At 40.6% G+C, this 57,671-nt stretch carries 52 protein-coding genes (1 of these 52 running past the window's edge); 15 read left to right on the top strand and 37 right to left on the bottom strand.

What is annotated here, in order from left to right; genetic code table 11:
- The 18 genes from GNF10_RS03200 to GNF10_RS03115 all read right to left on the bottom strand — a co-directional run.
- Nucleotides 1-1,168 carry the 5' portion of a glycosyltransferase family 4 protein gene (locus tag GNF10_RS03200; protein WP_185585326.1) on the bottom strand. 35 nt of this gene lie to the left of the window's left edge, so 1,168 of the gene's 1,203 nt are visible here — the first part of the coding sequence; it begins with the start codon at nt 1,166-1,168; its stop codon lies off the left edge, out of view.
- Between the two features lie 70 nt (nt 1,169-1,238).
- Nucleotides 1,239-2,078: a hypothetical protein gene (locus tag GNF10_RS03195; protein ID WP_185585327.1), complete on the bottom strand. Its 840-nt coding sequence runs from the start codon at nt 2,076-2,078 to the stop codon at nt 1,239-1,241.
- Between the two features lie 110 nt (nt 2,079-2,188).
- Nucleotides 2,189-4,030, bottom strand: coding sequence for a heterocyst formation ABC transporter subunit HepA (gene hepA / locus GNF10_RS03190; protein ID WP_185585328.1), 1,842 nt, complete (start codon nt 4,028-4,030; stop codon nt 2,189-2,191).
- A 166-nt stretch (nt 4,031-4,196) separates the two neighbouring features.
- A complete protein-coding gene (gene hepC / locus GNF10_RS03185) occupies nt 4,197-4,916 on the bottom strand; it encodes a heterocyst development glycosyltransferase HepC (protein WP_185585329.1) in 720 nt (239 codons plus the stop codon).
- 636 nt (nt 4,917-5,552) lie between these two features.
- Nucleotides 5,553-7,781: a polysaccharide biosynthesis tyrosine autokinase gene (locus GNF10_RS03180; protein ID WP_185581272.1), complete on the bottom strand. Its 2,229-nt coding sequence runs from the start codon at nt 7,779-7,781 to the stop codon at nt 5,553-5,555.
- Nucleotides 7,782-7,937: 156 nt separating this feature from the next.
- Nucleotides 7,938-9,038, bottom strand: a complete 1,101-nt coding sequence (locus tag GNF10_RS03175; RefSeq protein WP_185581273.1) for a glycosyltransferase — start codon at nt 9,036-9,038, stop codon at nt 7,938-7,940.
- A 306-nt stretch (nt 9,039-9,344) separates the two neighbouring features.
- Nucleotides 9,345-10,658: an NAD(P)H-dependent oxidoreductase gene (locus GNF10_RS03170; protein WP_185581274.1), complete on the bottom strand. Its 1,314-nt coding sequence runs from the start codon at nt 10,656-10,658 to the stop codon at nt 9,345-9,347.
- A gap of 109 nt (nt 10,659-10,767) precedes the next feature.
- Nucleotides 10,768-12,012 carry a glycosyltransferase gene (locus GNF10_RS03165; RefSeq protein WP_185581275.1) on the bottom strand — a complete coding sequence of 415 codons (1,245 nt, stop codon included), beginning with the start codon at nt 12,010-12,012 and terminating at the stop codon, nt 10,768-10,770.
- 201 nt (nt 12,013-12,213) lie between these two features.
- On the bottom strand, nt 12,214-12,768 hold the full coding sequence (rfbC, locus tag GNF10_RS03160) for a dTDP-4-dehydrorhamnose 3,5-epimerase (RefSeq protein ID WP_114082315.1): 555 nt from the start codon (nt 12,766-12,768) through the stop codon (nt 12,214-12,216).
- Between the two features lie 206 nt (nt 12,769-12,974).
- Nucleotides 12,975-13,847: a phytanoyl-CoA dioxygenase gene (locus GNF10_RS03155; RefSeq protein ID WP_185581276.1), complete on the bottom strand. Its 873-nt coding sequence runs from the start codon at nt 13,845-13,847 to the stop codon at nt 12,975-12,977.
- Between the two features lie 50 nt (nt 13,848-13,897).
- Nucleotides 13,898-14,905: a glycosyltransferase family 2 protein gene (locus tag GNF10_RS03150; RefSeq protein ID WP_185581277.1), complete on the bottom strand. Its 1,008-nt coding sequence runs from the start codon at nt 14,903-14,905 to the stop codon at nt 13,898-13,900.
- Between the two features lie 196 nt (nt 14,906-15,101).
- Nucleotides 15,102-16,370, bottom strand: coding sequence for a class I SAM-dependent methyltransferase (locus GNF10_RS03145; RefSeq protein ID WP_185581658.1), 1,269 nt, complete (start codon nt 16,368-16,370; stop codon nt 15,102-15,104).
- A gap of 110 nt (nt 16,371-16,480) precedes the next feature.
- On the bottom strand, nt 16,481-17,509 hold the full coding sequence (locus GNF10_RS03140) for an NAD(P)-dependent oxidoreductase (protein ID WP_114082320.1): 1,029 nt from the start codon (nt 17,507-17,509) through the stop codon (nt 16,481-16,483).
- 415 nt (nt 17,510-17,924) lie between these two features.
- On the bottom strand, nt 17,925-19,139 hold the full coding sequence (gene lhgO / locus GNF10_RS03135) for an L-2-hydroxyglutarate oxidase (RefSeq protein ID WP_185581659.1): 1,215 nt from the start codon (nt 19,137-19,139) through the stop codon (nt 17,925-17,927).
- Between the two features lie 96 nt (nt 19,140-19,235).
- On the bottom strand, nt 19,236-20,009 hold the full coding sequence (rfbF, locus tag GNF10_RS03130) for a glucose-1-phosphate cytidylyltransferase (RefSeq protein WP_114082321.1): 774 nt from the start codon (nt 20,007-20,009) through the stop codon (nt 19,236-19,238).
- Nucleotides 20,010-20,335: 326 nt separating this feature from the next.
- Nucleotides 20,336-22,504, bottom strand: coding sequence for a tetratricopeptide repeat protein (locus tag GNF10_RS03125; RefSeq protein ID WP_185581514.1), 2,169 nt, complete (start codon nt 22,502-22,504; stop codon nt 20,336-20,338).
- Between the two features lie 56 nt (nt 22,505-22,560).
- A complete protein-coding gene (locus tag GNF10_RS03120; RefSeq protein WP_185581513.1) occupies nt 22,561-23,343 on the bottom strand; it encodes a PP2C family serine/threonine-protein phosphatase in 783 nt (260 codons plus the stop codon).
- Between the two features lie 50 nt (nt 23,344-23,393).
- Nucleotides 23,394-24,068 (bottom strand): VWA domain-containing protein, encoded by a 675-nt coding sequence (locus GNF10_RS03115; RefSeq protein ID WP_114082323.1) that lies wholly within the window; start codon nt 24,066-24,068, stop codon nt 23,394-23,396.
- A gap of 750 nt (nt 24,069-24,818) precedes the next feature.
- Between GNF10_RS03115 and GNF10_RS03110 the strand changes: the two genes are divergently transcribed.
- On the top strand, nt 24,819-26,204 hold the full coding sequence (locus GNF10_RS03110; protein WP_185585273.1) for a response regulator: 1,386 nt from the start codon (nt 24,819-24,821) through the stop codon (nt 26,202-26,204).
- Nucleotides 26,205-26,258: 54 nt separating this feature from the next.
- Nucleotides 26,259-26,435 (top strand): type II toxin-antitoxin system VapB family antitoxin, encoded by a 177-nt coding sequence (locus GNF10_RS03105; protein ID WP_185585272.1) that lies wholly within the window; start codon nt 26,259-26,261, stop codon nt 26,433-26,435.
- A 114-nt stretch (nt 26,436-26,549) separates the two neighbouring features.
- On the opposite strand, the gene GNF10_RS03100 is transcribed toward GNF10_RS03105, so the two are convergent.
- Both GNF10_RS03100 and GNF10_RS03095 read right to left on the bottom strand, forming a co-directional pair.
- Complete coding sequence (locus GNF10_RS03100; RefSeq protein WP_260446048.1) at nt 26,550-26,798, bottom strand: type II toxin-antitoxin system VapC family toxin; 249 nt, start codon at nt 26,796-26,798, stop codon at nt 26,550-26,552.
- Between the two features lie 74 nt (nt 26,799-26,872).
- Complete coding sequence (locus tag GNF10_RS03095; RefSeq protein ID WP_185585271.1) at nt 26,873-27,112, bottom strand: type II toxin-antitoxin system Phd/YefM family antitoxin; 240 nt, start codon at nt 27,110-27,112, stop codon at nt 26,873-26,875.
- A 474-nt stretch (nt 27,113-27,586) separates the two neighbouring features.
- Here GNF10_RS03095 and pheT point away from each other — a divergent pair, with 474 nt between their 5' ends.
- The 8 genes from pheT to GNF10_RS03055 all read left to right on the top strand — a co-directional run bounded on the left by pheT (nt 27,587) and on the right by GNF10_RS03055 (nt 35,489).
- Complete coding sequence (gene pheT, locus GNF10_RS03090) at nt 27,587-30,037, top strand: phenylalanine--tRNA ligase subunit beta (RefSeq protein WP_185585270.1); 2,451 nt, start codon at nt 27,587-27,589, stop codon at nt 30,035-30,037.
- A 105-nt stretch (nt 30,038-30,142) separates the two neighbouring features.
- Nucleotides 30,143-30,412 (top strand): YciI family protein, encoded by a 270-nt coding sequence (locus GNF10_RS03085; RefSeq protein ID WP_185585269.1) that lies wholly within the window; start codon nt 30,143-30,145, stop codon nt 30,410-30,412.
- A 107-nt stretch (nt 30,413-30,519) separates the two neighbouring features.
- Nucleotides 30,520-31,314: a Tab2/Atab2 family RNA-binding protein gene (locus GNF10_RS03080; protein ID WP_185585268.1), complete on the top strand. Its 795-nt coding sequence runs from the start codon at nt 30,520-30,522 to the stop codon at nt 31,312-31,314.
- A 387-nt stretch (nt 31,315-31,701) separates the two neighbouring features.
- Nucleotides 31,702-32,283: a tetratricopeptide repeat protein gene (locus tag GNF10_RS03075; protein WP_185585267.1), complete on the top strand. Its 582-nt coding sequence runs from the start codon at nt 31,702-31,704 to the stop codon at nt 32,281-32,283.
- Between the two features lie 224 nt (nt 32,284-32,507).
- On the top strand, nt 32,508-33,503 hold the full coding sequence (locus tag GNF10_RS03070; RefSeq protein WP_185585266.1) for a PAS domain-containing protein: 996 nt from the start codon (nt 32,508-32,510) through the stop codon (nt 33,501-33,503).
- A 13-nt stretch (nt 33,504-33,516) separates the two neighbouring features.
- A complete protein-coding gene (locus GNF10_RS03065; protein ID WP_185585265.1) occupies nt 33,517-34,761 on the top strand; it encodes an EAL domain-containing protein in 1,245 nt (414 codons plus the stop codon).
- Nucleotides 34,762-34,912: 151 nt separating this feature from the next.
- Entirely contained in the window at nt 34,913-35,143 is a 231-nt protein-coding gene (locus GNF10_RS03060) for a CopG family transcriptional regulator (RefSeq protein WP_185585264.1), read from the top strand.
- Entirely contained in the window at nt 35,130-35,489 is a 360-nt protein-coding gene (locus GNF10_RS03055; protein ID WP_185585263.1) for a type II toxin-antitoxin system PemK/MazF family toxin, read from the top strand. Before GNF10_RS03060 ends, GNF10_RS03055 begins: the two co-directional genes overlap by 14 nt.
- 330 nt (nt 35,490-35,819) lie before the next feature.
- On the opposite strand, the gene GNF10_RS03050 is transcribed toward GNF10_RS03055, so the two are convergent.
- The 4 genes from GNF10_RS03050 to GNF10_RS03035 form a co-directional block, all read right to left on the bottom strand.
- Nucleotides 35,820-37,019 (bottom strand): DUF4159 domain-containing protein, encoded by a 1,200-nt coding sequence (locus GNF10_RS03050; protein ID WP_185585262.1) that lies wholly within the window; start codon nt 37,017-37,019, stop codon nt 35,820-35,822.
- A gap of 197 nt (nt 37,020-37,216) precedes the next feature.
- Entirely contained in the window at nt 37,217-38,245 is a 1,029-nt protein-coding gene (locus GNF10_RS03045) for a phage tail protein (RefSeq protein WP_185585261.1), read from the bottom strand.
- 135 nt (nt 38,246-38,380) lie between these two features.
- Entirely contained in the window at nt 38,381-40,579 is a 2,199-nt protein-coding gene (locus GNF10_RS03040; RefSeq protein WP_185585260.1) for a putative baseplate assembly protein, read from the bottom strand.
- A gap of 181 nt (nt 40,580-40,760) precedes the next feature.
- A complete protein-coding gene (locus GNF10_RS03035) occupies nt 40,761-41,174 on the bottom strand; it encodes a GPW/gp25 family protein (protein WP_185585274.1) in 414 nt (137 codons plus the stop codon).
- Between the two features lie 303 nt (nt 41,175-41,477).
- On the opposite strand from GNF10_RS03035, the gene GNF10_RS03030 reads away from it, so the two are divergent.
- On the top strand, nt 41,478-41,930 hold the full coding sequence (locus tag GNF10_RS03030; protein ID WP_260446273.1) for a GNAT family N-acetyltransferase: 453 nt from the start codon (nt 41,478-41,480) through the stop codon (nt 41,928-41,930).
- Between the two features lie 132 nt (nt 41,931-42,062).
- On the opposite strand, the gene GNF10_RS03025 is transcribed toward GNF10_RS03030, so the two are convergent.
- The 6 genes from GNF10_RS03025 to GNF10_RS03000 all read right to left on the bottom strand — a co-directional run bounded on the left by GNF10_RS03025 (nt 42,063) and on the right by GNF10_RS03000 (nt 49,230).
- Nucleotides 42,063-42,560 (bottom strand): PAAR domain-containing protein, encoded by a 498-nt coding sequence (locus GNF10_RS03025; protein ID WP_185585258.1) that lies wholly within the window; start codon nt 42,558-42,560, stop codon nt 42,063-42,065.
- A gap of 134 nt (nt 42,561-42,694) precedes the next feature.
- Nucleotides 42,695-44,428: a VgrG-related protein gene (locus GNF10_RS03020; RefSeq protein WP_185585257.1), complete on the bottom strand. Its 1,734-nt coding sequence runs from the start codon at nt 44,426-44,428 to the stop codon at nt 42,695-42,697.
- A gap of 80 nt (nt 44,429-44,508) precedes the next feature.
- Nucleotides 44,509-45,066, bottom strand: a complete 558-nt coding sequence (locus GNF10_RS03015) for a hypothetical protein (RefSeq protein ID WP_185585674.1) — start codon at nt 45,064-45,066, stop codon at nt 44,509-44,511.
- A gap of 38 nt (nt 45,067-45,104) precedes the next feature.
- Complete coding sequence (locus GNF10_RS03010; protein ID WP_185585673.1) at nt 45,105-48,443, bottom strand: hypothetical protein; 3,339 nt, start codon at nt 48,441-48,443, stop codon at nt 45,105-45,107.
- 23 nt (nt 48,444-48,466) lie between these two features.
- Nucleotides 48,467-48,991 (bottom strand): phage tail protein, encoded by a 525-nt coding sequence (locus GNF10_RS03005; RefSeq protein ID WP_114082341.1) that lies wholly within the window; start codon nt 48,989-48,991, stop codon nt 48,467-48,469.
- A complete protein-coding gene (locus GNF10_RS03000; protein ID WP_185585672.1) occupies nt 48,991-49,230 on the bottom strand; it encodes a hypothetical protein in 240 nt (79 codons plus the stop codon). The genes GNF10_RS03005 and GNF10_RS03000 overlap by 1 nt, the downstream gene beginning before the upstream one ends.
- Nucleotides 49,231-49,449: 219 nt before the next feature.
- Between GNF10_RS03000 and GNF10_RS02995 the strand changes: the two genes are divergently transcribed.
- Entirely contained in the window at nt 49,450-50,577 is a 1,128-nt protein-coding gene (locus GNF10_RS02995) for a DUF4157 domain-containing protein (RefSeq protein WP_185585671.1), read from the top strand.
- A 47-nt stretch (nt 50,578-50,624) separates the two neighbouring features.
- On the top strand, nt 50,625-50,888 hold the full coding sequence (locus GNF10_RS02990) for a CPCC family cysteine-rich protein (protein WP_221643594.1): 264 nt from the start codon (nt 50,625-50,627) through the stop codon (nt 50,886-50,888).
- A 71-nt stretch (nt 50,889-50,959) separates the two neighbouring features.
- Here the strand turns inward: GNF10_RS02990 and GNF10_RS02985 are convergent, their stop codons facing one another.
- The 3 genes from GNF10_RS02985 to GNF10_RS02975 form a co-directional block, all read right to left on the bottom strand.
- Entirely contained in the window at nt 50,960-51,295 is a 336-nt protein-coding gene (locus GNF10_RS02985) for a XisI protein (RefSeq protein WP_185585670.1), read from the bottom strand.
- Nucleotides 51,283-51,699 carry a XisH family protein gene (locus tag GNF10_RS02980; protein WP_185585669.1) on the bottom strand — a complete coding sequence of 139 codons (417 nt, stop codon included), beginning with the start codon at nt 51,697-51,699 and terminating at the stop codon, nt 51,283-51,285. Before GNF10_RS02980 ends, GNF10_RS02985 begins: the two co-directional genes overlap by 13 nt.
- Nucleotides 51,700-51,828: 129 nt before the next feature.
- Nucleotides 51,829-51,978, bottom strand: a complete 150-nt coding sequence (locus GNF10_RS02975; RefSeq protein WP_185585668.1) for a hypothetical protein — start codon at nt 51,976-51,978, stop codon at nt 51,829-51,831.
- Between the two features lie 7 nt (nt 51,979-51,985).
- Between GNF10_RS02975 and GNF10_RS02970 the strand changes: the two genes are divergently transcribed.
- Nucleotides 51,986-52,204 carry a hypothetical protein gene (locus tag GNF10_RS02970; RefSeq protein ID WP_185585667.1) on the top strand — a complete coding sequence of 73 codons (219 nt, stop codon included), beginning with the start codon at nt 51,986-51,988 and terminating at the stop codon, nt 52,202-52,204.
- Nucleotides 52,192-52,593 carry a type II toxin-antitoxin system VapC family toxin gene (locus GNF10_RS02965; RefSeq protein WP_185585666.1) on the top strand — a complete coding sequence of 134 codons (402 nt, stop codon included), beginning with the start codon at nt 52,192-52,194 and terminating at the stop codon, nt 52,591-52,593. Before GNF10_RS02970 ends, GNF10_RS02965 begins: the two co-directional genes overlap by 13 nt.
- Nucleotides 52,594-52,844: 251 nt before the next feature.
- On the opposite strand, the gene GNF10_RS02960 is transcribed toward GNF10_RS02965, so the two are convergent.
- The 4 genes from GNF10_RS02960 to GNF10_RS02945 are packed head-to-tail and all read right to left on the bottom strand — an operon-like array spanning nt 52,845 to nt 57,541.
- Nucleotides 52,845-53,504 (bottom strand): FHA domain-containing protein, encoded by a 660-nt coding sequence (locus GNF10_RS02960; RefSeq protein WP_185585665.1) that lies wholly within the window; start codon nt 53,502-53,504, stop codon nt 52,845-52,847.
- On the bottom strand, nt 53,476-55,620 hold the full coding sequence (locus GNF10_RS02955) for a substrate-binding domain-containing protein (protein ID WP_185585664.1): 2,145 nt from the start codon (nt 55,618-55,620) through the stop codon (nt 53,476-53,478). The genes GNF10_RS02960 and GNF10_RS02955 overlap by 29 nt, the downstream gene beginning before the upstream one ends.
- A 43-nt stretch (nt 55,621-55,663) precedes the next feature.
- Nucleotides 55,664-56,344, bottom strand: coding sequence for a response regulator transcription factor (locus GNF10_RS02950; RefSeq protein ID WP_185585663.1), 681 nt, complete (start codon nt 56,342-56,344; stop codon nt 55,664-55,666).
- 54 nt (nt 56,345-56,398) lie between these two features.
- A complete protein-coding gene (locus tag GNF10_RS02945) occupies nt 56,399-57,541 on the bottom strand; it encodes a sensor histidine kinase KdpD (protein ID WP_260446067.1) in 1,143 nt (380 codons plus the stop codon).
- Between the last annotated feature and the right edge of the window lie 130 nt (nt 57,542-57,671).

Here is a 57,671-nt window from a genome sequence, read left to right as displayed (position 1 = left end):
TTCTCGAAGGAAAGTCAGCTATTGTTTTTGCATAAATTGTTTGCAGATTACTTACATGAGCCGCCATTGTAAATTCATTCATCAATAAAGCATGACCTTGTTCACCCATTTGTCGGCTTTTTTGATGATCTCCATATAACTCATGAATAGCATCAACCAGCTTTTTGATATTATTACCTGGAACCAGAATGCCCGTTTCCCCATCTTGTAAATGTTCTGGAATACCTCCGACTGCACTACCAATTACAGGCCGATAATTAGAGTATGCTTCCAGAGTTACAAGACCGGCAGGTTCAGGCCAAACACTAGGGAAGATGACTGCAAAACACTGTTGATAAAGTTGATTTATTTTGTCAGCATCACACCAACCATGCCAAACGATCCGATTACTTAATCCGAGTGTGTTTGCTAACTTTTCTAACCGTGGCCGTTCCCAGCCTTCACCTGCAATATCAAGTTTAATTTCTGGATTTGTATGTATTAAGCTTTTAAGCAGCCATTCCAGACCTTTATCAGAAACAATGCGACCAACAAACAAAATTCTATGATTTTGGTGGACTTCTAAACTCAGGGGAGCAGTCTTTATTTGCGGTACAGAAATACCGCAGTGTAGCGTTACAGTTTGCTCCGGGGGTACACCATTTTTAATCAACTCTTGACGCACATATTCGCTATTAGCAACAAAGGTAATTTTTACCTTTTTTAAGGTATCTAATAACTGATGAGTATTTTGAAGTTCTTTAAGAGTTCTTAACGGTCTACGGCTACCACATTTATCTGCTAATTTACCCCAGGTACAACCTAAGTAAGAGAAGTTGCGATCGCAGATTGTCCGTTGCCCAGCTAAATATTTTGTGCCACTAGGACAGTACAATGAGTGATTATGAACACTAAATACAGTAGGACATTCACCTGTAAGCTGCAATAGTAAATCTGGGCTGTGGATGTGCAGCAGCTTGAATTGGCTTTGGTCAACACCCTTGAGCGATTTTATCACGCGATCGCTAACTTCAGGTGGTCGATGTTCAAACAGAGAAGCTAAATAAGTTTCAACACCTCCGCCCTCGCCTACATCAAAATTCGAGCATTGATAAATCAGGTCTTCTTCAAAAATACCTCTGTGCAATTGTTTATTATCTTGTTTGGCTTCATTGATTGAGTTAAGCATTAATCACCATTTGTCTTTACGTTTTTATTAATTAAATTCCTCATATCAATAGAGGCTTATCTTCATCAACTTATATGCCAACATTAAACCAAAGCTTGTGTCTAACATCACTTACATAATGTCTGAGAGCAATGTTTTTACTTGCAGATTTATCAGGATAAATAAACTGATCTTCTACATTAAGAACATATTTTTTTGTACATAGAGGTTTACCATGATTGTGGTGCATGGTTAAATGTACAATCGTTTGCTCAGTGAAATAACTTGGAGCTTTTTGAAGATTTGCTAAACGCTCGATGGCAAAACTCCAGTCAAATTCATGCCTAAATAATATAAATCCACCATTTACAGGATTCAATTTTTCAGACTCATCATAAATAATTCGCTCATCTAGCGACATAGAACAATCAGGTAGATAAAGAGAGTATTTATCATCCGACTTGCTCAAATCAATCAAGTCAATTCCGCCAGGAAAAAATAGAATATCCGAATCAGTGTAAATCGTAGTACCATTAACAGGAATCGACATCAATGCCGACAACTTTCTGCCCATTGGATGCAGTTGGGCATAATCAAGAACACATTGAGGTAAATCTGTTCTCAGGAAGTTTTGTAAAAGTATTACCTGAACGCAGGGATGGATGCGGCTGAGTAAATTACAACTAGAATCAGTATAACTGCCATCAGAAACTACAGTAAATGTCTCTGGAATGCCGACATGACGAATGAATGAGCGAATACTTGCCACTTGTTCTGGTAGATCGCGTTCGCATGATAAGGCATAGATACTTACCGGAACTTGCCGAGTTTGCTTTATCGGGATGCTGACAATCTGAGAAATGGCTGCTTTATATAGAGAACGATTAAATTTACCCTGAATTTTAGCAGTGTGGTATCCTATATTTACCATTTATTTTTCCTTGTTAAAATTATCAATAACTGAGTAGGGAAATGAATTCGTAATTTATATTTAGTAAATTACGAATTACTTTAGGGTAGCGGGGCGTAGCCAATTACGAATTACGAATTATAGTATTGCATCTGGTGATATTCCCACAGCTTGCCTTGGCGTGCGAGTAATTCTTGATACTTGCCCTGTTCTACTATCCGTCCTGCTTCTAGTACTACGACTTTATCTGCTTTCGCAATAGTAGAAAGACGGTGAGCGATCGCAATTACTGTTCTACCCACAGATAGCTTTTCTAATGAGTCTTGAATTAAGCGCTCTGATACAGAATCTAAGGCGCTAGTTGCTTCATCCAAAATCAAAATTTCTGGGTTCCGTAGTAGGGCCCGCGCGATCGCAATTCGCTGTCTTTGTCCTCCAGATAATCTAACACCCCGATCTCCCAATTGGGTATTAAAACCTTCGGGCATTTCTAAAATAAATTCCAGGGCATTCGCTAATTTAGCAGCTTCTTGAATTTGCTCATTAGTAGCTTGTGGAGTACCATAAGCAATATTTTGCCAAACATCAGTATTAAAGATAAATGTATCCTGACTGACAACAGCTATTTTACGACGTAGAGAGTTAATTTCAAATAGTCTTATATCAACTTCATCGATATAAACATTTCCCTCTGTAGCATTGTAAAATCGGGGGATTAAATCAGCAAGGGTGGTTTTACCAGCACCAGATGCTCCGACTAGCGCAGTCATTTTCCCTTTTTCAATGGTTAGGGTAATGTTATGCAGTACTATATTTTGGTCATCGTAACCGAAATCTACAGATACTAAATTTATTGCCCTTTCTAAAGCTTTAAACTGAAGTTTCCCATTCTTAAAATAATGTTTATCATCACTTTTCAACAAATTTTTAATGTTGTCTGCCGAGCCATGTAGAGTACTGAGAAATGCTCGTGTACCATTAATATCTTGAACAAACGGGATGAAGCGAAATAACACAAAGAAAAATGTTAGCAAAGAAGCAACTTGTAGCGTTCCATTACTAACCAGGCTAGTGAATGCCAAAATAATCATTCCCACCAACACCGTAGTGGCTACCCCTTCGGCAATTGGCTTCACAAGTGTCCAAGTGAATACAACTTTTGTTGTAGTACTTACTACCTTATCGCTAGCTTTGTAGTAACGCTGGCGCTCAAATTCTTGAGTACCACAAGAATGAACAGTGCGAATGCCATTAATAAATTCTATGGCTGTTGATGTAAAGTTAGCATTGGCAGTTGTCATGCCAAAACTGGATTCTCTGACTCTGGCATTCAGATTAGATAACCCTACACCTAACAGTGTAAATAGTAATGCTGAAATCACGGTGAGTTGCCATGATATCAAAAACATTGAGATTAAGTAGACAAGAGTTGTTATGCCTCTAGTTACTAAAAAGGCTGCACCACTGAAACCTTGCCTGATTCTTTCTATTTCTGTGGTTATTGTGTTAATTAGTTCACCAGAACGAGTTTTGGCAAAGTAGCTTAACGATAAGGATTGTAATTGTTCAAAAATTTGCTTGCGTAAGCGATCACCAAAATGCAGTTGGGATAATTCAGTATAAACTAGTCCAAAATAATTGAAGGCGACACGTAACCAAGTACTTAATAATATCAGTGAAGATATGCGGTATAGACGGTTAATTGATGATGACTTAGATCCTAAGACTAAAGTATCAAACCATTCTATTCCTGTTTGGACAGGTTGAGCATTTGGACTAGTTAAGCTTTGCAAGAAGGAGAGTAAAAAACCAATGCTTACTCCTTCAAAGGTTGCTGCTAAAATTGAGAATGTCAGAGCTAAAATTACTATTTTGCGAAAGTGTTTAAATTCTCGCAATATCAAATAGTTGTCTTGCCAAAAGCTGGAAGCTTTGAGCAGACTACGGAATTTTTGAGGAAGTTGAGAATTCATGGATTTTATAATAATAGTTTGGCAAGGTAGATAGATCGATACTGGTGAATTAAGGGTTAATTCTTTTTTTGAACGAACCGCAGAGGCACAGAGAACACAGAGGAAGAGAAGGAAGAAATGCTTAACTTTAGTCTCAGTGCGGTAGATGAAATACCGCACAGATGAATTACAGGGTTTGGCTATCTAGATGTAAGAGGTGAGACTGTGCCTCTGCTTCTAAGGAAGCTTTAATTTCTGGTAGTTTATTTAGCTGTACTGCATCTTCTAAAGTCCAACTATCAGATCCAGTCAAACTCATATCACCGCGCAGCACGTTAAATAACTGGGGTAGATTGTCGAGATTGTATTTACCCATCCAATGCTCTAACGGTGTGATATTGTGCGTGCAAAACTTCATTGCTTGAAAGAGTTTACCCCGTTCTCCGACACGCCATTCACGACAAAAGAGCGATCCTGGTGAGTAAACTTGCATTAATGCCATCAATCCCAGCATGACTGGACTTACTAATACCAGCAATACTAAAGCAGCAATCCAATCAATTAATCGCTGCAATTGTCTCCAGGGTTGATTAGAAGGTTTATTGCCAGCAGGTATGCTTAGGAATATTGGTTTTTCAGCTTCTTGACACGCATCTGCCCAAAACCTGAGCAAAGCCTCACCCAGCTTTGGATCTATGCTTACCAAACTTACTGGAGAATTTTGTAAGCATTCTACTAGCGATCGCTTACTATTTAATGCAGGCAGATAGGGTTGTTTAACTCGTCCAGGCAACTTTACCAACAGCTGACCCCGCCGCCACTGGAGTGTGCAGTACCCACGATTATCTTGCTGTTCCTGGGTTACATCATATAAATTCTCTAGAGATGGAATTATTGAAGCTGTCATAATGTCTTTGGGTTTATACAGGAGTGAATTACTGAGGCGTTATCAAAGGCTATCAATGCCAAAGACCCAAATCCGAATCTTGTTGTAAGTCCAAAAATTTGGAGATAATTGAGGGCAAAAATATGTTATTGCTATTTGCCACTCAGTCAAGCACATATCGTCCAGAAGTCTGCTGGTGTAGAGGTTTAAAAATCAAAGTTACTATCAATATTCATGGGTAATCGGTATTTTCCGGTAACTACTGAAAGTAGAAATATGTAGAGGGAAATTACCCATAAATTTATATCTACGTTTACTTGCACTGAGGTGTTTATTGTATCGATAGATTTACCAAAACCAGTCTGCTATTATCTTCTAGCCTTTACGAAGTGCTTTAATCTCTAGAATATAAGACTATTTAAGAATAGCGATCGCTCAAATAAATTCTTTATTTACTCTTTAAAGAGCCAGTAATTTCTCTGAAAACCCATAAAGATCGCATAAATATACTAAAATTTTCCTGATAGCAATAAAATTAATTTTGTTCATAAAAAAGTAGGGTAGCACAGCTGCGCTACCCTACAGTATGTTGCATTTAAACTAATTTAGATTCCCGATTTATATAAAGAAGTCGGGGATCAATCCTAGCCATACTAGCTACTTTTCTACAGCTTGACGGAGAGCCAATTGCTGTTGTTTGATATAAGGTACGTAATTACTGCTAGAGTTTGATACCCCATTAGCTACAACCCCAATCAGGTTTAACTTACTTAGCATTGCTGTAGCCTGAGTCAACTGGCTTCGTGTCACAATACCAATGCTTGCCACCATGACCACGCTACGACAAGATGAGGCAGTAAGCATGGCATCCACCAAACCAAGAACAGGGGGAGCATCTATGAGTACCAAATCATAGTTTTCCTCAAAAGCTGCCATCAATTGCATCATTCGGGGAGAACTCAACAGATTCGCTGGGTCAGCAGGCTTGGGGCCAGCAGTCAAAATATCGATGTAGGCGGAACCTGCGTATTGAAGACTAATCTGGCTGGGTAGACTTGCATCACTCGCCAATAGAGTTGAAAGTCCCTGTTCATTGGGAAGATTCAGTTGGTGGTGCAAACTGGGATCGCGTAAATTGGCATCAATTAGTAACACCCTTTTGTGTAAACGGGCAGCACTCATCGCTAAACCTAACGCCAAAGCTGACTTACCCTCATCTGGTAAAGCTGAGGTAATCATCAAAGACTTCAAGTTAGCAACAGTATTTAAAAGTTCAATGTTTTTGTAAATCAGATCCAGCGATTCCCAACGTGGTGGAGATTGCAGTACCTGAATTGTCCAAGGGGCGAGAACTTCTGGCTTGCCAAAGGGCAATTTAATCATTGATTCTCTGGGTTTAGCTGGCGGTAACTTGGGGGTTGTTCCCAACAAAGGTAGAGCCATTTGCTTCTCTAACTCAGCAGTGGTATGAACTGCATCATCAGCCGAATCTCGAATAAAGGCGGCAATGCCTCCTAACATCAACCCAACCACAGCACCTAACAGCAAGTTCTGTTGGAGATTGGGGCCTAATTGTGCGCCTTTTTGGGGATCTTCTACCACTTCCCAATTAAAACCACCCTTGGAAAGTTCTTGCCGCAATTGCTGTTCTGCTCTTAAAAGCTGCTCTAACCTTTCACGACTAAATTGCAACTGCGGTAGCATCCGATTGTAATAAGCTAACAGCGGCGGAAAGCGTTTGATTTCCAAACGTAGTTCGTTTTCTTTCTGAGCTAAACTTTGATCGCGGGCAGTTAAAGCAACTATAGTTGTCTGCGTTTCTACTAACTGACCAGCAAGGTTAAGATCGATTTGGCCAAGTTGTCCTTTTTCAAGAAGAGAGTCTCCAGAAGTGAATGCATTAGCAGACTTTTCACCTAAAGTTCTTCCTACTTCTTGTTGCAATAATTCCTTCTGTCCCTGAAGCTGTTCTTTGAGCTTTTGCACACTCGGAGTCTGATCTGTAAAGCGTAAGCGTTCTTGTGCTAGTGCCAATTCGCTTTTTTGGATTTCGTTCAGTAAGCCTTGATAGCGAGTAGACTGACTCAGACGAGAAGCAACTAGAGCATTTTGAGGAGAACGGTTAAGTTGTTCTTCTAAAGATTTTTGGCGTGCTAAGGCTTCGCCATACTGAGCGCGAGTTGTCTGTCTTTCTTGAGCGATATTATTTAAAGCTGTCTCAATCGCTTTGGCCTGTGACTCTGGATCAATTAAGTTTTGATTTCGGCGAAACCTTTGTAAATTAGTCTCAGATGCGTTTACTTCTTCACTGGCTTTACTTAACTGTTCCCTAATAATTTGCAGACCTTTTTGTAACCGCGAAGTCTGCTGTTGTTTGTTATATTCCAGATAAACTTGTCGAATTGCACCCAGAACTTTTTGTGTCTTTTCTGGATCTCCAGCAGTGTATTCGACTTGAAAGATTTTTGTAGCAACATTATCTTCTTTGCTTCTCAATTGAGTTAAGACTAAAGAAGCTTTAATTTCACCTGTACTGATATCTGGATAATCAGACTGAAGTTTATCAACTGCTTTTTGGATAAGTCCAGAACTCTGCATTAAGTTAAGCTGAGTTGCTGTATCTATGACAATATTAGAGTCAGTAAACTGGCTATCTACCCCTGCTCCTTCTTTCTTACCTTGATAGTTAGATTCTACTAGCAGTTGCATTGAACTTTTATAAGTTGGTTTAGTTTTTAAAGTTACGATGCCTGCTATAGCAATAGAACTAATTAATACTGCTAAAAACCAAGGAAATCTTCGCACAAATACGGCAAACAATTGTCCGTAACTTGGTTCAGTTTCAGAGGCTGGATTTATTTGAGGATTTAGACTAGTTTGAACCACTTTTATTATCCTTGTCTTCAAGACTTACGCTAAGAGATATCCCGAAGAGTACCTATTTTTTTACGAACCACCTTCGCGTTAGCGTCTCGTTAGAGAAGTGCGCCAAGGAGGAGAGAAAAGCAATAGGTAATCTTATAGTGGAAAAAGATTAAGAAATCAAATGAATATTTGATGTCCGCCACAAGCTTGGTTAATAATTTGATCAACTTTCCCAAAGAAGGCATTCTCTGAGAAGTTTGCTACTGCATGATTACGGATGCGATCGTAATCCCAAGAGATGCCATTAGCTTCTTGTAATGCAATTTGTAGAGATTCGGGTGTTTGTCTTTTGAAAAAGACTCCTGTTTCACCTGGTATTTGAGTATCTAATACTCCACCTGCACCATAAGCGATGACTGGTGTGCCGCTAGCATTTGCCTCTACTGGAACTAACCCGTAATCTTCTAAGGCTGCGACAATAATAGACTTGGCTTTGGAAAACAAGTCTTTGCGGGTTCTATCACTTACGTGTCCCAAGAACACAATATTTTTTAATGCTTTAGATTTTAACCGTTCTAGTTCTGGCCCATCACCTGATATTAATAAGTGCCATCCTAGCCAGTTAAAAGCTTCGACTATTATATCAAGGCGTTTATAGCTAATCATCCGGGCTGAAGCCAGATAATATTCATCTTTTATATCTGAAAAAACAAATTTACTAGTATCAATTGGATAGTTCACCATCATTGCCTTTTTGCCATAAATACTTTCAATACGGCGGGCAACGACACTAGAATTGGCAATGTAAAGGTCAGGTTCCTGTGCATATTTCAGGTCTACCTTTCTCATTAATTGAAATACTTGTTCAATTAAAGGTGCAAAATATCTATAGTCTCCGTACTCCCTTAAATAAGTTGCCGTATCCCATAAAAAACGGGTGACGTTATGGCAAAAGCAAATGTGGCGAGCGTTGGGGTTTTTTCGTACTGCTTTGGCGAAGCTGGTGCTACTGCTAATAATTAGATCGTAGTCTTGCAGATCCAAGGCGCGAAAAGCAGGAAAATATAGAGGAGCCATTGACCTGAAATATCTTGCTGCACCAGGGATTTTTTGTAAGAAGGTTGTGTTAACGATGCGATCGCCTAAATCGATGGTTTTTTGGCGATCGTACAGAGATGTGAAAATGTCTGCTTCAGGATAACGCTTACAAAGCAGTTCAAATACACGCTCTGCCCCACCTCGCTGGGTTAAATAATCATGGACTAGAGCAATTTTCATGAATTTGACCTAAAGTTTCGATCAGGTTTGTTTCAACGCTCCCCAGCAAGTTATTATCAACAACTTTAGTGTCCCGCAGTATAGCTTCCTATCCTCTCTCTTTACGAAATTCTGGCGACAAATATGTTGGTAGGGGCTTTGGATATCCCCCCAACCCCCCTTAAAAGGGGGGGCTTTTTGTAATTTTTACCCCCTTTTTAAGGGGGTCGCCGCAGGCGGGGGGATCTTATCCGAAACTTATAAGGGGCGTACAGCTGTACACCCCTACAGCCAATTCATTTGTCGCAAATATTTTTGGAAACGATATTACCCAACTGCTACCAAGATTTTTTCTGGGGCGAAATAATTGTTTTGCTCAGTTCTTAGTTGGTCGCAGAGTCTGCCTTCAGGTAATTCTACATCCTCATAAGTGAGAACTTGATCCTTATTAATATCCCGTTTCAGGCGACATCCTTCAGCTAAACCAATTGGTAGGAGATTTTGCTGTTGGACGATGGGGGAATTCTCACATTGTCCGTAGGTCATGTAGTAACCGATGCCATCTAGGGTTTCTCCAGCTTTCAAGTCGATTTTGGCGGTGGTGACAACATCTACTAACGGGCCTGCTAGCGGGGACATAACGGCATCACCGAAGAGGACAGCACGCGCTACAGACAAAGGAACTTCAAAATGACAGAGGTGATAAGGAGTATAGAAGCTGTAAAGTGGGCCTTCGCCTAATTTGTATAAGTTGAGATAGTGGCGTTGCTTGGGATCGTCGTGAGTGGCAAATACATATACGCCTGGGCCTGGTTTTGCTCCAACTACATAATCGACAATACCACCCAGTTCTTTGAGTTGTTCAACATCATATAAATGGGTCATTTCCTCGACATAACCGTTGAAGTCATATCCCAACATTCCCCGTTTGGCGACTTTCATCCCTGTGGCATTGGCAACGATCGCTTGCTCGAAGGAAATTTTGGTTCCGTCAGCGAAGCTAGCCACCATGTGGGGCTTTTGACCCCAACGTTTAGCAAATCCTTCCTGGGTGGTGGGATTGCGATAGGGGTCTTGGAGTCCTTTAATGTTACCGCACAATAACGGAGTTAGACCAATGCTTTTTACAAAGCGGTAGAGGTTCATTTGCACCCCTGGCTGATCGCCATCACAGGCGCTGAGAATGACACCTGCTTTGTCAGCATAGACTTTCAGGATGGGGCCAATAGTGCCGTCGAGTTCGGCATTCATCATGATCACATGTTTGCGATGAGCGATCGCTTCCATTACGATGTGAGCGCCAAATTCCACTGCACCTGTGACTTCGATTATGGCCTCGATGCCCTCAGCCTGACACAGTAACTTAGCGTCTTCTGTGACTGCATATTTACCGTTTGCGATCGCATCTTCTAATTCGCTGACAGTTGCAACAACTTGAATATCTTCAATTCCTGCTTCCGAATAAGCTTGTTTAGCTGCATCAATCTTGCGATTGGAGATAGCAACTAACTCCATCCCTGGCACTGAATTGACAATTTGGTTGGCAATTCCTCGACCCATAAAACCAGCACCGATCATTCCCACTTTAATAGGATTTCCTGCTGCTGCACGGGCTTGTAAGGCGCGATCGATAATAATCATGAACTAAACTCCTTTTTGGAACTGTTGGTTGTGATACAAATTCTCTATAAACTTGCACTTAATGATTTTTTACAGCTAAATATTAAGTACATTTTCATGGGAATTAAGATTAGTGATTGCTAGTAACGGGTTGTTTGCTAGATGATGTGGAAGCAGTATGTTTTTTCTGGCTGTGATTTTCGATAATTTTCTCTACAACATTTCTGTAAACTTGGGCAAATTTTTCTTTGGTATGATTTGCTCTGGCATATTCCCATGCCCTCAGAGACATCATCTGTAGGTTTTCAACAGGCAAATTGGAAATACTTCTAACTTTTTCCTTAATTTCTTCAAGGGAAAGGTTATCAAAAATCACACCAAAATCATGAACATCAACACCAGATTCGTAGCTTAAAATGGGAATTAGCCCAGCTTGTAAGCAACTAATTACTGCTCCTGACTGTCCTTCAGAAACCGAAGGATAAACCAGCCCTAGACAGTTATTTGTAACCTCTATAAAGTCAGGGCTACTAACATCAATCCACCCATAAGTGTGAATGTTAGGTGTTTCGTACAGTTCTTTATAGAAAGCTTGCTCAAATTCTTTGTCATTACTTACCGGGCCACAAACTGTTAAATGGTATTCCGGCATTTGAGCAAAGGCATCTAAAACTAAATCTAAACCTTTCAGGACTAAAGCACTACCACCAAACCACAGAAAACGTTTTCTTACCGCTTCAAAATCTTTCTTGTCAGGATAGGGATAAACAGTAGGCGAAGAAATTGGGATACGATACATCGGTTTGTTGGCATATTTGAATGTATCAGTTGTGAAATCGTTACCCAACACAATGGCGCAATCGGCATATTCGATTCCCAGGTTAGGAACCTCAAATCGCTGTGGTTTTAAGGTTACACCTTTGCGCTGTTGTACTTCTAAAAGCCTGTTGCATTCAGCTGCATTGCGAAACACCATATTTGCAATGTCAACATGGAAAATTTTGATGCAATCTTTATTGAGTTTTGGTGCAAGTGCTTCCATCCGATGACGGATATCAATGAAAAATGCGTAGTGCTTTTGCGGAACGAATTTATCATTGTGGAACTGGATAACATCAACGTTATAGCCCAAGTCTAAAAAAGTTTGGGCTATTTGCCAAACTTCCCAGTACCAAGTGTGGTCATTAGGCATTGGCTGACCAGGTTTTAAGAGGAATGGCTCAATCCGATAAGAAAGAAGCATATTCCCCTTAGAAGGTTGTTTTGGCTTTAGAGAAACAACCTGTAAGGTCTTAGCGTAATTAATCCGAGCTTGTACTTTGTTGGAGACAAAAGATATAGTATTAGCGATACGAGATAGAATCTTATTTGACATTTATTTCTACCTAATTTCATTAACTTAATATCTCAAACTTTAATTAGTAATTGATAGTCATATCTACATCAATTCTAATTTCTTTCTTTACTTTGCGATCTTTGCGTCCTTCTCTAACGAGACGCTGCGCGTAGCTTGCTTTTCCGTAGGAGTATGCGGTTCGTTAAAAATGATTTCACGAACCATTTAATACCGCCATTTTTATCTAGAAGTACCGCCAACAGTCATCATTCTCAACAAAGGCCAACTTAAATCTTTCTCAGAAATTTCAGTCACATCTAGAGGCCAATCAATGGCAAAGAATGGGTCATCATAGCGTAAACCTCTCTCATACCCTGGCGTGTAAAATTCGCCTACTTGATATACCACTTCAGTTTCATCTGTTAGTGCTTGATAGCCGTGAGCAAACATTTCTGGAACATATAAAGCGCGGCGGTTTTCTGGTGTTAGTTCCACCCCAATGTGTGATAAAAAGCTAGGAGATTCAGGACGCATATCAATAATTACGTCATAGATAGCGCCTTTAGTACAGCGAATTAACTTCGTTTCTGCTGCTGGCAGAATTTGATAGTGCATTCCCCGGATAGTGCCTTTTTTGTAGTTAAAAGACAGGTTGCATTGGGCAACTGTTGGCTTTAATCCGTGGGCTTCAAATTCTTGAGCGCAGAAAGACCGAGCAAAAAAACCTCGGTGATCTGGCTTTTCTTCTAAGTCAATAATGAATGCGTCTTTGAGTTCGGTTGCGGTGAAAATCATTATGTTTCCTTTAAGATAAATGTTGGTGTGCTAACTGCTTAACAAACCCCAGAGATGCAGAGGGCACAGAGATATGAGATAAACCTACAAATTTGGTTTTCTGGCATCTTTAAACTGACAAATAAACCCATGTTTCTACCTTTACGTGAAGCTAATTCTCTTTCTCTGTGTTCTCTGCGCCTCTGCGGTTAATTAAATTTACGTTTTTAATTCGAAACTTTAACTGCATCTGATGCAGACTGTAACTCTATTCTGGGATAAGTATCATCCCAGTATTGGGTGCAGAGGTCTGGCCGTTCAGGAGGATTGGCGGTGTAACAAAAGAATAGTGTTGACCTGTCTTCTGTACGAACTGTGCCGTGATGTAGGGCATTTTTGGTATCTACAATAATGACTGTACCTGCTGGCCCTGGGCAGGATTTCCAAGCTGATTTGGGGATGACTGGTTTTACTTGTTCATCGTCAATACCCATATAGCCTGACTTCCAAAGTTTGTAGTAAAGTCGAAAATAATTCCAACTAAATAAGGAAGTTAGGGAGCGGGGGATGTATTGAAAAGGCCCAGTTTTTTCTTCTACATCATTCAAGTAAATAATGATTTTGATAATCCGCCGATCTTCTGCATCGCTATGCCATAGTAGTGTCCCAAACTGATATTTGCTCTTGAAATCTTTGCGTAAATGTACACCATGAAAAGCAATTGGAAGACCGATATAATTTTCGATGATGTTGAGTAGCCTTTTCTCTACCCCCCAGGCATAAAATTCTGGTAAACCTGTAACTGTATAAATTTGTGGCAACCTTTCATCTAGATGCTCATTGGTGGGATTTTCCATCTGAAGCAATTGATGGTGAGCAGCTTTGAGCAGTTCGGAGCTAGAGTCGAACCCTAAATCGGCCAAGTTAGTGACGTAAACACCATCTTTTTTGAGAGTCTTAAGGATGTTGCGTAGGCGTAGCCCGTCGTAGACATCGCTTCCTGCTAATGCTGGCAGATTTCTGCTATGCTTCCAACGAGCTAGGTAATATTCAAAGTCAGATGAGAGTGTAGCTATTTTGCGTTTAATAGCGTTAAGCATGGTGTAAATACCTTCTGTTTGTGAAATATATTTGTTAGTAAATTAGTAACTTAGGGCTTATAGCTTCGCACTTCTTCAGTAGAGATTTCACTTGATTCTGCTAACCCAAACTCTTTAGAAACCATCAAATCAAAAGCACACAAGCTGACTAAAGCCATAAATGGAACTACTGTTTTGATGGCGGACATCGGCCATCTTCTTAAAGCACCCAAGAAAACTTTTAAGTTGACTTCTTTACCGTTCTGCAGAAGCATCCGTCTACAAAATTGTTTAGAATATCCACTTTGCTCTAATTTCAAAATAACTTCGGGGATGTGTTTGTATTGCATTAACAGTGCTGATTGTGGTTCTTTCTGCCAATAACTCACACCAACAATACATTCTAAATAAGTCTCTTTAGTGACAATTACACTACCATTAGCAGCACAATATCCGGCTAAATATGCTAAAGATATCCAGTTATTCTCAGCATCTTGCCAATCTTGTAGAGCGCGTTTTACTAAGTCAGTGCGATAGACTGTAGCAGTCAGAAAAATGACTGCACCGACACTTTTTGAAAAACAATGTTCAAATATGGCTTTACCATCACCCTTACCATCTTCACTATCAACATCAAACCAGCGATTACCAACTATTTTTGGTGGATGAACTGGTTCACCAGTAATTTGGTTACGACCAGAAAAGTTGAGGAACAATAATGATAAATCTTCGTGTTGTCTGAGTTTGCTAATCACATAAGCAATTGCTCTATCTTGAATTGGGTCATCATCGCCGATTGTCCAAACATATTTTGTTGTTGTAGACTTTAGGCAATACATAATATTTTTAACTACGCCTAAATTCTTTGAATTTTTATTTGATTTAAATGTAATATTGTTAAGTGCAGCTTGCCATTTTTGAATTACCTCCTGAGTATTATCTGTTGAACAATTATCGGATACTAAAATCTCACACTCATCTTCAAAGCCTTTGATAGCTTGAGCCAACCATGTTAGCTGTTTATCAAGTAAATCGGCACGATTATAAGTGGGTATGGCAATAGTCAGCAGTTTATTCATATTAAGCTTAAATCTATAAAGAGGCTACTAACAACAGCTTGTTTGTTAACAAGCTGCTTTTAATTTGATTTTTTGATATTTAACAACAAAAGCTTTATGAAACTACGCCTTTTAATTACTTTTTACCTATTCTCTATGCTCATAATGAAAACAATAAAATAGTAAGAAAAGGCGCTTTTTGGGTTATATTTAGTAATTACGACGCTATTAAAAGCCTATCCGGAATAGGACACGGATAAATTTTTACTTCAGGAATTGGTACAACAAACTGTCCACCCCACTCGTTAATAAATGCCATTTGCTCCATAATTTCCTCCTTGAGATTCCAAGGTAAAATTAGGACATAATTTGGTTTAGTTTCGCGGATTTTGTCTGGTTCAAAGATAGGAATATGAGTCCCAGGCAAAAATAAGTCTTGTTTGTAAGGGTTGCAATCAACTGTGTAATCTATAAAATCTTTTCCAATCCCACAGTAATTAAGCAATGTATTGCCTTTGGCTGGTGCGCCATAACCAACAATTGATTTCCCTTCTGCTTTTGCACTCAAAAGGAAATTTAATAGCTTATGCTTTGTTTGTTTGACTTTTTCGCCAAATGTAATATAAGTCTCTATCTGATGCAGTCCAGCAGCAATTTCTTTTGCTTTTAGATGGCTAACTCGGTCACTAATATCAGGACTATCAGCATCGTCATGTTTGGCATAAATTCTTAGTGAGCCGCCATGAGTTGATAATTCTTCCACATCAAAAAGTTGCAAATTGTGTGCTGCAAAAATCTTTTCAATAGTCAGAAATGAGAAGTAAGAAAAATGCTCGTGATAAATAGTATCAAATTGATTTTGTTGAATCAATTGCAAAATGTGAGGAAACTCCATCGTCAAAATACCATTCGGTTTGAGGATGAGTTTCATTCCAGCTATGAAATCATTTAAATCTGGCACATGAGCTAAAACATTATTGCCTATCAAAAGATCGGCTAGTTTTCCTTGTATCACAAGTTCTTTGGCAGTCTCAACCCCAAAAAACTTGTTGATACTAGGAATACCTCTATCTTGAGCTATCTTAGCTATATTTGCAGCTGGTTCTATTCCTAAAACTGGGATTCCCTTTTCTACAAAATATTGCAGTAGGTAGCCATCGTTGCTGGCAATCTCAATAACTTGATTATGATGATTAAAGCCAAATTTTTCTATCATCATATCGGTGTAAGCTTTGACGTGTTTTAGCCAACTTACTGAGTAAGAAGAAAAGTAAGCATAATCGCTAAAAATATGATCGGGAGTTTCAAATTGTTCTAATTGAACTAAAAGGGTGTCTTCAGAGACATAAGCATGGAGTGGATAAAATTTTTCGGCATGATTTAGCTGTTCTACTGTCAGATAAGCATTGGCTAAAGGTGACATTCCTAAATCAATAAAGGTTTGGTGCAGAGGTTGACCACTGAAACGACATTTTGCGTTCGCCATATTTTTCAACTCACTGATTACAAATAATTTGATGGATGAAATAAGTCCGAACCAAATATTGTTGATTCGGAAACTTAGATTATTTCTTCTTTCCTGATAGGCAAATCTATCTACTTTTTATTCCAGAAGAAATCTTTGTCAATTTGCTCGGTACGGATTAGATACTCTAGCTGTTTTAAGCGAGTAAATCCTCTAAATAAGAAAGTGTCTTCAGCCATATCTATTTGGCTAAATAAATCAAATAGCTGCTGGGCACCAAGTCGGGCATTCCAATCACATTTAAATCCGGGGAGAATTGTGTTGATTTTCTCGAAGGACACCCGATAGCTGCGGTTATCTGAGCCATTGTCACCAAAGGACAATTTACAATCTGGGAAAATATCAGCAATAATTTCCGCGATTTCTTTGACACGATAGTTGTTTGCTGTGTCTCCGACGTTGAAAATTTGGTTATGTACAATATCCCGTGGTGCTTCTAAAGCACAGACTATTGCTTTGCAAATATCCAGTGCGTGGACTAATGGTCGCCAAGGTGTACCATCACTGGTCATTTTGATTTGTTTGCTAGTCCATGCCAACCCAGCTAAGTTGTTTAAAACAATATCAAAGCGCATTCTGGGAGAAGCACCAAAGGCTGTGGCATTCCGCATAAAGGTGGGAGAGAAGTCATCGTCAGCGAGTGGTGTGACATCTCTTTCTACGAGAGTTTTGCATTCTGCGTAGGCTGTTTGGGGATTAATTGGGGATTCTTCTGTGACATCACCTGCGGTAGCAACACCGTAGACGCTGCACGAAGACATATATACAAAGCGGCGCACACCCATAGCTTTAGCTAGGCTAGCGAGACGAACTGAACCTATATGATTAATTTCGTAGGTAATATTTGGCGCTAATTGTCCGGCTGGGTCGTTGGAGAGTTCTGCCATGTGAACTATTGCTTCAACGCCTTCCAAATCATCGGGGGTGATGTTGCGGATATCTTTGTTAAGGGTTTTGGGTGTTACCCCATTAGCGTTGTATAGCCAACCAACTTTATAGAAGCCGGTATCTAGACCGATAACTTCATGTCCACGTTCGATTAACAGAGGTGGTAATAATGAACCTAGATAGCCTTCTGTTCCAGTTACTAATATTTTCATTGTGGTTAACGCCTTTGTATTGATGAGTTAAATTTTTCGTTTAGTAGGGATGCACAGATGTGCGTCCTAAAGGGTGTTGCATCCAAGAGGGAACCGCTATATTTTTCGTTTGTATGCAATAATTTGACCTCTATCCAAACCTCTCTCCTAAGAGGAGAGAGGCTTTGAATCTTGCTCCCATTCCCTTGTAGGGAAGGGGTTGGGGGTTAGGTCATAGAACTCGGCTAACAGTCATTACATAGTTTGCCGATTTACCTATTGGGTAACAGCACTCTATAGCGGTTCTTAACTGATGCACTAAACTTTTTCTTGTGGGATGGGTATATTACTCATCCTTTGTATTTCCCAGCAAGCAAGATGCTCACCCTAAAAGATTCATCCCTTAATTGAGCAGCACCGGAAGTAACTATGATATCTATGCAGTTACTACATTATTTAGATGCGAGGGTTGGGGAATTTCTGCTACAAGCGCTTTGCCGATTTCTAGAGAAGATGTGGCAGCTGGAGAAGGAGCATTGCAAACATGGATGGAGTTTTGACCGGAAACAATCAAAAAGTCGTCTACAAGTTTGCCGTCGTTCATTAAGGCTTGAGCGCGAACTCCTGCGTGGGTGGGAACTAAGTCTTCTGCTTGGACTTCGGGAATTAATTTTTGCAAACTTCTGGTGAAGGCTGCTTTACTAAAGGAACGAATGATTTCTTGGATGCCTTCATCAGCGTGTTTGGCTGCCAATTTCCAGAAACCGGGATAGGTGACGACTTCAAGAAAATCTCGTAAGTCAAAGTCGGTTTTTTTGTAACCTTCGCGTTTGAGTGATAAAACCGCGTTTGGCCCTGCGTGAACGCTACCATCAATCATCCGGGTAAAGTGGACACCCAGGAAGGGAAAATCGGGATTGGGAACTGGATAAATTAGTGTCTTGACGAGATAGCGTTTTTCTGGGGTGAGTTCGTAGTATTCTCCCCGAAATGGGACGATTTTAGCTTGGGGTTCAACTTTACCTAATTTGGCGGTGCGATCGCTATGCAATCCCGTACAATTAATTACAAAGCGGGTTGCAAAGTTACCTTTGTTTGTTTCTAGTACCTGATTTTTACCACTTGGGGAGATTTTCAGAACTTTTGTATTGAGATGCAAATCTCCACCCTGTTGTTGAATTAGCTGGGCATATTTCAAACAAACTTGCTTGTAATTAACAATCCCAGTTGAGAATACCCGAAGTCCACCTACGCATTTCACGTGAGGTTCAATTTCCCTGACTTCTTCGGGGCTGATTCTCTTAACTTCTATACCATTGTCTAAACCGCGTTGGTAGAGATTTTCTAGACGTGGTAGTTCTTGTTCTTCTGTTGCAACAATGACTTTACCACAAACTTCATGTTCTATTCCATGCTCTTGGCAAAACTCTACCATAGAGCGAGAACCATCACGACAAAATTTAGCTTTGAAACTGCCTGGCTTGTAGTAAATACCAGAATGAATTACCCCGCTATTATTGCCGGTTTGGTGAAATGCCCATTGACTCTCTTTTTCTAGTACTAAAATACGCGCATTGGGATAGCGTTTTCCTAAAGCCAATGCTGTAGAGAGTCCAACTATTCCCCCACCTATAATCGCAAAATCATACATTAGTATTATCGCACTTAAAATGACAGTAAATTTATTTGTCATTAGTCATTAGTCATTTAACTTCTGAATTCTGACTCCTGACTTCTGACTTTCTTTCTACCATGCCTTCCAAGGAGCCTGATTGTTTTTCCATAGCCCCTCTAGATAGTTTTTATCGCGTAAAGTATCCATAGGTTGCCAAAAACCATCGTGTTTGAAAGCAGATAGTTGTTCCATATCAGCTAGTTTTTCTAATGGCTCTTGCTCCCATACTGTAGAGTCATCAGCAATCAAATTGATTACTTCTGGTTCTAACACAAAATAACCGCCATTAATCCAAGCACCATCACCTTCAGGTTTTTCCCGAAAGCTGGTAATTTTAGTTTGCTCATATCCCAAGGAAATGGCTCCAAAACGTCCGGCTGGTTGAACCGCTGTGAGGGTTCCTAATGTATTTTGTTCTTTGTGAAACTTAACTAGCTCGGTGATATTAATATTACTTACACCATCACCATAAGTAAAGCAAAAGGTATCATTCCCAAGATGTTCCCTGATTCGCTTTAAGCGTCCGCCTGTCATGGTATTATCACCCGTATTGACTAAGGTAACACGCCAGGGTTCTGCATAACCAGAATGCACGTTCATCTGGTTAAATCGCATATCAAAGGTAACATCTGACATGTGTAAGAAGTAGTTAGCAAAATACTCCTTAATTATGTAACCTTTGTAACCGCAACAAATTATGAAGTCGTTAATGCCGTGGGCGGAGTAAGTCTTCATTATGTGCCAGAGAATTGGCTTACCACCAATCTCAACCATCGGCTTGGGTCTGATACTAGTTTCTTCACTGAGGCGTGTACCAAGCCCTCCAGCCAAAATCACCGCTTTCATGCAATTACCTCGGAGATTTGTAGAGATATTATTATTTGACTTTTCGATATGAAGAGGATGCACTTAGATAGAGAAAAATCGATTTCTGATTTGTTTTTCTCCGTCAACAATCTAACTGTAATTTTCCCCGAAATTATAAAGGAAAGATAAATTAACATCTTTTCTATATAAAAGCTCTATGAATATCTATAAACATGAGAATAAATTACTTAATTAAATAAAAATGTTACCAAATAAATAACTAGGGCTAGCTGATGCTAACCCTAGTTAGGCTTGATTTCTCCAATCAAAACCTATAATATGGAAGTAAAAAAACTTACTTGTTTTTAGTTAGTTTTTTCTAAATTACTTGAGCTTTGAAATAAAGGGTCGCATTTGCGTTCTACGACTACGCATAAGTTACTGAGTGCTTGCTGATAATTATCCATATCATCTTGCTCAAGAAACATTTTGGCAGATGCCTCTACATCTTCGATAGCTTTCGCCTGATTTTTGTTAGATTCACTACCACCATATTGTGCCAGTTCATAACGAACCATACCTCGTTTGAGATATACTTTTGCTAGTTTAGGGCTGATAGTTAATGCTTGGTTAAAGTCAGCGATCGCTTGATTGTATTCTTGTTGATAATTGCTGCTGTATTGAGCAATTTGATAATAGACAACACCTCGCTGAAAATAAGCTTCTGCTTTCGATACATTACGTTTTATGACTTGAGTAAAATCTGCGATCGCTCTTTTGTAAGCTTGTTGAGATTCACCGCTATATTTAGCCATCTGGGTGCGGACAATCCCCCGTCTGATATAAGCTTCAATTTCGTTCTTATCCAGACCGATAGCTCGATTATAGTCTGCGATCGCTAGATTATACTCTGTATCAGGATCGTTGCTATATTCGGCGAGCATATAGCGGGCATTACCCCGATTCACAAGGGCTTTGGTTTGATTGGGATTGATTTTGAGAGCTTGGCTATAATCTGTAACTGCTCCTTCGTAGTCTTTGAGATTATAGCGGGCATTGCCCCGATTTACAATTGCTGTGGTATGTGTTGGTTGTTGTTCAATTGCTCCGGTTAAGCTGGCAATTGCTTTTTCATAGTCTCGGTCTTTGTAAGCAGTTTGACTCTGCTGATAGTAGTCAGCGAAGCTGAGTTTGTTAATTGTCTGGCGAGACTTTAATGTTTGTTGAGTGTAAGCATTTTGGGAAACCAACGGCTGAGTAAATTTAATCATTACGTCCGCATATCCCAATAAACCGAAACCCAGTAAACAACAAAGAACCGGGTACAATTTTGACTTCTTGGAACGTTTATAAGATGAACCGCTTGGGGTCATTACTGGCTGCCAATAATTACCTAAGTGCGGTGACATACTGCGCTGGGGAAAATGCGGTGTCTGGGTGTAGCGCTTTTTCGCTTTGATTCGCGGTTGGAGATGTTCTCTCGCTTCTATAGCCCGATGTGATGGGAAGGGGTCGCGTCCACCTAATCGCACGGTACGTTCACACCACGGACAGCTACGCATGTGGTTATTGTAGCGATGCTGGGGATTTGTAGTGCAGGTAATTAAGGAATCTTCGGCTTCAGCGATAGCTGAGAGCCAAGTCTGGGCACTGGGGCGCAACTGTGGGTTGTTGTGACCCTCTTCAAAACAACGGACAAATAGTTCTTGTAGGCTGGGATGAAGAATTTCCCAAGGGGGCGCAATGGGGGTAGGTAGGTAGGGTACGTACCGCTTTTGGCTGTAAGTAAAATGCCCCGATGCAATGCGGGCTTCGTAGGGTGGTGGCTCAATAGAGCCTTGAAAAATCCCCGAAAATGGGTGAGTGCCTTCCATTAAGAGTTGGAATACCAGCACTGCTAACCCAAATAAATCGTGAGAAATTTCGCGATCGTGTTGGGCAAAAGTTTTATTCTGTAATTCTGGGGGTGTAAACTCTGGTTTCCCGACTGGGCAGCGATAAACAACATTGCTGTTGGGGTCGAGTACTTGGAAAGAGTCTGTGTCTATCAAAGTCACTAATGCGGTGTCGCTGACGAGGATATTCGACTCGTTCACATCACCTATACAATATCCACTAGCGTGCAAAGCAGCAAAAGCTGCCGCCAAGTTACGAGCCGTGCGGAGCAGGTACTGATAGTTGAATAGGGGACAGTGTTGACGACGGGTTCTGGGGTTGTAAAAATCGATGATTGGACGCATCCCCTGAATCCGTGGCATCAAAAAGCCCAAGATGCTATTTTTGCCATCTGGTGTCCGCAATAAATCCTCTGGCCAAGCGATAGAGATATGACCCAAACTAGCTGTCGGGTTTTCTGGCGGGTTGGCAAGCATCGCCTGTAATTTGTCAGCATGGGCTGTAGTTGGCTTGTGGTAAATCTTCGCCACCAAGTCATTATCAGATGGCACTGCATAAACACAAGCTTCACCGCCACGCCCCAAACTAACATTGAGGCTGAGGATTTCTTTTCTAGGGGAACAACGTAGTACCTGCATAATGAAATTACCGCTAACGGAAGTTATTTAAGATGTGAAACCTGTAAATTGATTGCTCATGAGTCGTTGAATGCAGCTATAATGAGTGTCAAATCATCATCAGTGCGTTGTGTAATTCGGTCTGAGCGTAAAAACTTTACTAACTGCTCCTTCGCTTCTGTCTTATCTTCGGTATTAGCTACAAATTCAAACAGTGGAAAAAAGAATGGTTTGTGAGGTTCTCCAACAACCATATTCAAAGCCAGCATTTGTAATCCGTCGGTGATGATACCAACATTAACTATGTCGGTGCGCCATAATCTCATCTGGGCTGTATCTAAGGCCGTAGGAGAAGTTAAAAAAGTGGTTTCGTTGATGTACTCGCCGCTATCAGGTATAGTTAGAGCGAGAAGATTGCCCGTGCTATCTTTTGCCACTGCCAAACCATCACCTATTTGCACTACAGCTACAACTTCTGGTGTGGCAACCATCATAATTAAGGTAGTTGCTAAGTCTTGAGGTTGTTTGTCACAAGTAGCCGCTTCAGCTTCCACAGCTTTTTTGGCGGCTAGTATGGCATCATTTAAGAGCGATCGCACAAACTCATCATCACTCAAAACTTTTTGGGTAATTCCTCTGCTAGAAATGCTTTCTATTGCTGTCTCCACAGCAATCATTGCTCCCACTTTCCCAAGGCTAGCAGAACCCGCGCCATCTGCTGCGGCTGCCACTAAAACATTATCAGACAATATTTGCCAGTGATGAGCATCCTGACATAACTGCTTGTTTTTTAAGTGACTTGTACCACATACCGACGCAGCCACAATCCGCCATTGAGCAATCTGTTTTGATATTTTCATAGATTTTTTTTCAACAGCTCGCTGTGTCAACATCAAGCTGCGATTTTTAATTAAACAGTCCCCCAACCAATCGGCGGTAGTGCTACCTGTTCGTCTACCTGCGAATGAGAAACAGCCGACATACTAGTTGATAGCCAGACAAACATCTCGATGAAATTTAGTCCTTTAAGCTTCAAAGGTGTACGTACAGTTATTTGATTTAAACGCGTCATATTCGCATTTTCTACACCAACTGTAAAGAATGCTACGCGTTTGTTCGCCTCGTCTCCCTGTAAGCGCACAGATGCTTGTTCCACTACATTCTCTAATTCACCTTGGGGTTCTCCATCGGTAATCATGAATACCCAAGGACGGTAGTAAGCAATCCCATTGGTACGATACTGAGATTTCCGCTCTTGAATTATGTCCAAAGCTTTATGAATGCCTGCACCCATTGTAGTCAAGCCCTGTGCCGTTAAAATGGGCGGATTAAATTGATCGGCAGTCACAAAGTCTTGTACTACATTGACATTACTATCAAAAGTGACGATCGCCACTTCTACACGTCTTGCGGCTAAGGAATTTTTGACTAATTCATCCTTTAGACTGAGTAAACCCTGATTTAGAGCCTCAATGGGATCTCCTTGCATCGAGCCAGAGGTGTCTAGTAAAAGTACGCAAGGACAACGTGGTTCTGGGTTCTCAGCAAATTCTACTACTTCATCAAGTCTTAATGTATCATGCATAACTTTTTGTGTTATGTTAAAGTTCAAAGCTTTATTTCCTTTTTGTCCGAGTATATAATTTCAGCTGTCGAGGTCACTACAGAATATAGTATCTAGTGGTAGATGCTCTAATCTTTATTAAACAAATTATTTTCATGAAGTTCTCAATATATTTTTAAGAAAAACTTGAGTACAGCTTAGTTTAGCAAAAAAGAGTTTATCAAAACCCAGTGTTACCTGTTGTAATGGATCTACCAAAAATTTATATCCCTTAAACCTACAGTACAATAAATACGTAAACTTTCCCAGATAAGTTTTTAAAGATTTTATGTAGAAGACTCCTTCCTTTACAGAAAAATTATTAACCATAATTAAGATCGTTAGCTCCAGAAGTGTACCAGTGTAACTGCGTTAACTTGGAATCAAATTTACCTGATTTTTGTGAGTAGGCATAAATAAACGTCATTACTAAGGTCTTAAGGTAAGAGTTGTCAGGAGTTGGTAAAATCCATAATTAACCAATATTTACTGATAGGCTAGCTATGATAAATGCTTCTCTTTATTCATACCTACTTGTGGTTTGAGACAAATTAAGTCAAAAGTACCAAATGTAACAAATAAGTTATAAAATTTATAATTTTTAAAATATATACATATTTTAAAAGGAAGAACTTGTCCGTAGATAAATATTACAAAGAAGAGAAGACTTCATCGTTGATATTTTAAATCTACAAATGTTCAGTTGTTGATTCCGCAAGAAACTTGAAAAATATGAATAACTCAGGCGCATTCACCAAACTACGTCCTCTAAGTTTATTAAGACAGTTATCCAATTGCTTTGATAGTACTTGTTTACAAGCATTAAGTAACTCAGTTCGTTGGTCAATTTACTTAGAACAGGGCAAAATAACTTACGCGACTCATTCAGTAGAACCTTTTGATCGACTAGAACGCCATTTGCGCCGCCTCAGCCACCAAATTCCCCTGCTTACTAGCGAGGTGCGCCTTCAAGCCCGTCTGATGTTTGAACCTGACTCACACAATCGGTTACTCGAATATGGCAGCAATTCCAGAAGCCACCCTCCTGAATATCAGGCGATATCCTGGCTTGTTAGTCAACAACATCTACATTCTACACAAGCAGTAGTGCTGATTCAAGAATTAGTTAAAGAGGTAATTGAATCATTTTTGCTCATTAAAGAAGGTACTTATGAATTAACAGAACCACTTGAGAGAATGCCAAGAATTTGTAGGCTAGATGTAGAAAAGATTCTAGAACGTTGTCAAGGAAGATTACAGAATTGGCAAGCTTTTGTTCCGCAAATCTCTTCTCCATATCAACGTCCATATCTGTTGATTAACAGCAAAATTGAAGAAAAAGATTTGACAAAACTTCAGCCAGATTTGATTAATTGGATGAAGGGTTTTAGCTTGTGTCATCTGGCAATAATTTTGAATCAAGATGAAATTCAATTGACCCGCAATTTATACCCTTACATACTTAATGGTGCGATTATCTTGCATGAACCCGATCCACCTTATGATAAGTTACCAAAGCTATTTGAAGAGCAATCGCTTTTCTCAAAATTAATTCCAGAGATAAAAAATACCACAAAAGAGCTAAATAGCACCATCAACTCTTACCCTGATATCACTGAAGAGAATATATCTCCTGTTCCAGGATTACCACAGATTTCTCTTCCTCCCCAAGAAGAATTTCAGGAACCAACAATATCAAATAACATAAATCCTGCTTCCAAAAAAGTAACAGATGCTACTGTAACGGCACAAAAAGTCCATAAAATCGTTTCTGTAGATGATAGCCCCACAATTCTCAAAGAAATTAGCCGTTTCTTAGAAAATGAAAACTTTTCTATAGTGACTATTAACGATCCAGTAAAAGCCGTTTTATCAATTATAAGGCACAAACCAGACTTAATTTTGTTGGATTTAAATATGCTAGGAATAGATGGTTATGAGTTGTGCCGGATTATACGAAATAATTCGATATTTCAAAAAACTCCCATTATTTTTGTTACTGGTAATAAAGGAATTGTAGATAAAGTAAAAGCCAAATTGGTCGGGGCATCTGGATATCTGACTAAACCGTTTACTCGCGCAGAATTACTTAAAATAGTTTTCATGCATTTGACTTAAATTAACTACTCCAATGAGTTTTTTCTGCACATTACTTTGTGCAATAATCTACACATGACTACTAATCTAGAAATTGACGAAAACTTAATTAAGGAAGCTCTCGAACTTGGTGGTCATCCAACTAAGGATGCCGTTGTAGAAGAGGCATTGCAAGAGTATATACAGCGTCGAAAGCAATTTAAAATTATGGAGCTATTTGGCACGATTGAATACCAGGATGAGTATGACTAAAAGCAACAGCGCCGAAGTCGATGAAAGTCATTATATTTATTATCTGATTCCGAAATCACCAGATAATAACGGCACATCATAAAGTTTAAATATCTGGTATATGGAAATCAGCGTTTAACCTTCTACTAAAGCTTGAGAAATTAGCATTCGGTCAAACGGATCTTTATGATGTAGAGGTAAAGTATTTAAATTTAGAACATGGGCAGGGATAACTGATAAAAAAGAGATCCCATTTTTATTTTGGCTGTCGTAGATGTCTTCTAATGATTGACTAAGCGTGAGCTTCCCTAGCTGACTCTTAATTTGTATTTCCCACAAACTAACAACACTGACATATAGTTTTGTGTCCGTTCGTTGTAGCAAACTTAAAATATTTGGTGATAACTTCTCATGCTCACTGTCCCACTAAATAAAAATATGAGTATCTAATAAAACCTTCATAAACCCCAAAAAGAATCTGGTAAAGGATCATCAAAATCATCACTCATTACCATAGAGCCACGATTTAAACCCACTTTAGGAACTACAGGCTGTTCCTGGGGTTGAGACAAAGGCAAAACCCTTGCCCGAGGGACACCCTGCCGAGTTAGCGTCACTTCAACATGATTTTGGATATCTGACAATAAATCAGCTAAATTATCCGATAAGTCAGCAATATCGAAAGTTTTTGATGACATTTTGATTTATGCCCTACTCATTACCAGCATTATATAGGAGTCCTAAATCAATTGCTCAGAGCAAAAAACTGGGCTTGTTGATAACCCAGAGAAAACAAGCCCATGTATTTAATTAGTCAAGTATTAAGGATTACCAATTTTGGGTGGAAGTAGGATGCTTTCTATAGTATTAAATACTTTGCTCAAGTTCTTCTAAAGTGTAACTATAACTCATAAAAATTCTCCGTAGATTTAAGTGGAACAAAGTGACCTGCATTCACAAGCTATATAATTTTTTAACGTAGATGTGCAGAGGCTGACTACAGCCGATCGCACAAAATGTAAAGATAAAGCAAAAAAGCGATATTGTTCTGCCAGTCTAACGTAGTAGGATTGTTCAAGTGAAAGGGTACGCCTAGCGGCATGAGTAGCCATTGATCGCTTCTTGCACCCTAAAATAAGAACAAAAGACGATTCCTAAAACAAGCACACTCCATGCGTATTTCTCTAAATTGGCTGCGCGAACTAGTAGAGATAAAACTTAGTCCAGAAGAATTAGCCGAAACCCTGACAATGGCAGGGTTTGAGGTAGAAGATATTGAAGATCGCCGCACTTGGGCAAATGGCGTGGTTGTCGGGAAAGTGCTTGAGCGTCAACCCCACCCCAACGCTGATAAATTAAGTGTTTGCCAAGTCGATATCGGTGCAGGTGAAACTTTAAATATTGTCTGTGGCGCTGCCAATGTGAAGGCAGATATCTATGTACCGATCGCAACTACGGGTACTTACTTGCCCAACATCGATTTAAAAATTAAACCTGCAAAACTCCGTGGTGTCCCTTCTCAGGGCATGATTTGTTCTTTAAAGGAACTTGGTTTGCCCACCGATGTAGACGGAATTCATATTTTTACCCAGGAAAATTTACCATTAGGTAGTGATGTGCGTCCTTTGTTGGGTCTAGATGATGTAATTTTAGACCTGACTGCAACTGCTAATCGCGCTGATGCTCTGAGTATGGTAGGCGTAGCTAGAGAAGTAGCAGCTTTAACTGGTGGAAAGTTGAACATCCCTGAACCTGGTGAAGTTTCTATTAGCAAAAATACTGGAAATTTAACTTTAAAAATTTCTGATACACAAGCTTGTCCTGCATACATCGGTACGGTAATTGAACAGGTAAAAATTGCTCCATCTCCCGAATGGTTGCAACAGCGTTTGCGGGCAGCTGGGGTGCGTCCTATAAGTAATGTGGTGGATATTACTAACTACGTTTTGTTGGAATGGGGACAACCATTGCACGCCTTTGACCGCGATCGCTTAAAATCTGTTGCAAGTAGCGAAAATTTAACTATCGGCGTTCGTTTCGCTAATAATGGAGAATTCTTAAAAACCCTCGATGGACAAACTCGCACCCTCTCAACCCAAAATTTATTAATCACCGCTAACGACAGGCCCGTTGCATTGGCGGGAGTCATGGGTGGAGAAGAAACGGAAGTCCATGAAGGGACTCAAAGCCTAGTTTTAGAAGCAGCTTTATTTGATTCCGTGGCAATTCGCCGTTCTTCCCGCAGTGCAGGCTTAAGAAGTGAAGCTTCTGGCAGATATGAACGGGGAGTTAACCGCGCTGAGTTGGAAATCGCTAATCGCCGCGCCTTATCTTTAATTAGCGAATTAGCTAGTGGAATTCTTGTCCAACAGGAAATTGCCGACACTCGCCCCGATCCTTCTACCTGGAGTCGTTCGATCGCACTGCGTTTAGACCGAGTTAATCAGATACTAGGGCCAATCGATTTGGGAGAGGACACAGGTGAACTCCAAGGACAAGATGTTGAGCGTATCCTGACTGCATTGGGATGTCAGTTGACTCCTTCAGGTGAAGATAGCAATCATCAACCTACATGGTCAGTTTCCGTCCCACCCTATCGTTACCGCGACTTAGAGCGAGAAATTGATTTAATTGAAGAAATCGCCCGTCTCTATGGTTACAACAGATTCTGCGATACTTTACCAGAAAAATCGGAAGGTGGTTATCTGCCTTTAGATGAGGAACTGATTCGCAAGTTACGGGCTTTCCTCCGGGCTGAAGGATTGACAGAATTAATCCACTATTCTTTAGTTAAACCAGGAGAAGACAGAGAGATAGTACTGTCAAATCCTTTATTTGCCGAATATTCAGCACTGCGAAACGATTTGCTATCTGGGTTGATTGATGCCTTTCAATACAATTTAGAGCAGGGTAATGGTTCCCTGAACGGCTTTGAAATCGGGCAAATTTTCTGGCGAGAAGAAGACGGTTTGCAAGAAACAGAAGCCCTGGCTGGGATTATAGGAGGCGATCGCACCGTTGGCAAATGGTCAAAAAGTGGACGCGAAGAACCCATCACCTGGTTTGAAGCCAAAGGCACTTTAGAAAGTGTATTTCGGCAGCTTGCCTTGGAGGTAGAATTCCAACCAGATTGCCGAGATAATCGGTTACATCCAGGACGCACCGCCTCTTTGTGGATTCGGGGTAACAGGCTGGGTATTTTTGGACAACTCCATCCCCAACTGCGACGAGAAAAAGGTTTACCAGATTCGGTTTATGTTTTTCAGTTGGATCTAGATGTGCTTTTAGAATCTCTAGGACAAGACGAAATTCTTGTACCAACATTCCAGCCCTATTCTACCTATCCAGCTAGCGATCGCGACATCGCCTTTTTCGCACCCGTGAAAATCTCAGTTTCCGAAATTGAAAAAGTAATTACCAAAGCGGGTAAAGGTTTGCTCGAATCAGTGGAATTATTTGATGAATATCGCGGCGAAAATGTCCCCGAAGGACAGAGGAGTTTAGCATTCCGTCTAGTTTATCGAGCTAGCGATCGCACTTTGACTGAGGCTGAAGTTGAACCAGTACACAATAAAGTCCGCGAAGCTTTGGTGGAAAAATTCGGCGTAAATCTCAGAAGTTAGTCATTTGTCATTTGTCATTTACTAGGAGTTAGGAATTAATAATCCCTCACTCCCCGATATACTGACTAAAAAATCCAAAATCTAAAATCCAAAATAGTCTTAGCTATGCCTAAATATGTACTCTGGGGAACTTACTGCGAAGATGTTCTTGAAAAACGCACCCCTCACCGCCAAGCTCATTTAGACGGACTAGCAAAACAGAAAGAATCCGGTGTGCTGATTACTATTGGCCCCACCAAGGATGTCACAAAAGTTTTTGGGATTTACGAAGCCGAAGACGAAGCGATCGTCCGCGAACTAATTGAAAACGATCCCTACTGGAAAAATGGCATCTGGACTGAATATTCAGTCAAAGAATGGATTCAGGCTTTATAAATTGGGCATGGGGCATAGGGGATTGATTATAATTCTCCTCCCCCATTCCCAATTCCCCATTCCCAATACTTCGGCTTCGCTCAGTACAAGTTCCCCATTCCCAATTTATGAAAATTTGGCAGGTTGATTTTTATCGTCGTCCCTCACAAGATGCGTCTGGACAAATTTTATGGGAGTTGTTGATTTGTGACGCAACTCGCAGCTTTGAGTATGAAGCTACCTGTCTTCAGTCAGCAGCGAATTCGAGTTGGGTTGCAGATCAACTTGAGTTAGCCGCAGGTGAAAAATTGCCAGATGTGATTCAGGTGTTTCGTCCTCAGTCTCTAAGCTTAATTGAGGCGGCGGGACGCAATTTAAGTATAAATGTCGAACCTACACGCCACACTTTGGCGTTGAAACAGTGGTTACAAGAAAAGCAATATCCCTCAGCGCTGGATAAACCACCTCCAGCACCATTACCAGAAAACCTCTGGGGAGAACAATGGCGGTTTGCGACTCTAGCTGCTAGTGATGTAGAAACGAGATTTAGCGATCGCCCCATTCCCATTTTGCACATCCCAGAACATCTCAAACCCATCAATTTGGGTTTAGCATCAACAGTGCCCATCCCTGGTGTAGTAATTTATGGTGGACGGCAATCGATGCGCCTAGCACGGTGGTTACAGCAAGCCCGTCCCGTAGGGTTTAATTATATATCTGGCGCACCAGATGGCTTAATACTAGAAGCTAGCTTAGTAGATAGATGGATTGTTGCCACTTTTGAAGATCTAGAAGTTACAACAGCAGCCCAAACATTTGAACAACGAAAAAAGCAAAGCCGAGGATTGCATTTTTTGTTAGTGCAACCAGATGATTCCGGGATGACTTATAGCGGCTTTTGGTTATTGCAGGCAGAAGATTGATATTACAACAATTTTCAGGTAAATAGACCATGCTGTAGGGGCAATTCATGAATTGCCCCTACGACAGATGTGGTTCAAATAGATGAAAATATATTTGCCCGCTTATTAAATACTCGCAAAGAAAGGGAAGCTACTATAAGTTTTTAAATAATATTTGTAACTAATTCAAACCTTATCCAATCATCTTATACATCTCAAACCTTGGTAAGACCTAATATCAAGCAGATATCTGTAACACTACCTACATAAATACAGATTAAGCGCTGATAGCAGCAGTTTGGTATGAGCAAGGTTTATCAACGGTGCAAACCCGTTTGAGAGAAAAACATCCCTCTGTTGCCACCAGCCTGAAGGAGCTAGCAGGACTTTACTATTATCAAGGAAGCTATGAACAAGCTGAACCGCGAAGTGCTGTATCTGCAAGCTTCAGGACAGAGAAAACGGCTGCTGAGAGAAGAACATCCTTCTGTCGCCACCAGCGTGAACATCCTAGTACGAATCTACTATTATCAAGGACGCTATGACCAAGCCCAAGAGTTGTTAGTGGAAGTTTTAGGAAAAAGAAAGCTGCTGGGAGAAGAACATCCTTTTGTCGCCACTAGTGTGAACATCCTAGCAGTATTTTACTATTATCAAGGGCGGTATGACCAAGCCCAAGAGTTGTTAGTGGAAGCTTCACAGAAGAAAAAAGGGCAAATGGGAGAAGAACATCCTTCTGCGGCCACCAACTTGAACAACCTAGCATCACTTTATAATTCTCAAGGAGGCTACGATCAAGCTGAAGAGTTGTTAGTGGAAGCTTTAAGACAGAGAAGGCTGCTGGGAGAAGAACATCCTTCTGTTGCCACCTGCCTGAACAACCTAGCGTCACTTTATGATTCTCAAGGACGACACGACGAAGCCGAGCCTCTGTATATGCAAGCTTTAGAAGTATTTCAGCGTCTGCTGGAGACTTATCCAGAATATTAATTTAGAGGTTGTTTAAAAAGTCCTGTTGTTAATAGCAAAACGTTTTAGATCCCCCTAAATACCCCAATTTATCGGGGGGCTTTTAAGTCCGGTTCCCCCTTTTTTTAGGGGGTTAGGTAGGATCAAGAAGTGCCTAAAATCACAGCTAACAATTTTTTCAACAACCTCTTAGTCGTAACCACTCACAGTTTTTTTTAGCTACTGCAAAAATACAGGTACACATCTTGGCTTATAAACATTGGCTAAGTAGTTGCATCAAGTCCATCACGACTTTCGGATCGCTATACACAGATATGGCGTTGAGAAAGTTGATACAAAAGGCACTTACTCTCCTCAGTTTTGCACGACTGTCGGCAGCCAACCGAGAACTGGAGCGGGAAATCAGCGATGTCCACGACGAGATCCGCTTACTAAAACAGGCAGAAATTGCGAGCAAACAAAGCGACATTTGCTACCGTGCCATTGTAGAAGATCAGACTGAAGTGATTGCCCGATATTTACCAGACGGCACACTCACGTTTTTCAACCAAGCTTTTGCGCTTTATTATGGGCGATCGCCAGAGGAGCTAATCGGCAGCCCCGATCAACCCATGATCTTGGAGGCAGATCGGCAGCGAGTTGCTGAATTTGTAGCTTTAATTAGTGCCGATCATCCTGTTGTGATCATTGAGAATCGCGTGCTTCTGGGAGATCGGGTGCGTTGGACTAAGTGGCATAACCGAATGGTATTTGATGAGCAAGGATGCTTTCTGGAATTTCAATCGGTGGGATATGACATTACAGACTTCAAGGAAATCGAAGAAAAACTTTTTCAAGAAAAAGAATTAGCTCAGGTGACGTTGCAATCCATTGGAGATGGAGTTCTCACCACAGATGTGTTTCGCAGGATTCAATACCTCAATCCGGTTGCAAAATCTTTGCTTGGATGTAGTGAAGCATCCGCAGAAGGGTTGCTGTTAGGAGAAGTCTTTGATATTGTGCATGAAATGACACGGGAGAAAGTTCAGAACCCAATTGAGGAAGCGTTACAGGAAAATCGAATTGTAAGTTTAGCAAACCATACCGTCTTAATTAATCAGAACGATCGAGAAATTGCGATTCAAGATTCAGCCGCGCCTATTCACAATCGTGAAGGACAAATTATTGGCGGGGTTATGGTGTTTCGTGACGTAACTCAGAACGCGGTCTTCACGTCAGCTATCCTGGCAGGCAACCCATGATGCTTTAACAGGATTGGCGAATCGCCAGGAATTTGAGCGGCAGGTTAAACAAGCATTGGGCCTTTCTTGTTCAGACTACCAGGTTCATGCGTTGTGCTATTTGGATCTCGATCACTTCAAAATCGTAAATGATACCTGTGGTCATGTGGCTGGAGACGAATTACTGCGTCAAATTACTGTCTTATTGCAGGAGAAGATTCGGAAAACTGACATACTGGCACGCTTAGGGGGCGGTGAATTTGGCGTATTGCTCAGTAAGTGTACACTGGAGCAAGCTTTATTAGTTACCAACAATCTGCTTTCATGTGTTCAAGAGTTCCGGTTTGTTTGGCAAGAGCAGGTATTCTCAATTGGAGCAAGTATCGGCTTGGTTGGTATTGACACTAATAGCGAGAGCGTTGCAGAGATTATCAGCACGGCTGACGCAGCTTGCTATACCGCAAAGAACCGGGGGCGCAATCGCGTGTACGCTGCTCAGACTAACGACCAGGAGCGACTGCAACAGCGCGGCGAGATGCAGTGGGCTAGCCGCATTTCTCAAGCCTTGGAAAGTGATTGGTTTTGTCTCTATGTTCAACCTATTGCCGCTATCACCTCGACTGCTCAAAACGCTGACGATGGCGACTATTATGAAGTGCTGCTGCGGTTTCGGGATGAGGAGAGAAATTTAGTGCTGCCGATGACGTTTATTCCAGCAGCAGAACGCTACGACTTGATGCACCTGATCGATCAATGGGTAATTCGGACTCTGTTCAGGAATTGGACAAGGATTGTTGGCGATAAACAAAGCATTTATGCGATTAACCTTTCTGGTTCTAGCATCAACGACGATCGCTTCTTTGACTTTCTATATCAGCAGTTTACCCTATACTCCATCTCACCCCACTGCATTTGCTTTGAGATTACCGAAACTGTGGCGATCGCCAACCTAAGCAAAGCCAGACACTTCATTCAGTCACTTCAACGGATGGGCTGTCGCTTCGCGTTGGACGATTTTGGGGTGGGTATGTCGTCTTTTGCCTATCTCAAGTCTCTGCCTGTGGATTACCTCAAAATTGACGGGAGCTTTATTCGTAACATTGTCGATAATCCTGTGGATAATGCGATCGTGGCAGCAATCACGCACATTAGCAGTGTGATGGGTATTCAGACTATTGCTGAGTTTGTAGAGAATGACGCGATTTTAGAGCGAATTACGGAACTAGGAATTGATTATGCACAGGGATATGGCATTGCAGCACCTCGCCCATTGGGGTAGATATAGCTAGCCTATACACCGTTGACAAATGTACTACATAGCTTTTGTTAATTCAAGTATTACGTAAGCTCAAACCGGTCAGGTATATAAAGCAAATTTTAGTATGATGATAAAATCATACTAAATAGTAATACTAAAAATTAATTCATAGATGCTGAAAGTCACAATTACCTTAGAAGAAGACATTCTGCAATTTGTAGATCAGTATGCACATGGAAATCGTAGTGCATACATTAATACACTGCTAGCAGAACACCGTCGCCAAATTTTGGCAGCAGAAATGATTGCAGCCCTCAAGCAGGATGCTGAAGATCCAGAATATCAAGCTGAAATTGCTGCTTGGGATAGCGTTGTTGGAGATGGCATAAATGCCAGGGAATAATTTAATTTATCGGCGAGGAGAAATACGTTGGGTGAATCTTGATCCAACAGTGGGGGCTGAAGCAAAAAAAATCCGCGCTTGCTTGATTGTGCAAAATGACATCATGAATCAGTATGGATTGCTGACAATTGTGGTACCATTTCGACCCGGAAGTAAACAAGCCCCCTATGTTGTAAATGTGAAAGCAACACCAAATAATGGACTAGACCAAGACCGTTTTATAGATATTGGGCAAATTCGTGCTGTTGATCATAGTCGTATTTTGGGCTTGCTGGGCGTGCTGGAGTCAGAATACTGGGAACTTATTCGTACAGCCTTAAATATAGTTCTGGGTTTTGTGCTTTAGGGGTGTTAGGCAATGAAAGTAGAGATTATAAGTCAATACAGTTCAGATAAGATCAAAACACTTGTAGAGACGGCGATTTATCGCGTCTCAAAACCCACGATTTTGTAGAAGTAGCGCCTAACCCCAGCGTATTGGATTATAAGTAACGCAAAGGCGATCGCTCTATATTAGAGGGTAGGCATTGCTAAAAATGCGAAACCAGGTGCAATATTATTTAAAGTAATGCCCATTCCAATACGATTCGGATCAGGGTTTTGATGAAAGTTATAGATCGCAAAGACGCAATAAATCACCGTCTCTTCCCTTAACTAAACCGTATTGATGCCCACCCTACCACTGTCCTGAATTGTCTTCCTGTTGCAAACCTATCAACTGTCGCCGCTTCCAAGCATAATGAAGAATATTAATTCCTAATTCCTGGGCTGTACGAATAGTCAATCTGGGTAAACTTAAATCTCTATCCAGTCCCCAAGCAGTTGCTAAATCTCCAATCGCTAAAATAATTCCGCCACCGATTAAGATTTTAATTTGCTGTTGATTAACCATTGGCAAGGCAGCAAATAAGAAAGGTTTTGTCCTTAAAGGATGACTCCGTTGCAATTCTTCTAAAGGTCTTAAAGGACTTTCTAACTGTTGTGCTAATGCTTGAGTACTCTCAATTAAAGCATTAGCATTTGTTGGTGCATCAACGAAAAGCACACCACCTAAATTTAAGTAATTTTTGAGGGATTCAAATTCGAGACTATTTAAAGAAATTGCCTGTCCACCTGTCAGATAAAGTAGGTCATAATCTTGAATATTTTCTCCTAAAGAAACTTGACCTGGTTCATCAGCCCCTCGCAAACTGGGATATAGGGGCTCTACTGCTTGTAACAAATACGAAAGGCTGAAAAAATTACGCGCACATTCAGGATCGCTATGAGTCGCCTGTGCCATACACACAAGTGCTTGGGGACGCATTTGTGCCTGACGGCGATAACGTAAATCAATATTGTTATATCCAGGAAAGAAAGCATCCGCAGGTTGGGTAATATCAGTATGTCCTGGTTGCAGAAGTATACGACATATTTCTATTTCTGAACTGGCTGGTATTGAGTTTCTTTGGTCAATTCGATAGGTTTCTTGAACAACATCTCTTTGCTGTCCACGCCGCAATTCATCAGGGTCTACATAGCTAACTACTAAGTAGATCATGAGTGGTTCAGAACTTACTACTTCTATATCAATAGGAAAATCATAAGAAGTCGGTACAACAATGAGATTACCTGCTAAATCAATTGCAATACCAGGTTGAATTTGTACCCAACGCCCATCTCGATATCTAGCTTCTACTTGGCTTGGGGCTGTCACATCTCGAACGCCTAAACCACAGACAATTCCTGGTTGATTTAAACTTTGATATTGAGCATTTTGCCGATTTCTGTGATAATCATGGGCTGTGCGCCAGCGTTCTGCATTGATTAGTAACCCGTCTGCGGCTTGCAGGCGTTCCAAAGATTTGATTGGTGGGGGTGGGAAAGGATGGGACATAGCGATTTTGGATTTTAGATTTTAGATTAAAAGTCAATACAGTTCAGTTAAGCATTTCTTCCCTATTTCTTCCTTCTCTTCCTTTGCGTCTTTCGCGTCCTTCTCTACGAGACGCTACGCGAACGCGGTTCGTTAAAAAAATTTACTTTGATAAATGCTAAAGCTGTAACACACTCTACAATTTAATTACAAATTATTTAATTAGAAGGATTTTCAATAGATAGTTCGTATGTACAGAAAGCAGGCTTTTCTTGTTCTATGATTCTTTGGATAAGTTGCTCGTTGATGATGCCACTAGAAATATTTGAACGCAAACGTACTATAAAATGATATGGTTGCCCACCTGCTAAAACTGCATTTCCTAATTGGGCATCTCCGATAATGAAACTTGGGCCAAAAGGTTCTGTGATACTAATATGTTTATCAGCTTCATTTGGTAAATCTTCGTCAAGCGGTAAACCTGTATAAAGATGCAAGTAAAGACGCAATCCTTGACGAGTTCCGCGCCAGCGATAAAGTTCTACAGCCCGACGAATTAAACGCCGTTGTTGCTGGAGATCCCACACAGAATCTACTTGCCAAGCCACCCAATGAGCCATAAAAGGTAGTAATGCTTGTGGTGCTGTCAAGGGATCTAGGTTTGCCCACATGACATTGTAACTATCAACTATTGGTTGAAAAGCTTGCTCAAATATCTTCATAAAGCGACCAATAAAGTCTACTTCTCGATACAAAATTGGCAAGAATTCCATGTAGGCGGTGTAGGGACGGATATATAAATCGAAATACTCGCTTCTTTCGATTTGTTCGTTCTCTGTGCCTGGGTCTATATGTAGAGTAACTAGACTGCGAAAATTGAGAGTTAATTTGTCTTTTTTCCCAGGGGAAATTGCTTCTTGGTCTTCAAAAAATGTGTCGGGAATTGAGAAGTAGAGAACAGCATCCATTTGTCCACGAGGCGGTATTTCACTACCCTCTGTACCAATTTGACACCACTGAGACGGGAAATTTCCGTCAACGCTTAAGCTTACCTGCAAAGGACGTTGTTCTAAGTTTTGCACTTGCACAATCATCTCGCTGGGATGTCCAGGATGCAAAAGTAAAGTACGTCCACCTACATCCATATCCGCATTTGCAAATCCTAAACCCGCCACAGGTAAAGCTTCAGGTATTTGCATTGGCGTTAATTGAATGCTTACAGCCGGACTAGAACGACTTTGAACCATAGGATTTGGTATTGGGAATAGGGAATTGGGAATTGGGAATTGGGAATTGGGAATTGGGAATTGGGAATTGGGAATTAGGAATTGGGACGAGAATAACTACTGGTGAATGACGAATGACGAATGACAAATGACAAATTAGGAATTACGAATTATTTGAATGTCGTGATTTGAGCGTAGATTGGTATCAGCCCAAGAACATATCAAACCTTCTGAGCCTGGGTCAATTAATTGTTCTGGTGATGGTTGTCGTCGCCAATTTTCTCCTTGCTTGCGGATGGGAAATAATAGGACGGGGCCTAAATGACGCACGCCTGGGGTTTGTTGCAGTAATGCGACAATATCTGATGTATAAACGGGTCGCCCAAATGGCCAACCTTTGCCGTCCATTCCTCCAGTTAATGGATTTAAATATTTATACAGTGATACCCTTAAATTCCGCCGAATTTCTTCGCTGGCAAAAGGGTTGTTGTATGCTGGCTCTAGAGCAACTTCTGTCTGTACAGAAACACCTACGTAATTCGGTTCTTGTAATTCTATTTGTACCCCTAATAACCGTCTTTCATCTAAGTAACTCAAAATTTGCTCTTGCAGGGCATTACTAAGAGCAAACTCTTCTGGTCTTATGCCATTACCTTGGGCGATCGCATCTGTATTTGCATAAGGAACAACCAGTAAACTAACTATACCAGCTTGTCTACGAGAATTTGCTGGCAAACACCGGACGCGCGCGATCGCACCAGCACCTGCTTGTTGAGTCAAAACTTCAAAATCTTCGGCAGTGACGGCGCGATCGCGTGTGCGGAGGATGCGGGGAGCCTTCATCACAGCCTGTTCCAGCGATTCGGCATCCGCGCCATTGATTGCTGGTACACGATTGACCACACTAGCAATGTATGGATACGCAGACTTCAAAAACTGGATTGCCCCAGTTTGCACATTGCCTTCCCTACCACCACCTGTACGATAAGCAACTATTTTAATCTCTGCACCACGGGGAGGAATCGCCCCATATTGGTGTTCTGACTGGTTATTTTCTAGAACTTGTACAGATGTGTTATCTAGCGATGGTTCTTGAATCCGCGATCGCATCTGGGTATGCTGTTTAAGTTGGCTAGGTTCCCGAATCAGCGGCCCAAACTGGATTGTACCAGTAATGGAATCGATGGTGTAATGAAAGTTATGTGGCCCAGAATCAGCAAAATCTCTCACCTCAATCCACTTTTGAGGCAAACCACCACTGGGAGTAACTAAAATATATTCATTTTCTCGGCGTTCTAAAATTGGTGCTGTTTGTAACTGGAAACTCTGACCGGGTGTACCATCACTAATTCCCAATCGCTCATCTATAATCAGCGTACTGTGGCTAGCTCTAACAGTACCGCCAATTGACCGCGCTGCTAAACCAATAATTCTTGGCGGACGATTGTAACCAGTTTCATTGGCTTCTGTGGAAACAAAACTACAGCGCAACCAACGACCTCGGTAAGAGGTAAAATTAGCCACAGGCCAAATTTGAGGTAGATGCAAACGTACCTCTGCACCTTGAGAAGGGTTTCCACCCTGTTGGGCCATTTCATAAAAACTGAAACCGCGAGTTTTATCATCCGACTCTTGCAATAAAACTGCTTGCCAATTTTCCCCATCCCAGGCTTCCCACTTGCGCGGTGGTTGATTGGGGTTAATACCGGCAGGGGTAGCCGCAGCCCCTTGGAAAATAATTTCTAAAACATTAGCGTCTAAAGGATCATCAGAATTAATGGCTAAATAAAAGCAGTTACCAGGCTGAGGTTCCTCTTCAAAAATCGGTTGTTCATTACCTGTCCAGAAACCGTTAGATTGACGAGTCCATGAAGTTGTGACTCTTTCGCGCAGAGATTGGGGAATATCTTCGGTAGTTTGGGCAGTTAAGAAGTGTTGGATGCGGGGGTTGCCGATAATTAGAGGAGAATCTGTGCTGAATGTAATAGCTTCTGTAGTTTCAGTGCGGATAGTTGAGGCTTCTAATCCGGCTGGAATAGTATAGGCTTCAGGTAGTGCAGCGCTTAAATAAAAAGTTAATTCCGTGCGGGCTGGGGCGGGAGGCTGGAGACGGATACCCAGTAATTCTAGGAAAGCGACATAATTTTTTCGAGGTACTTGGTTAAATCTGAGCAACATTTGGTCAGTTAACCAAGCAAATAACTCAATTAGCGTAATTCCTGGGTCGCTGAGATTGTGGTCAGTCCATTCGGGACAGTAGCGAGGAATACGCATAATACATTCTTCCACCAAATCATCGAAGGCGCGATCGTCTAAGTTGGAAGAAGGTAATTTCGGTAAAAAATCAAAGTTCATACCAATTTAAAAAAGAATGTGACAGATACAAGCCTAGAAACCCAGATAAAATTTAGCTTTTTTAATTAGGACTTACGCATAAATTACGGAATAACGAACCGCAGAGGCACAGAGAAATCAGAGTTTGAGAGATATTTTGCGTAAGTCGTATTAATTTTTAATTTTCAATTTTTAATTCGGATCACGATTCCTCCCCAGCTGAAACCAAATAATAAGGATAAACAAAACTATAAATATCGGGGCCGTCTTTGAGTCGATAATTGATAATGATGTCCACTCTGCCACGCACAGGGTCAGGATCGGTAACAACTTCATCGATAGTAATGCGCGGTTCCCAAACTTCTAAAGCTTCCAAAACATAAAGACGGATTCGTAGTAGGGTATCGCTATTTAAAGGTGCAAACGCCAGTTCAGACAAGCGCGAACCAAAGGTAGGTCGATAAACCCGCTCACCTACTCCCGTGCGGAGGATAATCCAAATAGATTCTTTAACTTTTTGATCTTCATGGCTAAGTTGTATCCCGCCTTGCACACTTAAATGCAGTGGATAAGCCCAACCTGTTCCCAAATAGGCTAGTTCACGACCATAAACCATATCTGGCACTTAGACAGTTGTACATGGATATCTTCAAAGATATCGGCACAGAGGGTTTAAGCCTATTCGCCAAAGGTCGAGGTTAAGGAGGCGAGGGACAGGGCAATTTGAGGTTCTAAAGCGGATGAACAGAGTTTTGAGGAAATTCATTTATTCCCTTTCCTGGTAGTATTTTTTCAGGATCGGAATTAGTTTTTTTGAATTCAGATAAACGATCGCAAACTAGGGTTGTCGGCAGCCACTGACCAGAAACGTTATACCAACATTTGAAAGATGATTGAAATTTTTGAAGCAGACCTGAGTATGCCTGCTCATGCGGAGGCTATGGTGCAATTAATGGATGAGTATGCACTCGACCCGATGGGTGGTGGTAAAGGTCTGTCCGACTACGTTAAAGCAAATCTCTCAGCAGAACTTGCAAAAAGAAAAGCGGCTCATGTGATTCTTGCGTTTGTCGATGCCGAACCCGCAGGGCTTGTTGTCTGTTTAGAAGGATTCTCTACGTTCGCGTGTAAACCATTACTTAATATTCACGATGTCATCGTTGCTTTACCCTACCGTGGTAGAGGCTTGTCCAAACTGCTGCTACAGAAAGCGGAGGAGATAGCGTTGGATTTGGGCTGCTGCAAACTCACGCTAGAGGTACTGGAAGGAAACCATGTTGCCCAGTCAGCATACAAGGCGTGCGGATTCAGTGGTTATGAGCTAAATCCCCAGATGGGCAAGGCATTATTTTGGGAGAAGAAACTAGGATAGGTGACTGATGAGAAGAAAAGTCCTGAAAGCAGATTGATATGATTACTTGCTATTTGCGCTATGTTATCGATCCTGACAAAATTTCGGATCAAGTTTCAACTCTCCTCTCTCTCATCTTCTCTACTTCTCCAATTAGCCGCCAATCAAAACAGTAAACTCACCTTTGATAATTTTATTCGGTGGCCCTAATGCTTCTATAATAGTGTCGCCCATCCGAGAAGCAGGCAAATTGTTAATCAGCACAGTCTGGCTACCGTCAATCACAACCCCAGGGCCGTGAGGAGGTAGGGGTAAAGGTGTGGCGCAATTATGAATATCAGCACCAGCGGCAGCAGCTGCGATCGCACTACCCATAGTAGCTGCCGATGTTGCCTTAGTAGTTTGTTCGGTAGCTAAAGCAGCAGGTGCGCCTGGTGTACCTGCTGCCGCTAGGGTAGCAGCCTCAGCCACTTGGATAGCCGTATCAGAAATTTGTTTGGCGGATTGTAAAGCTGGTACTGCTGCTGCAAGCACACCCCGCCACGCAGGTAAAGACCCAATCAACACATTGGGACTACCCGGCCCCCCTGTTAAGACTGGGGGTAAAGGGTGCGCCACATTATCAGTAATTCTTGCTGCCGGTTTACCCATCACAACCTCCTATAGTGTTTTTCAGGAACTATTTCACCGAAAATTACGAATTACGTTAGCGTACCAGCGAGTCTTCTCCCAAAAGCATCTCCTACCTTCTACCTCCTGCCTTCTGCCTCCTGCCTCCTGAAACATTAATTAAGTCGAATCATCGCACCTTTAACTGTAATCACACCGTTGGCTGTAATGTCGATATTGCCAGCAGCATCTAATGACATATTACCTGTTGATTTCACTGAAACAGATTTCCCAATATCGTCCATTTTGATTTTATGACCACCTGTGGTTTCAATCTCTATGCACCTTTGACTATCATTGAGATATATTTTATGACCGCCTGTGGTTTCTACACGAATACCTGTTTTACTACTTCCTTTATCCTCTTCGACAAACTGTAAAACATGACCGACACGAGTTTTAATAGTGCGTAATCTTACACCACCTGTAACAGAATCACTTACCCTTTCCGGTGGTGCATCCTTCCCGTTCCATACCCCGCCAATGACGTAAGGACGGTGAATATCGCCATGTTCAAAACCTACCAAGACTTCATCGTTTACCTCTGGTAAACAGTCAAAACCTCTGTTTGGGCCTGCTCCCACAGCTACGACTCTTGCCCAGTCACTTGTATGGTCTTCTGTGAGGGTGGGAAACTTAACTTTCACTCTGCCCATTTTCTCTGGGTCTTTATTATCAGTCACAATTCCGACTAATAAAGTCTCAGACGGCTGTAGACGTTTTTCTGGGGATAGAGTTGTGAATAAGTTACCAGAACGGAGCCCCCGCACGCTGAAATCAGTTTCATAAACCCGCTGATTAAAGAAATGGCGCGTTTCTGTAACATAATATTTACCACTATAGCGATCGCCCATACCCTCAAGACTAATCACCCGTCCAGGACGAATCTCAGGATTCCCTTCTGCTTTGGCATCTGCGTAAACAAATTCTCCTCCCAGTTCATCGCACAAAGCCTGAGCCATTGTATCTGCTTGTTTTTTGCTGGCAACAGGTTTATCTACAACAATCATTTTGGGAGACTTAAGATTAGAAAATGCATTACTCGTACTACTTCCTAGCTTATTACCTGTCTCAGTTACTTGCTTCTCTTTGTTGGCTGTTCCACTAATCAATTTTTTCTGGGTATAGTCCCAGGCGCGTACTTCTACAGAACTTATCTGTTCAGCACTAGTAACACGAGTACTAAATTTATTAATATCAACTAGCCATTTTAATGATAAAGCTCCCTGAGTTTTTGGTTTACAAAAATTTAGTTTTTCTTCTGTAATAAATAACTCAAAACCAATGCGAGCAGCCCTTTCTCGCAAAAACTCCATATTAGTTTGATTTTCTTGGAATACATACTTATGAACTTCACCAGTTTGCTCTATGTTGCCAGGTTTTATACCTACTTCTTTAATTATTTTTTGGACTATACCGCTATCAGTTTCATTTAAAAAAGAACGATTATAACGACCTCTATGCAGACGATGAGAAATATCATAACCGCGAACGATTATATCAGCTTCAGATTTTTCATTAAAGTGAACTTCCATCGCTGTAATTTCGCCTTCAATAATGAATTCTCCTACCTCTTCTTGAAAATTATTATCTAGAGTAGTACTTGAAGTAAAACCCAACTTTACTTTTTTACCAATCTTAAACAACTGATCGTGTCGCCAAGCCTTATTTTCTGCTCGATCAGATGTGGGAATATAGCTATTATGGATTACTAGCGTAAACATTGCTGGTAAATGAAGGCTTTCTTCTATTGTGATTTGCAACAAATCCTTCATTAATTCAGGCGAAGCAGGTTGTCCATCTATCTGTATTTTAGGTTCGCTTAAATAAAGGCTTTTTTTAGGAGGCATAACTATTATTTTATAATTTATGAAATGTTTAGACCAACATTTAATGACAAAGTAAATACTAATTTATTACTTTATATGTTTTACTTAATCAGTTTTTGACCTTTTTTATCTGTTGCACGAGCGTTGCCTTTAGAATCGGATTTACGTCCACCAGGCAGGTTATTCTTATCTACTTCTTGCAAGGCTATATCTACCAGTGCCCTGACTGGTGTACCATCACTCAAAAACATATTTAAAGTGTAGGTTAAACTCGTAATTACACAATAAAAATACTCATCTCCCCATGTAAATATATAAACAGGTGGTCGTTTATCAGTTGATTTACTGATAGTTTCTACACCTTTCTTAATATTATCTATATACTCTTTCATAACTGATTTTTTCGTTTCATAAGTATCATAAAGTAACTGTTTAAGGGTAAATTTGTAAGGTTCAACGCCAGAAAAGTTTACTTTCGGAAGTAGAGTAGTTCCTCTATTACCATCCTTACTTTCCCACTTAACAGTCCGAGCGAAACTAATATCTGTAGGATTAAACATTAATTCAATATCTGGAGCTTCATTGTTATAAGCTACAAGTTTGGCTTTCTCAAGTTGGGGTTTAAGCTTTTGAATAACAATAATTGCTGGACTTGCCATTTGAATAGTTCTCCTAAAATTAATTATTGAATGAAAATTTACCAAGGTAATCGACCTGAGTAACCGCCATGACGCTCTCGCTCAATTTCTATCCGTTGTCGTAATTTGTGATAAATTTCACGGGCTAAAGCTTCCAAATCAGCTGTATCATCTTTTTCATCTTCTGGAGAAGATGAGGATGTACTCTCTATCGTTTCAGTTATCGGTTGTATTTCTCTAGATATGTCGGGTGGAGTGACTTCTCCACCATTAACAAAACCTCTAGGTGATGGGAGGTGTTTAGCAAAAACTTGTGGCGATTCTGAAACATGAGAAAATTCATAATTTTGACTGTTTGATTCTCCATCATTAAAATTAAAGCTAGTGAATTCATCATTATTTCCATTTAGTAAATCTTCTACACTTGACCATTGAGAAGGTGTATCTGACCATTGGGAAGGTGTATGTGTGCTGGAATTTGCTTTTCGGAAAATCAGGGGAGGTGATGAGTATTGAGGTGAAGATTCACCGACATCTGTTGTTTCATTTTGAAGAGTATGAAGCTGGGGAGAATTGAGGATAGAAAGTTTCTGTTTATTACTATTCAACCCCAAGGAAGAAGGAATTAAAGAATTGGATACCTCTGATGAATCAGTATCAGCGCTTTTTAGCTGTAATGAAGTGTCTAAAAAAGAATCGACTTTAGTCGGAGTCTCTGGAGAAATTGTTTCTTCTGGTTCTGTGGGATTGGTTATCTGTAAACTTGGAAGAATAATATCGTGCGGTGTTCCACCCGTGTTGATGTGATGTAGTAGGGGTAGATTCTTCTGTGCATCCCTGGTATTAATGACAAACTCCCCAGGCGTAAGCATTGCAGGTACTGTATCGGAGGGTGCTATTTGCTGGCGATTTTCAACGTGAAAGTCTGTAACATGACCACCAGTAGCATAACCTTTAGGTGCGGGCAAATTTTGTGCGATCGCATTTTGCTCAACTTTATTTGCTGTGCTTACCTCATCTTGTGGAGAAGTTGGGTTGTCTACAATATCTGGATTATCCCAGGTATCAGCAGTTGATATTCCAGGATTTTTTGATTCTACTACTTGTTCATTATCAATAATTTCCCTAAAAATACTTGTTTTCTCAACAATTTCAGGCAAATTGGTGTTAACTACCAATGCTTCATCAATTTCAGGTGATGTGGCGCTAATTGTTGGTGTTTCAGTAATCTCAGGCGAATTGGCGTTAACTACCAATACTTCATCAATTTCAGGAGAAATGGCAGTAACTGTTAGTATTTCAGCAATCTCAGGGGAATTGGCGGTAACTACCAATGCTTCAGCAATCTCAGGAGAAATGGCAGTAACTGTTGGTATTTCAGCAATCTCAGGGGAAATGGTGGTAACTGTTGGTGTTTCAGCAATCTCAGACAAATTGGCGCTAATTACCAATGCTTCATCAGTTTCAGGTGATGTGGCGCTAACTGTTGGTGTTTGAGTAATCTCAGGTGATGTGGTGGTAATTGTTAGTGCTTCAGCAATCTCAGGTGCTGCTAAGATGGATTGACTTTCTGTAAACTCGCTACCAGAATTTTGAACATTGCTATCACGTTGTAGTGAAGTCACATTTGCTGAGACATCTGAGACATTAACCACCATCGCAGACTGTGATTCTGAAGTTACTAACTGTTCATCGCTATCAGGGTTGCTGAAGAAACTAGGTGTGTCTTCAACAACTGCTGAGGTAGGTATTGACTGAACAGGCGCAATATCTGGAAACTCACTCGTAGCACTGGAATCAATTTCCTGACTTTTCACGGTATCTGTAAAACCTTGATCCTGAAAGGATAGAGGCTGTAAAATCTCCCCATTATCTACTAGTAAAGGGGGCTGATGTGTTAGATTTTGCGTTACTTTTTCTACATTGTCCGAAAAGTCAGGATCGATTTCTTGTTGTACTGTAATAGGATTTTTTGCAACTGAAGACTCAGTATTAGATGAAGTAAAATGCGTCTCTACAGTATTTTCATCATTCTCCAAAGAACGGATTAAAGTAGGTGAATCATCAAATTCAGATGAAGTAAGTGCTGAAGATAAAGTTAAATACTTATCAGAGACAGCATTATCTGTGACAAAATCATTTGTGTTTTTTTCTGAATTAGAGACAGCATTATCTGTGACAAAATCATTTGTGCTTTTTTCTGATATTAAGTCTGCTTCAATAGCTGTAATTTCCTCAAAACTAGTATTAATATTTGGGGATTTTTCTTGCGATAGAGAGTTTAATATTGGTGATATATCTTTTGCTTGGATTAAATTTGTTTGACTTACGCTATTTTTATTGTCAATAATAGACGGAACTTGAACTGTTTGAATATCTTGTTGTGGTGGCGTTTGGCTAATTTGTATACCTGACAGATTAACTGATTCGGAGACTTCAGGGATTAGTTCTTCTTCACTATTTGTAAAGTTGCTATCCCCTATAAATATTTTTTCTGTATTCTTTTTATAAGGAACTTTTATAGATGAACTGTTGACCAATTCATTTGTATCATCGTCTAATTCAATATTTTCTTCCGATGTTAAAGTATTTTCTGTTAAAGACAAATCTGTACTAGAAAAACTAGATATTAGCTCAGAATTTTCTGACAGATCATCGGTAGCAATATTTCTGAGTAAAGGTGATTGATCTTGAAAACTAGGTGAGGGATCTACGGTTGGAGTAATGACAGAACTACTATCCTTTGTAGTAGTGCTTAACACAATATTTAGTTGTAAATCTGGTGTTTCCAAATTAGCCTCAATAGGTATAGGCTCATCTGATATTGATAAGTTATCTTTGTTAGGATTAATATTGCTTTTATCAACAATTGGCTCAAAGTTTTTAGCCGTAGATGATTTGATAGCTTTTTTAGTTTTAGATTTTGACTTTGGTTCTTTTTCTAGTGGTTTCTGAGATTTATTTGTTTTTTTGGTCTTAGATTTAGTTTTTATATTTACTTCTTGAGATGTGCCATTACTCGTATTTGTCTCAGCGGGAGTTGGCATTATCTTTGGAATACTACTTTTTACTGGTTCATTGCTATTCTCCAATGCAGCTATTGAATCAGAAGCATCAAATTCAATCAACGGAAATTCACTAAAATCACTAGTTATATCCTGGGTATCCCAACTATCCCAACCTATTAATGGTTCAATCGATGGTTCATACTGACGAGACAAGAAAAATTTAGAGGATTTGACTAATGGTGGTTTAGTTTGGATTGTACTTATAAAATTACTTCGTGAATGCAAAGAATGAGATTCTTTTCTCAATATTATTCCTTGAGAATTAGATAAAGATGATATTACCCCAAGGGGATGAATATTGTTTCCTAGTGAAGATTGAATAATTTGCATAGTGATATTTTAAGAGTAGCCAATTAGCTAGAAACGAAATATCCTGATTTTTGATCTCGTTGTACAGAAGAGCCTCCTCCTGTAGACCTTGCAACTTGTAAACCTTCATAAGCTAAAGTTAATTCTTCAATGGCAACTGCTTTTCCATCTGCTTGGAGTGCAGGAGTTTTCCACGTTATAGGAATAGCACCAATCAAAGTCCAACTCATCATCGTTTCACCGGCTTGATTGAAAATCAGAATATTGACATTGCGCCGAGATGTTTTCTTTTTCTCATCAAAAACTGCATTCATCCAGTTCCAAAAACCTGGATGATCGGTAAATCCTCGTTTAAGAGTTATGTCTGCAAATTCTGTATGACCTAAATAAATTCTTTGCTGGTCGTTAACACCACCTTCCTGAAAAACATTTTTCTTAATTTGAACACTTAATCCTGAACATTCAGCAAAAGATGCAGCAATAGAACTGTCTATCTCTACATAGAACCGATTAGTAGTGACATAATTTAATTCGTGAGTAATATTGCCATTGTTAGCGCCTGTAGCCATCACAACCACCTTTGAGAATCATAACTACCTATTCTTTCGCGCTGCGATCGCAAATCTTCTAGCAAAAGTTTATATACGCGTTCTGTAAGCTGGTTCATCAGCCGTGAGTCGTTGAGGTATTTACTTGCCGTTTTAGCCGCCTTGCTAGCATCAGATGCCGCCGAAAACCCGGCGTATCCAGCAGTACCGCCAACATCTCCATCGAAGGTGAAAAAACTTTGTTGCTGTTTTGAGTCCATAAATAAAAAAACTCTCCCTAAATCCAGGCTAAAGGTACTGCATCAGAATCAAAAGTAGCCAAAAGTCTAACTTAGTAGGGGCACAAGGGCTTGTGCCCCTACGTTCGCTGGAAGTCCCTTACATTAGAGGAATTGTGTTACAAGTGCGATCGCTGTAATATCGATCTAAGTAACAGCGTACTATTCATCTAACTACTGCTTGGGCAACAGGAGAAGAAAATGAGAGAACATGTCAACCGCAACAAAAAAACTACTACAGACTTCTCAATTCCATCCCTGAAACACCCTACACCTGGCTTTGGTTCGGAGTCGTCGGCAATTTCACGCCAAGCGGTTCCTGAAATACAACCACTCCATAAACCACTGACTCACGATATCAGTCGCATACCACTGCGTAGTCCCCAAGCAAAACTCTCAATTAGCCAGCCTGGAGACATTTACGAACAGGAAGCTGATAGCGTCGCACAGCAGGTAATGCAAAGAATGGCGCAACCTGTAAATCGTCAGCCTATCCAACGAGAAGCATCGCCAGAGGAAGAGGAAGAATTACAGATGAAGCCTCTGGACATTAGCACATTGCAACGAGAAGCATTGCCAGAGGAAGAAGAAGAATTGCAAATGAAACCTCTGGACATTAGCACATTGCAACGAGAAGCATTGCCAGAGGAAGAGGAAGAATTACAAATGAAGCCGATGGTGCAGCGTCAGGCTAATGCTGGGATGGATGCAGCGCCAGACTTGGAAGCGTCCATTAACCAAGCGCGGGGGGGTGGAGTGGCGATCGCAGACAACATCCGCGAACCGATGGAACAAGCGTTTGGCGCTGATTTCAGTGGGGTGAAGGTTCACACAGATGGTCAATCTGACCAGTTGAATCGATCAATTCAAGCGCGGGCTTTCACGACGGGGCAGGATGTGTTCTTTCGCCAAGGGGAATATAATCCAGGGAGTCGGGGCGGGCAGGAGTTGTTGGCGCATGAATTGACCCATGTTGTGCAACAGAATGGAGGGGCGGTGCAGCGAATGAAGCTGCCAGAGTCAATAATCCAGAAAGTGCCAGATTTAATAATTCAGCTCGCCCCGACTTGGAATCCAAGCAATCTAGCAACCCACTTTTCAAAACATCAGTCTGAGTCACCTAATTACAAGAGTCAAGCAGACTACGAAAAGGCAGCAATTGATGTAGTAAACGATCCAACTTCATTATCTAAACCAAAAAGCGATGGTTCTGGAAATATCGTATATTTTAATCCAGCAACTGGGGAATTCGTATCAACAACTAGTGGTGGAGTAATCAAGACATTATTCATACCAAGCGCAGGTAAGTCTTACTATAATAAACAATAGACAGAATTATAAAAAGACACAAAAAGCGATTGAAAGAGAGGAATATTATGGAAATGAAATATGAATGTCCATGTTGCGGTAATCGAACACTTAAGGAAGAAGGCGTAGGCACGTTTGAGATATGCCCAGTATGCTTCTGGGAGAATGACAACGTTCAATTTGAAGATCCAGACTTCACTGGGGGAGCTAACGAAGTCAGCCTGAATCAAGCACGGCAAAATTATCAAGAGTTTAGAGCGTCCGCAAGGCAGCACTTGAGCCATGTCAGACCACCTCTACCCTACGAAATTCCCTCGACGGGTAGAGCTTAACTCCCTTGAAAATAGTGCGATCGCCTGAACTTGTAGAGTGCGAAAACGTGCGTGCGATCGCAATATTGTCGTTAAAAAACTCCATAGCCCGTATATTCCCGCATTTCAGGAGATTGAAATCCTAGAACAATATCATCTTTTGGAACTCCTCTCTCTACAAGTTCTTGAGCCACTCTCATTTCCGTCATATTCTGCTCAATCGAAATTTTTCCCTGTTTAATATCCAAATGTAAAACACAACCATAGACTCGCCGATGACCATCCCATCCCACATTGATAACCATGTAATGGTCTTGTTTTGTATCAAAAACAGTGTAACAATCAATCTGACCATTTGCGATAGGGATAGCAGCATAAGCCGTCAACAACGACTGAATGATATGGCGATAAGATTCTAGGGTATCCATTGTACAATTACCTCTTGAATTGGGTCATAAATAATTTGTTTAATCTGATATCTCTCTACAGATATTTGGGCAAATTCCCGCTTGAAAAAAGCTTCATAAACACCTATAGGCACTGCCAAATAGAGAATGCGAGTTGGATCACTGATTTCTAAGGCAAGCCGATAATTCAAAAACTGTCCTAACGCAGCATGATAATCTGTTAGTGGTGAATCACTCAGGAACGTTTTAATCTCAACTGCAATTTTTTGTTCACCTCGCTCTGCCGCTAACAGTTGCTCTGCACCTAAATCTATTTCAAACTTAGTTCCGCCAACTTCTAGTCGCAGAGGATCATCGGTTATCTTCCACTGCTCCTTTTCTAAAGCAATTCTAACCACAGTATGAAATTTATCTTTAGCTGCCATCGTTAACCTTTTCTGATTTACTTAACATTTTAGTGCGTAGGCGCAGCCCGCCGCAGGTATCACCTGCTCTTGTAGTGACTGTCTTAATAGTCTTGCGATCGCTCGTGTAAATTGACGAGGGTGCGATTGCTATTTAGACTTTGAGTGAATTGCTTGATGAGTGCGATCGCCCGATCTTGTAGGGTAAGTTAACGAAGTGCGATCGCGTTCTTGTCGCTTGGGTTGGGGAATGAAACCTAACAAATCACCGTTATAATATTGCAAAGATTGATCAATCACTCAACCTATGCAATACGAAGCCCTTTATGAAAATGGTCAAATAACGTGGTTAACCGAAAAACCTCCTATTAAGTCCGCTCGAATTATGATCTCAATTCTAGAAGAGATCCCACCCCAACCCCAAAAACGCCGTCAACCTTCACCCTTGATTGCTGGTAAGGGAAAAACATTAGGAGACTTGGTAAATCCACTTGTTAATGACCAAGATTGGGAATGTCTGAAATAATTATCCTAGATACTCATATCTGGATTTGGTATATTAATCGAGAATTAGATCAATTTCCAACTTCATGGTTAGAAATAATAGAAACAGCCAATCAGGTTCGAATTTCGCCAGTATCTTGTTATGAAGTAGCTTTAGCCCAACAAAGAGGACGTTTATTATTACCAAGTCCGGTGAATCAATGGTTTCAGGAAGCCTTAGAACCTTCGGGAATCTCTCTTTTACCCTTGACTCCGGCGATCGCGTCAAGTGCTGTTAATTTATCACCCATTCATCGAGATCCTTTTGACAGAATTATTATCGCCACAGCCATTGAATATCAAGCGAAATTAGCCAGCATTGATGGGTTTTTCCGTCAATATCCAGGATTAGCAACTTTGTTAATGATTTAGAGTGCGTAGTGCGATCTCTTAAGATATCCGCAAAGTGCGATCGCTCGTGTATGAAAATTAATTTAGTGCGATCGCGTTCTCCATTCTGACTCAAAATGCGATCGCTCAAATTTGAAGGTTGATCAAGTGCGATTTTCGCATCTTCCAATTTTATGGTGACTCTGGCCAAAATCGAAGGGTAGTTGATCAATCAACTACCCCATAAAATTTGACAGCTTTTTGCAACCCTAGTGCATTAGCCAAAAGTTTTACTACACCACATACACCGTAAAATTAACTAGATTATCCTGACCAAACCGCAATACATCGCCATTAAGCAGGCGATATTGCATACCAGGAGTGAGAGGATTGTTGTTTAAATAAATACCATTTGTACTCATGTCAACAATCATGTATGCATTTTGCGACCAGTCCCAATCGACTCGCGCATGACGACGAGAGACTATTCCCTCACTGGGGATGCCGGTCAAATCAATTTCTGGCGGCGCTATTCCTGGACTTTGACTGCGGCGACCAATATAACCTCCTTCTCCAACGAGGTGAAATTCTCTGCCGGTAGTATGAATCAGCTTTAAGGCTGGCGCTCTTTGAGGCGGAGGGACATAAGCAGGCGGTGTTGGTTGATAAGAAACTCGTGGCTGATAGACTGTTGAATAATCAACGGGAGGCTGTTGGGGAGGTTGGTAATTAGGTTGCTCTGTAGGCGGCCGTTGATACTGAGCAGGTGGTGGTTGACTAGGTTGTTGCTGAATAGGCGGTGGTTGACTAGGCGCTTGTTGACTAGGCAGTTGTGGTGTCGGGGAAACTACATTACCCACAGGAGTGGAACACCAGGGACAAACCTTAGCATTGTTAGGCAGGGCGCGGTTAAAATATTCGCAACTAGGATTGGGGCACCGATTTGCAGGCATAGGAATTTATATCATCAGGCATAGGTTGTAAAGCTACGAGACCTACTTTACTAAGTAAACACTGACCCTGACGAGTGGTTAGCATCTGGGCAAATGTAGAACCACCAGGCAGGCGACTGGTGTCTTTAGGGTACACTACAAAAATAGGGTATCCCAAGGGGTAGCTTTGGAATGTTGTGACATCAACATAATAATCATCATGTTGACACAAGTCATCTGAGGGATTAATTGAGCGGCGATCGCGCCGTTGAAACAGAGGTTGAATCGCTGATTTTTTGCCATCTGCGATCGCTAGCGGATAACCAGTACACTGTTTCCAAGTTTTACTGATAATGCCAAAACTGATAATACCAGTGGTTCGCCCTTCTAAAGTCTCGCTGCGTATCTGGTTCTGGGTTTTTGTTGTATCAATTTTCGTATTTTTGACAGTGTCTTCAAATAAAGCTTCGTCTTGAGGGACATTTTTGAGAACTATTTCTTTAAATTTACTGATTGCCTCCGGTTCTGTTGGGGCAAAAGGTTTCACGGGTAGATTTGGAAGCTTAGGACTAATTTGTTGCCAATTGGTAATTTTACCTATGTAAATTTGACGCAATTGCTCAAGACTTATTTGCCCTCCAAGAGCATTAGCAAGATTTGAGTCTCTCTTATTAAATGCTACAAAAACAATTAATCCATCATAAGCAACTTGTTTTTTAGAAAGTTTATCTGTGATGTTCTCTACCAAACTAGTAATTGCAAAATCCTTTTTGTTTGTTTCAACTTCTTCGATACTTTTAATCAGATTCTTGACGTTTGCTGACAAAACAGGCTCATAGTTAAATGTTGCTGTTGCATCTGGCTTTGGTCTGGTCAATAACTCTCCTAAACGACTATTTTCTACTGATTGTGTTAAAATATAACTCCATGTACTGTTTTTTTCGCCTGTGTAAGTAAATTGTCCGGCAGGAACATTGGGGACTTCGGAGAAATTTCGCACAAGTCTAGACCATAATATATATTGATTAGGACTATCTGTTTTCTTGCCCAAAAACCAATACAAAATTCCTCCGCCGAGTAGTAATAAAGCTAGAATTACTATCAGGATTAAAGGCATTGGTAAACGCTTTTCTATTACTTGAGAACCTGGCGATGGCACTGAACTTTTACCACGATCTTCTTTGGGAAGTTGCAGCAGTGATTGACGAGCCGTTTCCGCATTTTCGAAAGGAGTTTCTAGACCAATGAGGCGATAAATAAACTGCTTTAAATGGCTATCGGTATCCGGCCATTGTTGATTATCTCTAGGGTCAAGAGGCTGGTTGGATAAAAAATTAGTTGTCCGTCCTGCCCATAGATAAAAGGCTAGCAATCCTAATGATTCTAAATCTTGCTCAGGTCTGGCGGGCGCGGGTTGAGGAATAATAGGTGGAATAAATAAGTTTTCCCAGGTCGCTAAATCACAAAAGTATATAGAGAATTTTTGATTATTTTCTAGTTTAATTAAAGTACTATCTAAACTGATATTGCCGTGAGTTATACCCAGTTGTACTTGATTTGAGGGAAAACGCAGTTTTTGGGTGTGGAGAAACTGGAGAGTTTGTAAACTTTGATTTAATACTTCCCGCACATCAATAGATGTCATCGCTCCCTTTTCTATGAGATATTTCCCTAAAGTTTGGGATGATTCGATTCCTTGAGTGATCAGATAGCAGCGTTCTCCTTTTTCATCTGCGATCGCTTCTTTAGTTTCTACAAGACGGAAGTTTTGAATTCGACTATCGGCTAAACTTACCCCACCCACCCGTTTGAAAGTCTCTTTTCGTTTCAGAGTCTCGCTTTCATTAAAACAACGATTGGGTAGTAGGTATTCTTTGATGATGACAGGCTGTTTATCTTTAAGTTGAACACCTGAGTATAAGCGGCCTAAACCCCGTACACCAATAAAACTAGCTATTTGATAAGTTCCCTGACTTCCTTTAATCTCAGCCTGCTGTGGTAAAGTTGCTGGAAAACCACATTCCAAGCAAAACTTTGCCCCCTTGATTTGCTGCGCGGTTTGGAAAGGGCGATCGCAACTTAAGGGAGAATTATACGAGCAGGGGTATTCTTGATAAAAAGATTCAAATGAAGGCATAAGCAAAAAGTTTCGTGAATTGCGCCGATTACTCTCGTCGCGCTCAAGCGTGAACTAATCCTAACTTGAGGGCAGCTACAATAGCTTGAGTCCGACTAGTAACCTTCAATTTTTCAAAAATACTGGTGAGATGCGCCTTAACAGTAGCAACTGTTACATATAAATGTTTAGCGATTTCTTCATTAGAAGCACCTTGAGTTAACCAGTATAAAACTTCTTGCTCTCTTTCGGTTAAATGCACCTCATGACACGCTTTCAGGCAAGAGTCTGAATAAGCCTGAAAAAACCGGAAAAATCGACTAGCAACTTCTGAAGGTAGATAAATTTCCGATCTTGTAACAGTCTCAATCGCCTCACACAATTGTGTTGCCACACGATTTTTAAACACATAACCGGCGGCTCCTGCCTGCATTGCTCTAAAAATCCAATCGTCTTCTTGATGAGCCGACAGCACTAAAACCTTCCCAGTGTAAGCAGTTTCCTTAAGACGTGCCAGAACTGTAATCCCATCACATCCCTTCAATTGCATATCCAGCAAAATTAAATCTGGAGACTTCTGGGCTGTAAACTTTAAAACCTGCTCCACAGAATCTGCATCACCGATAACTTCGACAGGTAATGCAGAATTAATACTATAAAAATTCAGGAGAGTACGTAATCCTTGGCGGAAGCGTTCTTCATCATCTACCAGCAAAACCGAAAGTTTCTTACTATCATTAGCCATCTTTTTAATTACAAATTACGTTACCTACGTAGGAGCATCATTACTAATTGCGAATTAATTCCCGCTCCTTGGTCGAGGCAAAATTACAGAAAATTGCGCTCCACTTTCTGATGAAGCTTGTGCCCAGATACTTCCTTGATGATCCAAAATAATTTTCTTAGCAATCGTTAAGCCTAGTCCTGTACCTCCTCTACGCCGGGAATAAAACGGGGTAAATACTTTTTGTAAATCTTCTTGTGATAATCCTGGCCCTTGATCTGAAATTTTAATTAAAACTTCATCTTGAAAAACTTGCCAGCTACAGGTAATAGTTCCTGAGTTAGGACTGAAATGGACGGCATTACTGAGGATATTATCAATTACTTGTTTCATTTGTAATTTGTCTATCTTCAGTATGGTCGATGTATCTGGAATCAATATTTTAAGTTGTTTCTGATTAATTAGAGGTTGTAAATTTTTGATGCTTTCAACAACTAAACTTCTTAAATCTTGAGATTTTACCCTTAGTTTTATACTTTGTCCACAATCAATAAGCTCATTTAAATTAGTATCCAAATCTTGTATACTTTCGCCAATGATTGTTGCTTGCTCTTGCCAAGGACTATCTTCTAAACCTAAGCATAAGTTATGTGCATACAATCCTATAAGCCCTAGAGAGTTACGCAATTGATGGCCTATTCGATGCAAGATATCTTCCAGGAGTTGAATTTCAGTTTTTTGTCTTCCATAGCCCAAGTAAATATCTGCATACTTACTCAGCAGCATAGCAGAGCGTTTTACATATAATTGCAAGCTCTCTGACAGAGGTTTATGAGTAATGATTTGAATGTATTCAGGCTTTTGATTTTTATATCCTATAGGGCAAATGTAAGAAATGGATGAAAAATCATTCAGTTTAAATTCATGCAAAGTAAAAGCAGGCGGAAAATCTGTCAGCCATGCTTCAGAGCGCAAATAAGCTAAAGTTTTATGGGAAAAAGGAGCTTGGTCTTGACCATAATTTATAACTTCCTGATGATTTTTCAGCAAGTAATCATGATAGACAATCCGAGCGAAAAAAATTGGATATTGACTAGTTAACTGTTCAGACTCTAACTGACAATAGCTCTGAATATCTGAGGAATTCAAATAATTCGAGCCATTCTCCAGTTTTTGTACATAAAAGCCTAGTGTCATAGCTTCACTCGCTTTTTGCAACCAAATGTTTTTACTCTTCTGCTGACCAGTATAAAATTATGCAGTCTCAGTAATGTTTATTTTTTTATTAAGTTATCTTCTTAGATAATTAATACAAAGAATTATTAAGTTTATGTTTATAAACTTATCC

Source organism: Nostoc sp. UCD121 (assembly GCF_014222285.1).
In the GTDB taxonomy this organism is placed as follows: domain Bacteria; phylum Cyanobacteriota; class Cyanobacteriia; order Cyanobacteriales; family Nostocaceae; genus Nostoc.
The sequence above is the reverse complement of the archived record's forward strand: the minus strand, read 5'-3'. Positions and strand labels throughout refer to the sequence as shown.

Coding starts and splice junctions, on each gene's coding strand:
- GNF10_RS03195 (WP_185585327.1), bottom strand. CDS start 2,078: ATGGTAAATATAGGATACCACACTGCTAAAATTCAGGGTAAATTTAAT.
- hepA (WP_185585328.1), bottom strand. CDS start 4,030: ATGAATTCTCAACTTCCTCAAAAATTCCGTAGTCTGCTCAAAGCTTCC.
- hepC (WP_185585329.1), bottom strand. CDS start 4,916: ATGACAGCTTCAATAATTCCATCTCTAGAGAATTTATATGATGTAACC.
- GNF10_RS03175 (WP_185581273.1), bottom strand. CDS start 9,038: ATGAAAATTGCTCTAGTCCATGATTATTTAACCCAGCGAGGTGGGGCA.
- GNF10_RS03170 (WP_185581274.1), bottom strand. CDS start 10,658: ATGATTATTATCGATCGCGCCTTACAAGCCCGTGCAGCAGCAGGAAAT.
- GNF10_RS03165 (WP_185581275.1), bottom strand. CDS start 12,012: ATGTCAAATAAGATTCTATCTCGTATCGCTAATACTATATCTTTTGTC.
- rfbC (WP_114082315.1), bottom strand. CDS start 12,768: ATGATTTTCACCGCAACCGAACTCAAAGACGCATTCATTATTGACTTA.
- GNF10_RS03155 (WP_185581276.1), bottom strand. CDS start 13,847: ATGCTTAACGCTATTAAACGCAAAATAGCTACACTCTCATCTGACTTT.
- GNF10_RS03150 (WP_185581277.1), bottom strand. CDS start 14,905: ATGAATAAACTGCTGACTATTGCCATACCCACTTATAATCGTGCCGAT.
- GNF10_RS03145 (WP_185581658.1), bottom strand. CDS start 16,370: ATGGCGAACGCAAAATGTCGTTTCAGTGGTCAACCTCTGCACCAAACC.
- GNF10_RS03140 (WP_114082320.1), bottom strand. CDS start 17,509: ATGAAAATATTAGTAACTGGAACAGAAGGCTATCTAGGTTCATTATTA.
- lhgO (WP_185581659.1), bottom strand. CDS start 19,139: ATGTATGATTTTGCGATTATAGGTGGGGGAATAGTTGGACTCTCTACA.
- rfbF (WP_114082321.1), bottom strand. CDS start 20,009: ATGAAAGCGGTGATTTTGGCTGGAGGGCTTGGTACACGCCTCAGTGAA.
- GNF10_RS03125 (WP_185581514.1), bottom strand. CDS start 22,504: ATGCAGGTACTACGTTGTTCCCCTAGAAAAGAAATCCTCAGCCTCAAT.
- GNF10_RS03120 (WP_185581513.1), bottom strand. CDS start 23,343: ATGAAAATATCAAAACAGATTGCTCAATGGCGGATTGTGGCTGCGTCG.
- GNF10_RS03115 (WP_114082323.1), bottom strand. CDS start 24,068: ATGCATGATACATTAAGACTTGATGAAGTAGTAGAATTTGCTGAGAAC.
- GNF10_RS03110 (WP_185585273.1), top strand. CDS start 24,819: ATGAATAACTCAGGCGCATTCACCAAACTACGTCCTCTAAGTTTATTA.
- GNF10_RS03105 (WP_185585272.1), top strand. CDS start 26,259: ATGACTACTAATCTAGAAATTGACGAAAACTTAATTAAGGAAGCTCTC.
- GNF10_RS03095 (WP_185585271.1), bottom strand. CDS start 27,112: ATGTCATCAAAAACTTTCGATATTGCTGACTTATCGGATAATTTAGCT.
- pheT (WP_185585270.1), top strand. CDS start 27,587: ATGCGTATTTCTCTAAATTGGCTGCGCGAACTAGTAGAGATAAAACTT.
- GNF10_RS03085 (WP_185585269.1), top strand. CDS start 30,143: ATGCCTAAATATGTACTCTGGGGAACTTACTGCGAAGATGTTCTTGAA.
- GNF10_RS03080 (WP_185585268.1), top strand. CDS start 30,520: ATGAAAATTTGGCAGGTTGATTTTTATCGTCGTCCCTCACAAGATGCG.
- GNF10_RS03075 (WP_185585267.1), top strand. CDS start 31,702: ATGAACAAGCTGAACCGCGAAGTGCTGTATCTGCAAGCTTCAGGACAG.
- GNF10_RS03060 (WP_185585264.1), top strand. CDS start 34,913: ATGCTGAAAGTCACAATTACCTTAGAAGAAGACATTCTGCAATTTGTA.
- GNF10_RS03055 (WP_185585263.1), top strand. CDS start 35,130: ATGCCAGGGAATAATTTAATTTATCGGCGAGGAGAAATACGTTGGGTG.
- GNF10_RS03050 (WP_185585262.1), bottom strand. CDS start 37,019: ATGTCCCATCCTTTCCCACCCCCACCAATCAAATCTTTGGAACGCCTG.
- GNF10_RS03045 (WP_185585261.1), bottom strand. CDS start 38,245: ATGGTTCAAAGTCGTTCTAGTCCGGCTGTAAGCATTCAATTAACGCCA.
- GNF10_RS03040 (WP_185585260.1), bottom strand. CDS start 40,579: ATGAACTTTGATTTTTTACCGAAATTACCTTCTTCCAACTTAGACGAT.
- GNF10_RS03035 (WP_185585274.1), bottom strand. CDS start 41,174: ATGGTTTATGGTCGTGAACTAGCCTATTTGGGAACAGGTTGGGCTTAT.
- GNF10_RS03030 (WP_260446273.1), top strand. CDS start 41,478: ATGCCTGCTCATGCGGAGGCTATGGTGCAATTAATGGATGAGTATGCA.
- GNF10_RS03025 (WP_185585258.1), bottom strand. CDS start 42,560: ATGGGTAAACCGGCAGCAAGAATTACTGATAATGTGGCGCACCCTTTA.
- GNF10_RS03020 (WP_185585257.1), bottom strand. CDS start 44,428: ATGCCTCCTAAAAAAAGCCTTTATTTAAGCGAACCTAAAATACAGATA.
- GNF10_RS03015 (WP_185585674.1), bottom strand. CDS start 45,066: ATGGCAAGTCCAGCAATTATTGTTATTCAAAAGCTTAAACCCCAACTT.
- GNF10_RS03010 (WP_185585673.1), bottom strand. CDS start 48,443: ATGCAAATTATTCAATCTTCACTAGGAAACAATATTCATCCCCTTGGG.
- GNF10_RS03005 (WP_114082341.1), bottom strand. CDS start 48,991: ATGGCTACAGGCGCTAACAATGGCAATATTACTCACGAATTAAATTAT.
- GNF10_RS03000 (WP_185585672.1), bottom strand. CDS start 49,230: ATGGACTCAAAACAGCAACAAAGTTTTTTCACCTTCGATGGAGATGTT.
- GNF10_RS02995 (WP_185585671.1), top strand. CDS start 49,450: ATGAGAGAACATGTCAACCGCAACAAAAAAACTACTACAGACTTCTCA.
- GNF10_RS02990 (WP_221643594.1), top strand. CDS start 50,625: ATGGAAATGAAATATGAATGTCCATGTTGCGGTAATCGAACACTTAAG.
- GNF10_RS02985 (WP_185585670.1), bottom strand. CDS start 51,295: ATGGATACCCTAGAATCTTATCGCCATATCATTCAGTCGTTGTTGACG.
- GNF10_RS02980 (WP_185585669.1), bottom strand. CDS start 51,699: ATGGCAGCTAAAGATAAATTTCATACTGTGGTTAGAATTGCTTTAGAA.
- GNF10_RS02970 (WP_185585667.1), top strand. CDS start 51,986: ATGCAATACGAAGCCCTTTATGAAAATGGTCAAATAACGTGGTTAACC.
- GNF10_RS02965 (WP_185585666.1), top strand. CDS start 52,192: ATGTCTGAAATAATTATCCTAGATACTCATATCTGGATTTGGTATATT.
- GNF10_RS02960 (WP_185585665.1), bottom strand. CDS start 53,504: ATGCCTGCAAATCGGTGCCCCAATCCTAGTTGCGAATATTTTAACCGC.
- GNF10_RS02955 (WP_185585664.1), bottom strand. CDS start 55,620: ATGCCTTCATTTGAATCTTTTTATCAAGAATACCCCTGCTCGTATAAT.
- GNF10_RS02950 (WP_185585663.1), bottom strand. CDS start 56,344: ATGGCTAATGATAGTAAGAAACTTTCGGTTTTGCTGGTAGATGATGAA.